Source organism: Pseudomonas sp. Irchel s3a10 (assembly GCF_900187525.1).
In the GTDB taxonomy this organism is placed as follows: Bacteria; Pseudomonadota; Gammaproteobacteria; order Pseudomonadales; family Pseudomonadaceae; genus Aquipseudomonas; species Aquipseudomonas koreensis_G.
The window spans coordinates 468697-526367 of the sequence record NZ_FYDR01000001.1; the positions used below are offsets into that span (position 1 = coordinate 468697).

The following is a 57671-nucleotide window of genomic DNA, read 5'->3' on the forward strand; positions in this document are numbered from 1 at the left end:
TGCTGCATTTTCTGGAGCAGCAGCCGGCTTGGTCGGATCTACCGATCGTCTTGCTGACCCACCACGGCGGCCCTGAGCAAGGCCCCTCCTCACGCCTGAGTGAACTGCTGGGTAACGTCACCTTCCTTGAGCGTCCGTTTCATCCGGCGACCCTGGTCAGTCTGGTCTCCACCGCCCTGCGCGGGCGACGACGACAGTACGAAGCCCGCGATCGCCTGATCGATCTGAGTGAAAGCGAACGCCGACTGCAATCGACCCTGGAAACCCTTGAGCAACAGGTCGAGGAACGCACCGCGCAACTGCGCCACAACGAAGAAGCCTTGCGCCAGTCACAGAAAATGGAAGCGGTCGGTCAGCTCACCGGCGGCATCGCTCACGACTTCAACAATATGCTCACCGGGATTATCGGCAGTCTGGAACTGCTGCGCCGGCGACTGGCTCGCGGACGCCTTGATGACCTCGACAGCCTGATCGACCTGGGCGTCACGTCAGCCAACCGCGCCGCCGGCCTGACCCACCGTTTGCTGGCGTTTTCCCGTCGACAATCGCTGGACTCCAAAGCCGTGCAGATGAACACGCTGGTGCTGTCGATGGGTGAGCTGCTGCAGCGCAGCCTCAACGAAAGCATTCAACTCGACATGCGCCTGAACGACGACTTGTGGGTGGCCGAAGCCGACCCCAATCAACTGGAAAGCGCCCTGCTCAACTTGGTGCTCAACGCCCGTGACGCGATGCCGGAGGGCGGCAAACTGGTGGTCGAAACCAGCAACCAGGTGCTTAAGCCGGAGTTCACCGAGGCCTACCCGAATCTCGAGCCTGGCGACTACGTGATGCTCAGCGTCACCGATAACGGCAGTGGCATGCCGCAAAGTGTGGTCAACCGCGCGTTCGATCCGTTCTTCACCACCAAACCGATCGGCCAGGGCACCGGGCTGGGCCTGTCGATGATCTACGGCTTCAGCAAACAGTCCCGGGGTCATGTCTCGATCCACAGCGAAATCGATCAGGGCACCACGGTCAAACTGTACCTGCCGCGCTTTCGCGGCGAAGAGCTGGAGCATCCGGTGTCCGATATTCAGCAGGCCCCGGAAGCAATGGATGGCGAAACCGTGTTGATCGTCGAGGACGACCCCGCCGTGCGCGTGCTGGTCAGCGCGGTGCTCAGTGAGTTGGGTTACGCGTTTGTCGAAGCCGGCGATGCCGACGGCGCCGTGCCGATCCTCAACTCGACACAGCGCATCGACCTGCTGATCAGTGACGTCGGCCTGCCAGGCATGAACGGCCGGCAATTGGCGGAAATCGGCCGACAGTATCGGCCGGGGCTGAAGGTGTTGTTCATCACCGGCTATGCCGAGCATGCCGCCGTGCGCGGTGGCTTCCTCGACTCGGGCATGCAGATGATCACCAAGCCGTTCACCTTCGATCTGCTGACCGCCAAGGTCCGCGAAATGATCAAGAACTGATCCCCCAAAACGACTGTAGGAGCTGCCGCAGGCTGCGATCTTTTGATCTTGTTTTATAAGATCAAAAGATCGCAGCCTGCGGCAGCTCCTACATGGGAAATATCAGCCGCGATGGATCAGGCCAGCAATTCCTGAATCTTTTCCTGCAGCACGTCCAGATCGAACGGCTTTTCCAGGATCGGCGCCTTGCGCGTGATCGGGCTGCCGGTCTCGCGGATTTCCTGCGGATAGCCACTGATGAAGATCACCTTCAGATCCGGGCGCAGTTTTACTGCAGGCTCCGCGATCTGCACGCCGGAGATCCCGCCCGGCAGGCGGAAGTCAGTGATCAGCATGTCCAGATGCGGCTTGCTCGCGAGGATCTCGAACGCCTGCTCGCCGTTTTCGGCCTGCAACACGCGGTACCCCTGCCCCGACAGGTAATCTGTCAGCACCATCAAGATAACCGGTTCGTCCTCGACGACGAGTACTACATCTTGTGCATCTACGCTCATGGGAAGCCTTTGTTCGGTCAATAGCTGCTGATACGACCGTGCGGTCACTCAGAGGTTGCGTCGGATATGCCGTTTTCCTGGATTGGCAGACAAACGCGAAACAGGGCGCCTTCGTTGATTTGACTCTCGACGACGATGGAACCGCCATGGGCGGCGACGATCTGCTCGGAAATGAACAGACCCAGCCCGAGACCAGCCACTACCGTCTTGGCGGAAACCCGTTCGAACTGTTGGAAAATACGCTTCTGGTTCTCTTCGCTGATGCCGATGCCACGATCCTGAACCTCGACCCGCGCCTCGTCGCCCTCACGGTACACGCGCACCTGAATCGGGCTGCGCCCACCGTAGCGCAAGGCATTGGTCAGCAGGTTGGAGACCACCTGCTCGATGCGAAACTCATCCCAATGACCTTCCACCGGCCCGGATGCGGTGAACGACACTTCGGTCTCGGCTGCCTCTATCTGCTGGGCGAAGTTCTGCAGCAGGTTGCTCACCAGTTGCGTCAGGTCGAAACGATTCGGCCGGATCGACAACTTGCCGGTACGGATCCGCGAGACGTCGAGCATGTCTTCGATCAGGCGGATCAGGCTCTTGATCTGGCGCTCGTCGCGATCGACCATCGCGTGCATCTTGTCGAGGGTGAACGCCGCAGCGTTGTCCCGCGCCAGGTGCATCTTGCGCAACTGGGTTTCGAGTATCAGGCCGTTGAGCGGCGTGCGCACTTCGTGGGCGACGATCGACATGAAGTCGTCGCGCATGCGCACCGCCTGCTCCAGCTCCGACTGCGTGCTTTGCAGTTGCTGCAGCAGCGCTTCCTGCTCGCGACGGGCCTGCTCCAGGGCTTCGACCTGTTGCTTCATGGCCTTGCTCTGACGGTACAGGTCGACGAACACGTTGACCTTGCTCTTCACCGCGTGGATATCCAGCGGCTTGTGCAGGAAGTCCACCGCCCCGCTCTCGTAACCCTTGAACGCGTAGTTCAGTTCACGGCCGGCGGCGCTGACGAAAATGATCGGGATGTTTTTGGTTTTCTCGGTGCCGCGCATCAACTCGGCGAGCTCGAAGCCGTTCATCCCCGGCATCTGCACGTCGAGGATGGCCATGGCGAACTCGTGTTGCAGCAGCAGCGAAAGTGCTTCGTCCGCCGACAGCGCCTTGTACACCGTGCGATCCTCGCGCTTGATCAGCGCTTCGAGGGCCAGCAGGTTCTCCGGCAGATCGTCGACGATCAGCAATTTGGCCTGGATATTACTCAGCATGCGATTCGTTCCAGCTCGACAAGCAGACGGCCGATGCCGTGAATGGGTAGGACATGGTCAGGCTGCTGAATCTTCAGCGCAGCCAGAGGCATGGTGGCGACCTGTGCGTCCTGCGGGTCTTGCACGATGGTCAGTCCGCCGCGCTGCTTGACTTGCGCCAGGCCGCGAGCACCATCGTGATTGGCGCCGGTCAGCAACACGGCAGCCAGGGTTTCGCCGTAAACATCAGCGGCGGATTCAAACAAGTAATCAATGGCCGGACGGGAATGGTGCACGCGGTCTTCAAGACTCAGCGACAGACTGCGATCCTGTTCCACCGACAGGTGATACCCGGGCGTGGCGAAATAAACCGTGCCGGGCATGATGTCCTGCTTGTCGGTCGCCTCTGCCACCGGCAGCATCAGGCGCCGGGAGAACACTTCGGCCAACTGACTGCGGCGCTCCTCCGGCAGGTGCAAGACGACGATGATCGGCAGCACGTAACCCTGGCGCAGCGGCGCCAGCAAGGTTAGCAACGCTTCGACCCCGCCGGCCGAAGCGCCCACCACGACAGCCTCGACACGAGGCAAATCCACGGCATCGTTCATAATTTGCGGTAGATCCGTTCTTGTTTGACCAGAGGTTCGAACTGGTTCGCGTAACCGGAAAAATCCAGCGTTTCCTTGCTGCCCAGCACCAGAAAGCCGCGGTGGCACAGCGATTCGTGAAACAGACCGAAGGCACGGTCCTGAAGTTTCTTGTTGAAGTAAATCAGTACGTTGCGGCAGGAAATCAACTGCGTTTCGGAGAACACGCTGTCCGTCGCCAGGCTATGGTCGGCGAAGGTCACGTTCTCACACAGGCTCTTGTCGAAAATCGCGTAGCCATAGGCTGCGGTGTAGTAATCGGCAAAGGAACGCTGACCGCCGGCCTGCTGGTAATTGGCGGTATAGGCGCGCACGTTCTCCATCGAGAAAATGCCCTGCTTGGCCTTGTCCAGCGAGCGCGGGTTGATGTCGGTGGCGTAGATGATCGTACGGTCGAGCAGGCCTTCTTCGCGCAGCAGAATCGCCATCGAGTAAACCTCCTCGCCGGTGCTGCACCCGGCGATCCAGATCTTCAGCGACGGATAGGTGCGCAGCAGCGGCACCACCTCCTTGCGGATCGCCAGGAAGTGCGACGGATCGCGGAACATCTCGCTGACCGGAATCGTCAGCAACTGCAGCAACTGCATGAACGCCGTGGGATCGTGCAGGACTTTCTCCTGCAACGCCGAGATCGTCGCGCATTCGAACTGACTCAAGGCGTGCTGCACCCGGCGCTTGATCGAAGCGCCCGAGTAATCGCGAAAATCGTAGCTGTACTTGAGGTAGATCGCCTCGATCAGCAAGCGTAATTCAATTTCGCTGTTGCGCTCCGCGGAGTGACTGCTATCCACTAAATGCGTTCCATCTTCGGTAACCACACGCGAATCAACGAGAACAGGCGATCCAGATCGATCGGCTTGGCCAGATAATCGTTGGCGCCCGCCTGCAGGCAGCGCTCCTGATCGTCTTTCATGGCCTTGGCCGTCACCGCGATGATCGGCAGTTTGCGCCAGCGCGGATCCTTGCGGATTTCAATGGTGGCTTCAAAACCATCCATCTCCGGCATCATCACGTCCATCAGCACCAGGTCGATGTCCTCGATTTCATTCAACTTATCAATCGCTTCGCGACCATTACGGCCGATCACCACGACTGCACCCTTGTGTTCCAGCGCACTGGTCAGGGCGAAGATGTTGCGCACATCGTCGTCCACCAGCAGCACCTTGCGGCCTTCGAAGACCTTGTCGCGACTGCGGGCGGTCTTGAGCATCTTCTGCCGTTCATGGGACAACTGCGATTCGACTTTGTGCAGAAAGAGTGTCACCTCATCCAACAGGCGTTCCGGCGAGCGCGCGCCCTTGATGATGATCGAGCGCGAATACTTGCGCAGCTCGGCCTCTTCATCGCGGGTCAGGTTGCGTCCGGTGTAGACGATCACCGGCGGGAACGAGCAGATGTCCTCGGTCGACATGCGCTTGAGCAGATCGTTGCCGAGCATGTCCGGCAATTTCAGGTCGATCACCATGCAGTCGTAGATCGTCGTGCGCAGCTTCTCCAGCGCGTCTTGCGCCAGACCGACGGCGGTGATTTCGATGTCCTCGTCACCGATCAGGCGGGCAATGCTTTCGCGTTGCAGATCGTCATCTTCGACCAGCAGCACACGCTTGACCTTCTGGGTCAGCTTGGCTTCGAGACGGGCGAACACGTCCTTGAGCTCTTCGCGGGTGGTCGGCTTGACCGCATAACCGATCGCGCCCATGTGCATCGCCGCTTCGACACGGTCTTCGACCGAGATCACGTGCACCGGGATGTGCCGGGTTTCGGCGTGTTCTTTCAGGCGTTGCAGCACGGTCAGACCGGAATGGTCCGGCAGGCGCATATCGAGCAGGATCGCGTCGGGCACGAACTCGCGGGCCAGGTCATAGCCTTCGTCGGCACCGTGGGCCACCAGGCACTGGTAACCCAGTTCGTGGGCCAGGTCGTAAAGGATGTGGGCGAAATTCGGCTCGTCTTCCACCACCAGAATGCAGCGCGTGGCGAACGGCGCCTTGCCACGGTCATCGGCAAAACGCGGGATGTGCACCGGCGCCAGTGGCGACACCGCAATCGATGGCGGCTGCACCACCGGTGACGGGGCCGATACCGGCGGCGTGAAGGTCAGCGGGATCGCAGGGCTGTCACCCGGCTCGCTGTATTGCTGCGGCAGCACCAGGGTGAACACACTGCCCTGCCCCGGCGCGCTGCTGACGCTGATCGAGCCGCCAAGCAAGGCTGCCAGATCGCGCGAGATCGACAAGCCAAGACCGGTGCCACCGTACTTGCGGTTGGTAGTCCCGTCTGCCTGACGGAACGCTTCGAAGATGCTTTCCTGCTGGTCCGCCGCGATACCGATCCCCGAATCGCGCACGATGAACGCAATGCGCTCGTTTGGCTGGCCGGCGATGGTCAGGCTGACCGCGCCGTGTTCGGTGAACTTCACGGCGTTGGACAGCAGGTTCTTGATCACCTGCTCCAGGCGCTGGCGGTCGGTGTACAGCATGATCGGCGCATCCGGCTGCAACTCGACGCTGAACGTCAGTTGCTTGTCCGCCGCCAGCGGTTCGAACACGCTGCGCAGGCCATCGGCCAGACGCGCGACGCTGGTGTTTTCCGGGATCACTTCCAGCTTGCCGGCCTCGACCTTGGAAATGTCGAGAATGTCGTTGATCAGATTCAGCAGATCGTTGCCCGCCGAATAGATCGACTCGGCGAACTTGACCTGCTCGGCCGTCAGATTGTCCTGCGGGTTCTCCGCCAGCAACTTGGCGAGGATCAGCGAACTGTTCAGCGGCGTGCGCAGTTCGTGGGACATGTTGGCGAGGAATTCGGATTTGTACTTGCTCGAGCGCTGCAGCTCTTCGGCGCGCTCCTCGAGCTGCACCTGAGCCTGATTGAGTTCGGTGTTCTTCTGGTCCATGGCATCGCGTTGCTCGGCCAGGGTCTGCGCCTGTTCGGCCAACTGCTCGTTGGTCTGCTCCAGCTCGACTTGCTGGGTTTCCAGATGCGCCTGGGATTCCTTGAGAATCCGCGACTGTTCTTCCAGCTCTTCGTTGGCGGTTTTCAGCTCTTCCTGCTGCACCTGCAACTCTTCGTTGAGCTGCTGGGTTTCGGCCAGCACTTCCTGCAGGCGTTGGCGATAACGCGCCGCTTCGATCGAGGTGCCGATGTTGCCGGCAATCAGTTCCAGCAAATCGATATCGCGATCGCTGAGCGGACGCAGGAAGCCCAGTTCGATCACGCCGTTGACCCGGTCGTCATCGCTGGTCGGTACCACCAGCACACTGTGCGGCAGGCCCGCGCCCAGGCCCGAGCTGACCTTGAAGTAGTCGGCCGGTACCGAATCCAGACGAATCAGTTGTCCCTGCTGGGCAACCTGGCCGACGATGCCTTCGCCGCTGTAGATCTGCTGATCTTTTTCTTCCTGTTCGCGGGAGAACCCGTAGGACGCCACGCGCTTGAGGCCGCCGTGCTCTTCGCGTACGTACAGCGCCGCCACCGCAGTGCCCAGGTATTGCGCGCAGAACTGCAGAATATTGCGTCCCAGCAGGTTCAGTGTCAGTTGCCCCAGCACCTGCTCCGCCAGCTCGGTCTGGCCGCTGCGCATCCACGCCTGACGCTCCAGACGCTCGGCGCTGGCTTGCTGCGCCGCAAGGTTGGCGCTGTAGCTGTCAGACAGACTGACCAGATCACGGCGCCCGACATAGGCCAGCAAACCGCTGATCCCGGCTATAAACAGCAGGTACAGGACGATGCTCCAGATCGTGGTACGGCGCACCTCTTCGTTGCGCGTGGTGCGCAACTGCTGCTCCATGTCGATCACGTCTTCGAATTGCTTGCGAATTTCGTCGGTCAGGCGCTTGCCGCGCCCGGCCTTGACCGCGCCCCGGTAGTCACCGCTGGAGCGCTGCAGGTCGATCATCGATTGCGCGTAGTTGCTCCACTCGGTCTGCAATGCCTGCAAACGACGCAGCCGATCGGTCTGCACCGGGTTGTCGGCGGTCAATTCGAGCAAGGTATTGAGCGCCACGTTGATCCGCGGCTTGGCAGTCTCGTACGGGTCGAGGAAGTGCTCGTCGCCGCTGAGCAGGAAACCACGCATGCCGGTTTCCAGATCAACGGTGAGTTTCACCGCTTCGTTGGCGTTATTGATCACCCGGTCGGTGTGTTCCACCCACTGGATCACCGAGAGCAAATAGGTGATCAGCGAAATGAAAAACACTGCACTGATCGCGCCGACGCCCAGGGGCAGACTGATGTTGCGCGTCAGGAGTTTACGGAACCGTGTTTCGTCAACTGTAGACCGAGTGGACATGGGGCAGCCTTGTCGAACTGTCGAAACCCGGGAGTTTGCCCCAAAACGGTACTATGGATCCATTTTTCTCACTGCCATGGTGGCAATTTCCTACATTTGCTGCACTTCCCGATGAGGCAACGGGTATCCTTGCCGCCCCGATTTGCAGCTAATCTTTTTCGTATCCGCTCGGGAACTTGTGGCCATGCGCCACTTACTCATGCAAGAGCCCGGCATTTTCGACCGGTCGCCGTTCCGATTTCATTTCTTGAGAGCTATCCCTATGTCCACCCCAGAGTCCACCATCCTTGTAGTAGAAGACGACGACATCGTACGCATGCTCATCGTCGATGTGCTGGAGGAGCTGGAGTTCAAGGTGTTGGAGGCGGCAGACGGCGAATCTGCGCTGAACACTCTCGGGGATCAGAGCGAGCATATCGACTTGATGATGACCGACCACGGTCTGCCGGACATGACAGGTAGTGAACTGGCCGAAAAGGCACGTCAACAGCGCCCCACCCTGCCCGTGCTGTTCGCCAGCGGATATGCCGAAAACATCGACGTACCTGCGGATATGCACGTGATCGGCAAACCATTCTCGATCGATCAACTGCGTGACAAGGTCAAGGACATTCTGAAACAGTGATTGGCCTTGATTCGGCAGCGGCTGCAGATGTGCTCTAATTGCGCGCCATTTTCAGCCGCCTGCCTGCAAGGAACACCCGTCAATGACTGCATCACCCGCCACCAAAGTTCTGGTCATCGGTTACGTCTGGCCCGAACCGCGCTCTTCGGCAGCCAGCGGGCATGTGATGCAGATCCTCGATACGTTCCTGCAGCAAGGCTGGGACATCACCTTCAGCAGCCCGGCCGGCCCGGGCGAGCACAAGGCTGACCTGACGGCGCTGGGCATCCGCGAAGTGCCGATCGAACTCAACAACAGCAGCTTCGATAGTTTCATCCGTGAACTGGCTCCGGATATCGTCCTGTTCGACCAGTTCATGATGGAAGAGCAGTTCGGCTGGCGCGTCGAAAAGCAATGCCCGAACGCCTTGCGCGTACTGGAGACATCCGACCTGCAGAGCCTGCGCCACGCCCGTCACCAACGGCTCAAAGAGCGCCTGAAAGACGACCCGGACAATCAGGACTTCAGCGCACTGTTCGCCCCGGCGCTGCGTGAAGAGTTCGAGTTGATGGCCGACACCGACCTGGCCAAACGGGAAATCGCCGCGTTGTATCGCTGCGATCTGAATCTGATGATTTCCGAAGTGGAAATCCAGTTGCTGGTCGAACAGTTTCAAGTCCCGGGCGAGCTGCTGCACTGGTGCCCGCTGATGCTCGAACCACCGCGCGCCTCGTTCGTCCCCTTTGAGGAGCGGGCGCATTTTCTGAGTATTGGCAACTTCCGTCACGCGCCCAACTGGGACGCCGTGCTGTGGATGAAGACCGCCGTCTGGCCGCTGATCCGCCAGCAATTGCCCGGCGCCCAGCTGCATGTCTACGGTGCCTATACGCCGCCCAAGGCCACAGCCCTGCACAACGCGGCGCAGGGGTTTCATGTGATGAACTGGGCAGAAGATGCGCTGCAAGTGATGTCGCAAGCCAGGGTTTGCCTGGCGCCTTTGCGTTTCGGCGCGGGGATCAAGGGCAAGATCGTCGATGCGATGCTCTGCGGCACGCCCAATGTCACGACGCCCATCGGCGCTGAAGGCATGGGCGGTGCGCTGTCATGGCCGGGTGAAGTGGCCCTGTCGGCCCAGGCCCTGGCCGATGCCGCGGTCGCACTGCATGAAGACCAACAGCGCTGGACTGACGCACAGCAGGCCGGCGTCGCGTTGTTGAACGCGCGCTATCGGCAGGCTGATCACGGCCCGGCGCTGATCGCTCGCCTGCAACATTGCCGCGACAACTTGTCCGCATTACGTCGCGCCAACTTTACTGGCAGCATGTTGCGTCACCACTTGCATAAAAGCACCCAATACATGGCGCAGTGGATCGAAGCAAAGAACCAGAAAAGTTGATAACTAAAGTGCAAAAGCACATTGCCAATACTTTGAAAAGAGTGCTGGCTTGTACTTTTTCCGCTTGCACCAAAGAATAACTTCCGAACTGACCAAAAACTTGACTGGTCGGAAATTAAACTTTATCTGCAACGGAATGCACCATGAGTAATTACCCTTTCAAAAACTGGATGGCGGCTACACCGGATATGGACCAACTGACCCTTGGCGAAGTGGTCTGGCCCGGCGCGCATAACTCCGGGCTGGATTACGACTTTTCGTACCCGGCGTATCTGCAGCCCACTAAAAACTGGTTTGTCTGCCAGGATGGCCCGTTCATTCAGCAACTAAGCGAGGGCGTGCGCGCCTTCGACTTGCGTCTGCATGCCGATGAACACTGGCTGGGCATCAGGAAGTTTCATACGTTTCATGGCGTGAAACTGTTCCAGGGACGTTCCTTGAGCGATCTTGTAAAAAGCCTCAACTTTTTCCTCAATGAAAATCCGAACGAATTCATCGTATTGGACTTACATGAACTCCAGGGCATCAACGATCAGCCATTCGATTACAAGGGTTTCCATGAAGTGATCACCACAGAACTGGCTTCGCGGCTTATTCCCCGAAACAATAGTCATCTGACCCTTGAACAACTTAAAAGGGCCAGTTCGCTGCAACGCGTGGTGTTGGCAAGCGACTCGCACCCGGATTTCAATTCACCCCTGTACTGGCCGAAAATCCGCCATGAATGGAGCGGTTCAAATATCACCTCTCCCGAGCAACTCGAACAACACATCACACGAACGCTGGCCAATCCGCCGGCACCCGGCAGCCTCTGGTCGTTGTCGGCCACCAGCTACGGCGAACTGGCCGGCGTCAAGCGGATCACCGACGAACTCGATCAATGGTTTGGCCCGGACTCGGGATGGGCACCGAAGTGCAGCATTATCAATGCCGACTTCATTGGTGGCACTCCACTGATCGGCCATTGCCAGCAGGTCAACCAGTCTAAAGGTCTCAGAAAGACCCGGGGCTGAGGCGCTGGAACTGTCCGTGGCGCGCGTGCATGATGGGCGCCTGAACACCACAACAAGACGCATCGGACATGACTCGGGCAACCAGAATCACTGATCCCTCCTACGAACTGATGGACGACCATAACGGGTTGTCCATCATCTACCGTCAGCATGGTTTTCCGTGCCCGTTAGTGCGTTGGCATTTTCACAAGGAATACGAACTGCACCTGATCGTTGCCAGTTCCGGCAAGGTCTTCATCGGCGACTACATCGGCAACTTTTATCCGCAAACACTGTTCCTCACCGGGCCCAATCTGCCGCACAACTGGATCAGCCAGGTGGCCGACGACGAAGTGGTGGAAAAGCGCGACATGCTGGTGAACTTCACCGATGAGTTGTTCGACAGCGGGCACCAGGTGTTCGCCGAACTCAAGACTCTGGCGCCGCTGCTGGAGCGCGCGCAATACGGCATCGAATTTCGCGACAAGGATACGATCCGTCAGGCCATGACGTTGATGCAGCGAATTGCCGATACGCGCGGCGTTACCCGTCTCGGGCATTTTTTCATTCTGATGGAGCTACTGGCGGCGACTGACGATTATCAATTGCTGTCCGGCGCCACTAACACGCAACTGGCCGACGAGCACAACATCGACCGCACCAACCGCGCGGTCGACTTCATCTTCGACCATTACGCCCGCGAATTGACCCTGGAAGAAGTCGCCGAGCATCTGGGGATGAAGCCGACGTATTTCAGCCGCGTGTTCAAACAGGCCACCGGGCGCAACTTCATCGAGTTCGTCAATCGGCTGCGCATCAGTAAATCCTGCGAACTGTTGGCCGATGGTGACAAACCGGTGACAGAGGTGTGTTTCGAGTCGGGCTTCAACAACATTTCCAACTTCAATCGGCGCTTCCAGCAACTCAAGGGCATGACGCCGTCACACTATCGACGCCTCGCGGTGCAACGCCTGACTGAACAAAACCTCGGCTGACACCACCGCCCCCTGTAGGAGTGAGCCTGCTCGCGAAAGCGGCGTATCAGTCAACTGATCGGCAAACTGACACAGCGCTTTCGCAAGCAAGCCTGCTCTCACAAAAAGCATCCGACGCGATGAAACCTGTACTGATTCGATAGCCCCTTCCCACTGAAAAGCCCTTCCCTGCGTCTACCGCAACAAACCCCAGTGCAAAAAAGTATTGATTTGAGTGCGACGGATGATTTGTCAGTCCGTCGATTGAGGGCTGTAATCAGCGCACATTCTTCCTGCATTCGGAAGACACAAAAACAATAACTGTCCTTCTGCCTCCCAACGGACGCAGAAAAGGAGTGCACGATGCAACCCACTGCAAAAGCTCTGCTAGCCCTCACCTGCATGACCCTCAGCAGCGTCAGCCTTGGCGCCCAGACCCTGACCATCGCCACCGTCAACAACAGCGACATGATCCGCATGCAAAAGCTCTCGAAAACTTTCGAGTCCGAGCATCCGGAGATCAAGCTCAACTGGGTGGTACTGGAAGAAAACGTCCTGCGCCAACGCCTGACCACCGACATCGCCACCCAGGGCGGGCAGTTCGATGTGTTGACCATCGGCATGTACGAAGCGGCACTCTGGGGCGCCAAAGGCTGGCTGGAACCGATGAAGGACCTGCCGGGCAGCTACGCCCTCGACGACGTGTTCCCGTCGGTGCGCGAAGGCCTGTCGGTCAAGGGTTCGCTGTATGCCCTGCCGTTCTACGCCGAAAGTTCGATCACCTATTACCGCACAGACCTGTTCAAGGACGCTGGCCTGACCATGCCCGAGCGTCCGACCTGGGAACAGATCGCCGGTTTCGCCGAAAAACTCACCAACAAGGACAAAGAGCAGTACGGCATCTGCCTTCGCGGCAAGGCCGGCTGGGGCGAGAACATGGCGCTGATCACCACGGTCGCCAACGCCTATGGCGCGCGCTGGTTCGATGAGCAGTGGAAACCTGAGTTCAGCGGGCCGGAATGGAAAAACGCGCTGAATTTCTACGTCAACACCATGAAGAAGTCCGGCCCGCCGGGCGCCTCCAGCAACGGTTTCAACGAGAACCTCGCGCTGTTCAACAGCGGCAAATGCGCGATCTGGGTGGACGCTTCCGTCGCCGGCTCGTTCGTCACCGACAAGACCCAGAGCAAGGTCGCCGATCACGTCGGCTTCACCTTCGCCCCGCATCAGGTCACCGATAAAGGTTCGGCGTGGCTGTATTCGTGGGCACTGGCGATTCCGACCAGTTCCAAGGCCAAGGACGCCGCCAAAGCGTTCAGCGCCTGGGCCACGTCCAAGGAATATGGGGAACTGGTGGCCAAGACCGACGGCATCGCCAACGTGCCGCCGGGCACCCGCGCCTCGACCTACAGCGATGCGTACATGAGCGCGGCGCCGTTCGCCAAGGTCACGCTCGAATCGTTGAAAGCGGCGGATCCGAGCAAACCGACGCTGAAACCGGTGCCTTACATCGGCATTCAGCTGGTGACCATTCCTGAATTCCAGGGCGTGGGCACCCAGGTCGGCAAGCTGTTCTCGGCGGCGCTGATCGGCCAGACCACGGTGGATCAAGCCCTGGCCGCCGCGCAGCAAACCACCGAACGCGAGATGAAGCGCGCCGGTTATCCCAAGTAACCGCTGAACGACTTGCTCCTGCCTCCTGTGGGAGCGAGCTTGCTCGCGAAAGCGGTGGGTCAGTGTCATGTGTATTGACTGACACGACGCCTTCGCGAGCAAGCCCGCTCCCACACGGGATCTCCATAGGTCTGTATGACTCGGTTGTGATCACCATGAATACTTCAACTGCCAAAGCCCACATCGACCTGTCGCAACCCCAGCGCAAAGTCCGCGTACGCAATCCCGGCTGGTTTCTGGTCAGCCCTTCGGTGGCCCTGTTGCTGCTGTGGATGATCGTGCCGTTGGGCATGACCATTTACTTCTCGATGATTCGCTACAACCTGCTCGATCCGGGGGTCAACGAATTCGTCGGGCTGGAGAACTTCAGTTATTTCCTCACCGACTCCGGGTTCCTGCCCGGCGCCACCAACACCCTGTTGCTGGTGGGCAGCGTGCTGCTGATCAGCGTGGTGTTCGGCGTGCTGATCAGTGCGTTGCTGGAGGCCAGCGAGTTTCTCGGCCGCGGCATCGTGCGGGTGATGCTGATCTCGCCATTCTTCATCATGCCCACCGTCGGCGCGCTGATCTGGAAGAACCTGATTTTCCATCCGGTCTCCGGAATCCTCGCCTACATCTGGAAGCTCTTTGGCGCGCAACCGGTGGACTGGCTGGCGCACTACCCGCTGCTGTCGATCATCATCATTGTCTCGTGGCAGTGGCTGCCCTTCGCGATCCTGATCCTGATGACCGCCATGCAGTCCCTTGACCAGGAGCAAAAAGAAGCCGCGCGACTCGATGGTGCCGGCCCCGTCGCGATCTTCTGGCACCTGACCCTGCCGCACCTGGCGCGGCCGATTGCCGTGGTGGTGATGATCGAAACGATCTTCCTGCTGTCGGTGTTCGCCGAGATTTTCACCACCACCAACGGCGGCCCCGGCTACGCCTCGACCAACCTCGCCTACCTGATCTACAACCAGGCGCTGGTGCAGTTCGACGTCGGCATGGCCTCGGCGGGCGGCTTGATTGCCGTGGTCATCGCCAACATCGCGGCGATCATTCTGGTGCGGATGATCGGCAAAAACCTGACTGACAAAGCCTGAGGCCTGCCATGACTCTTCAACAATCCCGCCGGCTGCAAAGCCTGCTGCTCGGCACCCTGGCCTGGGCCATCGCGATCGTGATTTTCTTCCCGATCTTCTGGATGGTGATGACCAGTTTCAAAACCGAAATCGACGCCTTTGCCACGCCGCCGCAGTTCATCTTCACGCCAACGCTGGAGAACTACCTGCACATCAACGAGCGCAGCGACTACTTCAGTTTTGCCTGGAATTCGGTGGTGATCTCATTCAGCGCCACCGCCCTGTGCCTGCTGATCGCGGTGCCTGCCGCCTATTCGATGGCGTTCTACGAAACCCAACGCACCAAGGGCACGCTGCTGTGGATGCTCTCGACCAAGATGCTGCCGCCGGTGGGCGTGCTGATGCCGATCTACCTGCTGGCCAAGAGTTTCGGACTGCTCGACACGCGCATCGCGCTGATCGTGATCTACACCCTGATCAACCTGCCGATTGTGGTCTGGATGATTTACACCTACTTCAAGGACATCCCCAAAGACATCCTCGAAGCCGCCCGCCTCGACGGTGCCACCCTGTGGCAGGAAATGGTTCGCGTGCTGCTGCCGATCGCCAAGGGCGGCCTCGCTTCGACCGTGCTGCTGTCGCTGATTCTGTGCTGGAACGAGGCCTTCTGGTCGCTGAACCTGACCTCGTCGAAAGCTGCGCCTCTGACCGCGCTGATCGCCTCGTACTCAAGTCCCGAAGGCTTGTTCTGGGCCAAGTTGTCAGCGGTCTCGACCCTGGCCTGCGCGCCGATCCTGATCTTCGGCTGGATCAGCCAGAAACAACTGGTACGCGGCCTGTCGTTCGGTGCCGTGAAATGAAGTTCTCCAACCGTACCCAATCCCCTGTGGGAGCGAGCTTGCTCGCGAAAGCGGTGGGTCATCCAACCATGATGTTGACTGATACGGCCCCTTCGCGAGCAAGCTCGCTCCCACAAAAGAGCTCGTCAAGCTCTATCGAATAACAATACTGCGGAGGCCCATCACCATGGCCAATCTGAAAATCAAGAATCTGCAAAAAGGTTTCGAAGGTTTCTCCATCATCAAGGGCATCGACCTTGAGGTGAATGACAAGGAATTCGTGGTCTTCGTCGGCCCGTCCGGCTGCGGCAAATCCACCCTGCTGCGGCTGATCGCCGGGCTGGAAGAAGTCAGCGGCGGCACCATCGAACTCGATGGCCGCGACATCACCGAAGTCAGCCCGGCCAAGCGCGATCTGGCGATGGTGTTCCAGACCTACGCGCTGTACCCGCACATGACCGTGAAGAAAAACATGTCGTTTGCCCTTGACCTGGCGGGCGTGCCGAAAGCCGAAGTCGAGAAAAAGGTCGGCGAAGCGGCGCGCATTCTCGAACTCGGGCCGATGCTCGAGCGCAAGCCGAAACAGCTGTCCGGCGGCCAACGGCAACGGGTCGCGATCGGCCGGGCGATCGTGCGCAATCCGAAAATCTTCCTGTTCGACGAACCGCTGTCCAACCTCGACGCCGCGCTGCGCGTGCAGATGCGTCTGGAGCTGCTGCGCCTGCACAAGGATCTGCAAGCCACGATGATCTACGTGACCCACGATCAGGTCGAAGCCATGACCATGGCCGACAAAGTCGTGGTGCTCAACGGCGGCAAGATCGAACAGGTCGGCTCGCCGCTGGACCTCTATCACCACCCGGCCAACCTGTTCGTCGCCGGGTTCCTCGGCACGCCGAAAATGGGCTTCCTCAAGGGCAAGATCGCCCGCGTCGACGGCCAGAGCTGCGAAGTCTCGCTGGACGCCGGTACGCGCATCACCCTGCCGTTCAACGCCGCCAACCTGAGCGTCGGCAGCGCGGTGACCCTGGGCATTCGTCCGGAACATCTGGAACTGGCGCAACCGGGCGACTGCACCCTGCAAGTCACCGCCGACGTCAGCGAACGGCTGGGCAGCGACACCTTCTGCCACGTCACCACCAGCGCCGGCGAAGCCTTGACCATGCGCGTGCGCGGTGACCTGGCGAGCCGCTACGGCGAGCAGCTGAACCTGCACCTGGACGCCAACCATTGCCACCTGTTCGACGCCGATGGCGTGGCGCTGACCCGCCCGCTGCGCGCGGCGGCCTGAACCTCGAGACCTGCCCGATGAAACTGAATGAACAAAACCTGCACCGCCTCGCGCCCGAGGTGCAACTGCCGGCCTACAGCCTAAGCGACACCCGTCAAGGCATCGCACACATTGGTGTCGGCGGTTTCCATCGTGCGCATCAGGCGTATTACACCGACGCGCTGATGAACACCGGTCAGGCGCTGGACTGGGCAATCTGCGGCGTCGGCCTGCGCGCGGAAGACCGTCGCGCCCGTGACGATCTCAAGGAGCAGGACTACCTGTTCACCCTGTTCGAACTCGGCGACAACGATGACACCGAAGTGCGGGTGATCGGTGCGATCCGCGACATGCTCCTGGCCGAAGACGGCGCACAAGCGCTGATCGACAAACTCGCCGATCCGCAGATCCGTATCGTCTCGCTGACCATCACTGAAGGCGGCTACTGCATCGACGACAGCAACGGTGAATTCATGGCGCACCTGCCGCAGATTCAACGCGATCTGGCACATCCGCAGGCGCCGAAAACCGTGTTCGGCTTCCTCTGTGCGGCGCTGGAAAAGCGCCGTGGCGCCGGCACACCGGTGTTCACCCTCATGTCCTGCGATAACCTGCCGCATAACGGCGCGGTGACCCGCAAAGCACTGCTGGCCTTCGCCGCCCTGCGCGACCCGGGACTGCGCGACTGGATCGAACAGAACGTCAGTTTCCCCAACGCCATGGTCGATCGCATCACACCGATGACCAGCACCGCCCACCGCCTGCAACTGGCCGACAAACACGGTGTGGACGACAACTGGCCAGTGGTCTGCGAGCCTTTTGTGCAATGGGTGCTGGAAGACAAATTCGTCAACGGTCGCCCGGCCTGGGAACAGGTCGGCGTGCAGTTCACCGATGACGTTTCGCCCTATGAAGAAATGAAGATCAAACTGCTCAACGGCAGCCACCTGGCGCTGACGTATCTGGGCTTTTTGAAGGGCTATCGTTTCGTCCACGAGACCATGAACGACCCGCTGTTCGTGCGCTACATGCGCGCCTACATGGACCTCGACGTCACCCCGCAACTGGCGCCGGTGCCGGGCATCGACCTGACCGACTACAAGAACACGCTGGTGGCGCGTTTTTCCAATCAGGCGATTGCCGATCAGCTGGAGCGGGTGTGCTCGGATGGCTCGTCGAAGTTTCCCAAGTTCACCATTCCGACGATCAATCGCTTGATTGCCGATGGCCAGGAAACCAGGCGTGCCGCGTTGGTGGTGGCGGCTTGGGCGTTGTATCTGAAGGGCGTGGATGAGAATGGCGATACCTATGGGATTCCTGATCCACGGGCGGAATTCTGTCAGGGGCTGGTGGCGGATGATGCGTTGATCACTCAGCGGTTGTTGGCGGTTGAGGAGATCTTCGGCACGGCGATTCCGCGTTCGGCGGCGTTTGTGGCGGCGTTCGAGTGGTGCTGCAACAGCTTGCGCGAGGTGGGCGTGACGCGCACTTTGGAGCGGGTTCTGGCTGAGTGATGCGGTGACTCTACTGACGCCTTCGCGAGCAAGCTCGCTCCCACAGGGGAACGCGTTTCAAAATGTGGGAGCGGGCTTGCTCGCGAATGGCAGCCTCACCCTGGCAAACCTGACACCCTGAGGACCTCACTGTGACCACCCGACAACTCTTCCTCGGCATCGACTGCGGCACCCAAGGCACCAAGGCGATCATCCTTGATGCCGCCAGCGGTCAGGTGCTCGGCGAGGGCGCTGCCACGCACACGATGATCAGCGGCGCCAATGGCCGCCGCGAGCAGGACACCCAACAGTGGCTCGACGCCTTCGCCCTCGCCACCCGCCGCGCCTTGCTCGCGGCCGATGTCGACGGTCAGGCGATTCTCGGCATTGGCGTTTCCGGCCAGCAACACGGTCTGGTGCTGCTCGACGATCAGGGCCAGGTGCTGCGCCCGGCCAAGCTGTGGTGCGACACCGAAACCACTGACGAAAATGACCGTCTGCTCAAACACCTCGGCGGTGAAAAAGGCTCGCTTGAGCGCCTCGGTGTGGTCATCGCCCCGGGCTACACCGTATCGAAACTGCTGTGGACCAAAGAGCAGCACCCGGAGGTATTCTCGCGCATCGCACGCGTCCTGCTGCCCCACGATTACCTGAATTTCTGGCTCACCGGTCGCGCCTGCAGCGAATACGGCGACGCTTCCGGCACCGGTTATTTCAACGTGCGCAGCCGTCAGTGGGACTTGCAACTGCTGCGCGACATCGACGCCACGGGTCGCCTGCAAGCCGCATTACCGGAGCTGATCGACGCACATCAGGCGGTCGGCACCCTGCTGCCGGCGATTGCCCAACAGCTCGGCCTCAACCCGAATGCGCTGGTCGCCAGCGGCGGTGGCGACAACATGATGGGCGCCATCGGCACCGGCAACATTCAGCCGGGGGCGATCACCATGAGCCTCGGTTCCTCCGGCACGGTGTACGCCTACGCCGAGGCGCCGCAGGTCAGCGCGGATGCGTCGGTTGCCACGTTCTGCTCGTCCAGTGGCGGCTGGCTGCCGCTGATCTGCACCATGAACCTGACCAACGCCACCGGCGCGATCCGCGAACTGTTCGACCTTGATCTCGAACAATTCAACGACCTCGTGGCCCAGGCGCCGATCGGCGCCGAAGGCGTGAGCATGCTGCCATTTCTCAACGGCGAGCGCGTCCCCGCCCTGCCCCATGCCACCGGCAGCCTGCACGGCCTGACCCTGAGCAACCTGACCCAGGCCAACTTGTGTCGCGCCGTGGTCGAAGGCACCACCTTCGGTTTGCGTTATGGACTGGATCTGTTGCGCCACAATGGTTTACAAAGCCGCAGCATTTGCCTGATCGGCGGCGGTTCGAAAAGCGCGGTGTGGCGGCAGATCGTCGCCGACATCATGAACACCCCGGTGATCTGCACCGAACACAGCGAAGCCGCAGCCCTCGGCGCGGCGATTCAGGCAGCGTGGTGCAAGTCATGGTCGAACGGCCACGAGGACACTTTGGCCGATCTGTGCCAGCGCTGTGTGAAGCTCGATCTGCACAGTGAAACCCTGCCGGTTGCCGCCAATGTCGCGGCGTTCCAGCAGGCCTATGAACGCTATCAACAGCATGTCGCAACCCTATAAAGAGCAAACAATTATGTATTTGGTGTGTGGCGAAGCCCTGTTCGATTTCTTCAGCGAAGACGATGCCAGCGGTCTGGCCTCGAAGGTGAATTTCAAGGCGATTGCCGGCGGCTCGCCGTTCAACGTCGCGGTCGGTTTGCGCCGTTTGGGTGTTGATTCGGCGCTGTTCGCCGGGCTGTCCACCGACTATCTGGGCCGGCGTTTGCAGCAAGTGCTGCAGGAAGAAGGCGTGCGTGCGGACTACCTGATCGACTTTGCCGCGCCAACCACGCTGGCGATGGTCGCGGTCGGTGCCAACGGTTCGCCGCATTACAGTTTTCGCGGCGAGGGCTGCGCTGATCGCCAGTTGAGCGTTGCGCATTTGCCGCAGCTCGGCGCTGAAGTCCGTGGCCTGCACATCGGCTCGTTCTCGCTGGTGGTGCAACCGATTGCTGACACCCTGCTGACCCTGGTGCAGCGTGAAAGCGGCAAGCGCCTGATCACCCTCGACCCCAACGTGCGCCTCAACCCGGAACCGAACATCGACCTGTGGCGCGAGCGCGTGGCGACCTTGGTTCAACTGGCCGACATGATCAAGGTCAGCGACGAAGACCTCAGCCTGCTGTATCCCGAGCAGGATCCACAACGCGTGATCGAAGGCTGGCTGCAGCATCGCTGCCAGTTGGTGTTCCTGACCCGTGGCGGCGAAGGCGCAACGGTGTTCAGCCGCGTTCATGGTTCGTGGTCAGTACCGGCGTGCTCGGTGAAGATCGCCGATACCGTCGGCGCCGGCGATACCTTCCAGGCGGCGCTGATCACCTGGCTGACCGAGCAGGAACTGGATTCGGTCGAAGGGGTTCAACAACTCAGCCGCGAGCAGATCGACGTGATGCTCAGGTTTGCCGTACAGGCGGCCGCCCTTACGTGCAGCAAGACCGGTCCGGATTTGCCCTATCGTCACCAGTTGAGCTGAGCGCGTAGACTGTCGGCCTTTTTGCGCGCATGGGGATGACGGTTTGATATTGGGGCGGACGGCGGGACTTTTGATACTGGCGGGACTACTCAGCGGCTGCGGCACCTCGCCGCCGCGTTCGCCGGAAGACATCTGCGAGATCTTCCGCGAGAAGAGCGACTGGCACGACGCGGCGCAAGTCACGCAAAAGCGCTGGGGCGTACCGATCCAGGTGCCCTTCGCGATCATGTATCAGGAGTCCGGCTACCGCTACGACGCCAAGACGCCGCGTAAATACCTGTTGTGGGTGATTCCGTGGGGCCGGGTGTCGACGGCCTCCGGCTATGCCCAGGCCAAGGATGAAGTCTGGGCCGATTACCAGAAAAGTACCGGGCGCAACTGGGCCGACCGCGAAGACTTCGACGATGCCATCGACTTCGTCGGCTGGTACATGGACAAGACCACTTCGATCAACGGCGTGTACAAGTACGACGCCTATAACCAGTACCTGAACTACCACGAAGGCTGGGGCGGTTTCCGCAACAAGACCTACGCCAGCAAGGCCTGGTTGATGCCCACTGCGCGCAAGGTGCAGGCGCGCTCCGACGTGTATGCGCGGCAGTATGCCGGGTGCAAGGAAGATTTGAATCGCGGCTTCTGGAGCCGGTTCTGGCATTGGTTGTAGGGATGACTATCAGGCCCAATCGCGAGCAGGCTCACTCCTACAAGGGATCGATGGCGAACACGCTATCCGCGGCGACCAAAATTCCTTTGTAGGAGTGAGCCTGCTCGCGATAGCGGTCATCCAGGCGCCATAGTTCTAAGGGTTACAACACCGAAAAGTTGTAACTCACAATCAACCGGGTCTCATCCACATCCCGCGCAAACTTTTCATAGTTGGTGCGGTAAGTCGCATTGCGCAGACGCAGGCTGACATCCTTGAACGTGCCCGTCTGGATCACGTACTTCAACTCGCTGTCGCGCTCCCACTCTTTGCCCTCCTGATCACTGCCCGGGACCTTGATGTGATCACCGTTGACATAGCGGGTCAGGAAGCTCAGGCCGTTGATGCCGATGGCCTTGAAGTCATAGTCATAACGCAGTTGCCAGGAACGTTCCTGCGCCGCGGCGAAGTCGTTGACCTGCACGTAGTTGACCAGATACGGATTGCTGCCATCGAGGTACGGCATCGAGTTGTCGCCGTTCATGCGCTGCCAGCCGGCGCTGAAGGTGTGGCCGCTGATGCCGTACGAGAGCATGCCGCTCAAGGCGCGGTTGTCGATGGAGCCGGCCTTGGCATCACCGCTGTCGGCGCTTTTCAGCAAACGCAGATCGGCCTTCAGCATACCGTCACCCAGCGGCTGGTTGCCGAGCAAGCCAATGAAGTGCTGGCGGTAAATGTCCTCCAGCTCGGCGTAGTGATACTGCGCGGTCAGGCGATCGTTGATCTTGTAATCGATGCCGTACATGTCGAAATGATCGGCGGTGGTGTTGCAGGCGTAGCGCTTGTTCTTGCAGTGCACGCGGATGTCTTGCGAATCAGTGGAATCGCGCGCGGTGTACTTGTCCAGACGCGCAGCCATGAAGGTCAGATCCTTCACTTCTTTAGAGGTCAGCATCGCACCGTTGAACATGGTCGGCAGCAAGCGGCCGTCGTTGTACTTGAGCAGCGGCAGATCCGGCAGCAGTGCGCCGTACTTCAACACCGTGTCCGAGACCTTGACCTTGGCGGTCAGGCCCATTTTTGCGTACTGACCCTTCGAGCCGCGCGGGTTGTCGCCGCTGGACGGCAGCAAGCCGCTGTTGCTGCGATCAGGGCTGGAGTCGAGCTGAAAGCCGAGCATGCCCAGCGCATCGATACCGAAGCCGACCGTGCCCTCGGTGTAACCCGATTGCAGATTGAGAATAAAGCCTTGCGCCGACTCTTCACGTTTGGAAGCGCCCTGGTCGCTGGAGGTGTGCCCATCACGGAAATCGCGGTTGAAGTACACCGTGCGCGATTCGATTTTCGCCGTGGTGTCTTCAAGAAAACCGCTGGCCTGAACCTGCGCGGCAAAACCGGCGCACAGCACGACGGCTCCGAAGCCAAACGACTGGCGCGGGGTGATGAGGGGAAATGGGGGACGCATGAAAAACTCCAACAGTACAGCGTTTGCGCCGGGGCGCAGTCAGCCAGAAAAATAGCTCCCGTCCCGGGTCAAAAACAGCCGGGAAGAAGTGGACACGCAGGGGTGAGTTGCAATGATGGCAGATGGCTTTGACGGCCTGAAGGCGACTTTAGTCTGAAACTGACTGGCGATTCTTCGGCCTGCGATGGGCTCAAACCAGGTGCTGGCCAGTGGCTCACGACTGCGAAGCCCCCGGTTTCATTGGGTGAAAACACCGGCATAGGGGTTTTCCCTATACCCTGCGGGTCTCTTCCCTACGGCATTTGCGCCTTGAACGAGGCGGTTTAATCCTCCATCATCCGTCACCTGCTTATTCAATGGACGGAATTCAAGGCATGCTGGACGCCAACGCTACCCACATTACCCTTACCCTCGAAGGCGCCTCCGCCGACCTGCAAGTGCTGAGCTTCACTGGTCGCGAAGCCCTCAACGAGCCTTTCCGTTTCGACCTCGAACTGGTCAGCGCCCGCCCCGACCTGAAACTCGAAGAGCTGCTGCACAAGCCCGGCGTCCTGACCTTCGGCACCACCGGCGATGGCAAGATTCACGGCCTGGTGTATCGCATCGAACAAGGCGATTCCGGCAAGACCCTGACCCGTTACAGCATCAGCCTGGTGCCGCAACTGGCCTATCTGCGGCACAACTATGACCAGCAGATTTTCCAGAACCTCACGGTGCCGAAGATCATCGCCCAGGTGCTGGAGGATCGCGGCATTCTGGCCGACGCCTACAGCTTCCAGCTCAACGCTGAGTACCCGCAGCGCGATTACTGCGTGCAGTACGACGAGTCCGACCTGCATTTCATCCAGCGCCTGTGCGAAGAGGAAGGCATTCACTTCCATTTCCAGCACAGCAGCAGCGGGCACAAACTGGTGTTCGGCGACGATCAGACGGTGTTCCGCAAACTCAAGGCCGTGAGCTACCAGCAAGACTCCGGCATGAGCGCCGATAAACCGGTGATCAAGCGCTTCAACCTGCGCCTGGAAACCCGCACCACCCGCGTCAGCCGCCGCGATTACGACTTCGAAAAACCGAAGATCCTGCCCGAAGGCGCGGTCAAATCCGAGTTCGCCCCGGACCTTGAGGACTACGATTACCCCGGTCGTTTCACCACCCGCGAGCGCGGCAAATTCCTCTCGACCCGCGCCCTCGAACGCCATCGCAGCGACTACAAACTCGCCGAAGGCAAAGGTGACGAACCAACCCTGACCAGCGGCCACTTCCTGACCCTGGCCGAACACCCGCGCGCTGAATGGAACGACTTGTGGCTGCTGCTGGAAGTCTTCCACGAAGGCAAACAACCGCAAGTGCTCGGTGAAAACGTCACCAGCGACGTCACCGACAACAAAAGCGATTTCCACCAGGGCTACCGCAACAGCTTCCTCGCCACCCCGTGGGACGCGCACTACCGCCCTGCCCTCGAACACCCGAAACCCAAAGTCCTCGGCAGCCAGACCGCAGTCGTCACCGGCCCGGCCGGTGAAGAAATCCACTGCGACCAGTACGGCCGCATCAAAGTCCAGTTCCACTGGGACCGCGACGGCCAGTCCGACGACAAAACCACCTGCTGGCTACGCGTCGCCAGCGGCTGGGCCGGCGCCGCCTACGGCGGCATCGCCATCCCGCGCATCGGCATGGAAGTCCTCGTCACCTTCCTCGAAGGCGACCCCGACCAGCCACTCGTCACCGGCTGCCTGTACCACAAGGAAAACGTCGTCCCCTACGACCTGCCGGCGAACAAAACCCGCAGCACCTTCAAAACCCTCAGCTCCCCGGGCGGCAAGGGCTACAACGAGTTTCGGATTGAAGACAAAAAGGGTGTGGAGCAGATCTACATCCATGCCCAGCGCGATTGGGACGAGAACATCGAGCACGACCAGAAAATCCGCGTGGGCAATGAGCGGCATGACACGGTTGAAGCCAACACCCTGAGCGAATTCAAGGTTGAAGAACACCGGATTACCCATCTGGATCGCATCAGCGAGATGCGCGCGGATGACCACCTGACGGTGGGCGTGACGCAGCATGTGAAGGTCGGTACGGCGCAGTTTGTCGAGGCCGGGACCGAGATTCACTATCACGCGGGTGAGAAAGTGGTGATCGAGGGTGGCATGGAGCTGACCGCCAAGGCGGGTGGGAGTTTTGTGAAAGTGGATGCGGGTGGGGTGACCATCAGCGGGGCTGAGGTGAAGGTGAATACCGGCGGTGCGCCGGGTGTGGGGACCGGGATCGGGATTCTGGAACCTGTCATACCGTGGGCCGCAGCGAAAGACAAAGCAGGTGCCCTGCTCGTCCCGGCCGCCCCACAGTTGGCCCTGGCCAAAGCCGCTCGTGCTGCCGGCGACATACGTTGCCCGATCTGCGAAGCCTGCCGCGAAGGCAAATGCGATCTGGGAGCCACAGCATGAGCGAAGTACTCAACAACTGGCTAGGCGAACAGTCCAGACTCAATCGCGTGCTGATTCTGGCACTGGACAGCCTCGCCGAACCCAATCCGGTCACCTCGCTGTACAGCGCCGGCATCATGCAACGCTCGGTACAACTTTACCGCCGTACCGAATACGCGCAGTTCGCCGCCATCAGTCCATGGCTGACTGAACTGCAGAACCCGGGCAATGATGCTTTCCGCAAACTGCTCGATGAGCCACAGCGGAACTGGGGCTGGATCGGTAGCATGGACAAGGCTGATCTCGACAGTCTGACTCAGCACTGGATTGCCCGTATGGTCATCGACGAAGACGGCGAGCGCTCGCTGTTCCGTTTTCAAGACAACCGGGTTCTGGCCCGCTGCCTGGGCAACATGAAAGAAACCGAATGGCCGCTGCTGCTCGGGCCAATCAGCAGCGTGCTGTATTGGGACCAGGATCAATGGAAAAGTGCAGATAACAGTAGGCCTGGGATGTATCCGATGCCGAATCCGGCGCCATGGCTGCAAGTACCCACCCCACCGGAAAGAACCCGCGAAATCTTGCGTGCCAACCTGAAGCGTTGGCTGCTGGTGAATCACGCCGAAACCGCCGCGAAACTTTCAGAAGCCCAGCCCATCCTCGAATGGCTTGAAGAGCAGATGGACCTGCTTGAAGGCTGGCGATGGAGTACTCCAGAGCAACGGGAGTTCATGTTGACCCTGCGCCTTGATCCCAAGAATGCCAAGGATATGGCTTGGCAACCCTTACCGGGGGAAACGCCGGAGGAGCATTTTGAGCGGTGCGAGCGCTTTTTCGCCCAATACAGCGATGACCTTGCACTGAATTGAATTCGAGATTGGGCGTCACCTGCTCGAAATGACCGCCACGAGACAAAGGACAATCAAATGCTTCATCGCAATATTTCCAATGGGTTTCGCAGCTTGCTGATTGGGCTGAGTGCGATTGGAGCAGCTGGCTGTTCGGTTGCTCAGGAGGACAGTTTTACTTTGGTGACTGAGCTTCCGCCGGGGTTCGAGGTGAAGGGTGAAGCTATCTATACTCCTCGCACTGGAGAAACCTGCACAGTCCCGCCAAAAAGTGGCAAGAGTCATCCAGGGTCAAAAATTTTCAAACAGGGGCCAAGTGAAAAAGCTCAGACAGCGCATTTTACGATCCCACTTTCAAGCACGGGCGATGGCTGTCCTTTGGTTTTGAAGCGTTTTGATTACGAAGTAGATGCGAAATACGGTGCTGCCAGACTTAACTTAGGGCGAGATTACACCAGCATTGCGTTTGAAGACGCCAAAGCAAATAGCCAGCCCTCCCCCTCACCTCTCTCATTAAAAAGAGAATGCGAGTGGTTGTTCCGCACAATCGGATCAAATCGATACATAACAAAAATATTGAAATGCAAAGCCATAGAAACTCCGCAACCTGAAAAAGACTCTGCCACCAGTTCTATTTCACGAACTCAATTGGCTGGAAAAACGCTTACTGTAGAATTCTCCCTTTCCAAAGAGGAGCGCCCTTACATGGGCGATACGTGGATTAAGTTCCCAGAGGGATGGAAGCGTTGCATGGGCGAAAATCTTGATGATCAATACGGATTTTGTCGCGGCAACACAAAAGATTTCAAGTCTTTTAAAATGCCTGACGGTCGCGAGTGCACTGTGTACCCAAACTGTACTGAATAAGGATATTTTTTATGGCATCACAAAAAACTTGCGATCCCATGTTAAGCGAAAAGTCGGAAGCATGCCCATTGCGTGGCGACTGGATCAGCTTTCAACTGGTTGATGAAACTGGCGACGGCAAGCCTTACGCTGGCCTTGGTTACGTCTTAAGCGATAGCGCTCATCAACAATATATCGGCGTACTGGATGCAAATGGCTCGGCCAAAGTCATGAACCACTATCAAGGACCTGTTGTACTCACTGTTGACAGCCCTTACAAAGGTACGGATAACCTCTACAGTGCTCTATCTCAACGGAGTAGCTATCCTCTTCCAATTACTGAGCTCCAGGTACGAGCAGAGAAAACGCGCTTTGTAAAAAAGGATGGTACACGCGTTGAAAATAACCCTGCAAAGAATAACGCTCAGCAATTTTTTCACGTCGAAGTTAAAGACCTTGTAAGCAAATCCGCTCACTTGCCCCCTTACTCAACCAGAAAGTACCCACCAAATTTCAGCCTACTTAAAATCATGGGCGACTTGGGATTTGGCCCAGAGGAGTCAGAGCTTCGCGGAGTTGCATTATTACCTAACAAGCATACCGTGCTTGAGGTCAGACCATTACGTGCTTTTCGGCCAATACTTTCGAAAGACAACAAGTTCAGCGCATTGAATCTTTATCAATTGTCTTTATTTGCTGCCTTAAGCTACTGCAATTTCGGTCAATCACCAGCTGAAAACCCCAAAGATACGGTTAGTTTTCCTCTTGACCCTAGTGTCGGGAACATGTTTGCTGAGGGGATGGCTAGCTACAAGGAGCCATGGAAAGTTAACGCAGAACAGGCAAAACCTTACTACCCTTTATACGAAGATGTTCCTTATTCGAAACGATTCGAGATTCTGCCTTTCGACCCGGCACTTTATGATCAGAACAAACCTGACTTAAATGAAAAACAAGAACACCCTGCAAAACTGCACTTCTTTGACGACAGCAGTGAGGGAACCAACACTCAAGCCTTCATAACTCATCATGACGAAATCATATTGATTGCCGTCCGGGGCACATTGGAACTCGTCGATTTCATACGTGATACCGATGCTGAGCAGATTCCCTTTGCAGCGGGTGTCGGCAAGTCTCACCAAGGCTTTTACGAGGCTTACGACGCATTGAGTAAACTTGTCGAGATTTATCTCGGCCAATTTCACACTGGGCAAAAGATAATTATCTGCGGACACAGCTTGGGGGGAGCAATCGCCACACTCCTTGCTGAGTCCTTGAGACGGCACCCAAATGGTTATGACATTTTGCTTTATACCTATGGCTCGCCAAGAGCCGGCGATGCCGACTTCGTGGAAGGCGCAGCAGCTTTGGCGCATCACCGCATGGTCAACGACAACGACCCAATCCCGAGTGTTCCCGCGCCTTGGATGAACACTAGGAAAAGCGTCTGGATACCTGGACTGGTACTCAGCTTCATTACAGCTCCTCTAGGTGCTCTTATTTTCGCTCTGGGGTTGACGCGAATCGGAGGAGCACCTTATGAACACCAAGGGGAGTTGCGCCATTTCATGCCGGTGCATTTCAAGGGGCGCGAACAATCTGCTGTGCTCTGGAACCCAGGATGCGAATCCATTGAAGAAGCCGCCTGTACACGAGCGTTGAAAAAGTTCGGCGACTTACCTGATCGTGCCATGTTTATCCAACAACTGTTCCAGATGTCTGACCACTACATGGTCCCATCCTATATTCCAAATGCGTGGGCGACACTTCGCCGATGGCAGCAAACTCAAGATGCCGATCGTACAGTAGTGACCAAGACTGAATACGATCAGATCTACTATCAGTTGCAGGAAATGCAGGAACGCTTGAAGGCCAAGGAGGCTGAGCTAAATCATTCTTTTCAGCCTGATCGCCGAACTGTTCTACAGCAAATCAATTCGCTCCGAGCTGAGATGGGGCGCATCGATACGTCAAGACAACGACTGCACACCCTCAGCTTCCAAAAAATCACGCCTGAAGATATCTATGGCTCAGCGACTCAAGGGCCAGAACATGACATCAATATCGAACGCTGGCTGGCGAAGAAAGAGAACAATGTAGAGGTTCAGCTGGCCATGATTCCTCAGGCGGGCAACGCTCAGTTGAGAACCGCGTGATTTCTGTTGCTGCGCAACCTGCGACAAATCATTGCCATCCTGCGCCAGCGGTACAGCCCGTGCTTAATGCGTGAAACGTCCTGAACATCGCTGTGCCTGAAGCACACGCAATGCAGGGTTTCAAGCAGATCGCTGCGCGCGCGGATGTGCTGGATGGCGGGGATGCCGGGGGTTGGCTTCGGTATTGATGACCATCGGCGCGCTGTCGGTGACACCGCTGTTGATTTGCTCGATTCAGCCAGGTCATCCCCCCTCTTCCAGACAGCCGGCGTTCAGCGAGGTTAACCATCGCTTAACGCCGCAGTCCAAGACTGTACTGAACCGCACACCTCAGCCCCTGGCTGACGCCGAGTGCGGCAGGTTCGGCTGTATGGCGCCGAACGCTTATTCCGTCGCACGGGAGTCCGATCCATGAACATTCGCACGCTACTGCTCACCTCCGCCCTCGCCTGCACCGCGTTCGCCGGGCTGGCTCAGGCCAATGACACCAACGCTGCTACCCAGCCCGTTCCCTATCAGTACGGCATGCCGTTGCATGTGAATAAAGTGATCTCGCTGACCGAGCCACAGACTCAGCAGTGCAAGGTCATCACCGCTGACATGAAGTACATCGACAATGCCGGCAAGCCGGCGGAAATCACCTATCGAAAAATGTCTGACGCCTGCAACTTCCAGAACTGACAGAAGGCTCTGATTTGCGGCTTTGCGGTAGGCGGTGAAGGGTTCGCGGGTTATGCTCGGGGTCACTTCTCACTGCCGCAGGGACTCGCCATGCAGTTGTCGTTTCGCACGTTGTCGATCATCACTGCTTCGTTGTGTTTTTTACTGGCGCTGGTCTGGGGCTTTTTCCCGCAGGTGTTGCTGGCGATCTGGAGCATTGAGTATTCGAGCGCGGCCGGTTTTGTTGCGCGGCGCAGTGCGGTGCTGTTTGCGGCGTTGGGGGCGATGTTTTATCTGGTGCGCAACGCGCCGCCGTCGCTGGGTCGCAATGCCCTGAGCAACGGGTTTATCGTCGGTTGTTTTGGTTTGGCGGTGCTGGGTTTCGGCGAATGGCTGAACGGCCATGCCGGCCCCGGGATTCTGCTCGCGGTGCTGGTCGAGTTCGCGCTGGGCCTTGGCTTTGTGCAGGCCCGGCGCGTGACGGTCGAACTGGGTGAAACGGTGAGTTAAAGCGCTCTGGAGCGAGGGCTGTAATGCTGTGGCGCGGTTTGTAGTGCCAGATCCGAACGCAGGCCGGCAATCAGTTCGTTGATCTCGCGACAGCCGTTGAGATGGCTGGCGTCGATACCGCTGACGTGCAGATCAACCTGGTCAGTCTGGTGATCGCCGAAGACCTTGACGGTCATCGACAAGTCGGGCGACAGCGTGCACTGGCAGCGTTTAGGCAGAAAACTGCTTTCAATGATATTGCGTAGTTCCAAGGCAGACAGAAACATGGTGAACCTCTCCTTATTGATGAAACTGCCAATCAACTCTTCACGTTGACCGCTTTTGCTGCCCCTGAACGGGTGTGTCCCCGCTGATTCCCTGGTGCGGCAAACGGTTGTACTGCGAAATGCCCATTGGAGTGTAGGCGCCCGACGCCGGTGCGCTGCACTAAAGCGACGCATAAAACGTGCCTTTCATCGGGGCATTTCGCCCCTTGTGAAATCAAGTACTTGGCGCAGTGGCCAGCAGTTGGCCAGTTGCAAAATGCAAGATCGCCCCTCTTGGGTACTGCAATTTGCAAGTTGACGCCGGTTTGCATTCATCGCTGATGACAGTGAGAATGCCCGTCATCCACCCTACACCCGCCAGGAGGCTTTCATGGGTTCTTTACGCGCTCGCGCGACAATCGGTCTGCTCGTTGCCGGCCTGTCCACCCTCGCCCATGCGGCCAAACTCGAAGACGTCGCGCCGTATCCCAAGGCGGAAAACGGCTTTACTCGCCAGGTCATCCACCTGCCCAAGCAGGATCAGGAAGAGAATTTCCAGGTCGAAGTTCTCGCTGGCAAAACCCTGGAAGTCGACTGCAATCGCCAGCGCCTGGGCGGCGCTCTGGACGAGAAAAACCTCGAAGGCTGGGGCTATCCGTTCTATCGACTGGAAAAAGTCATTGGCCCGATGAGCACCCTGATGGCCTGCCCACCCGGCACAGCGAAGAAACGCGCCTTTGTCCCGGTCGTCGGTGACGGCTTCATGCTGCGCTACAACAGCAAGCTGCCACTGGTGATCTACGCTCCGAAAGATGTCGAGGTGCGCTATCGCATCTGGTCGGCTTCGGACAAGGTCGGCACGGCCATCGTGGAATGACCTGAACAGGGAGTGCAGAACGTGATTACCTGCCATGTGCGATACGTGATCGATCCGTACCAACTGACCGAATTCGAGGCATACGCCAAGGCCTGGCTGGGCATCGTCGAGCGCTTGGGCGGCACTCATCACGGCTATTTCCTGCCCTCCGAGGGCGCGAGCAATATCGCTTATTGCCTGTTCAGCTTTCCTTCGCTGGCCGATTACGAAAGCTACCGGCACATCGCGCTGACCGACCCGGAAAGCACGGCGCTGGTGGAATCACTGGTGCAGAAGAAATTCATCGTCAGCTACGAGCGCAGTTTCCTGCGCCCACTGCTGCCCTGAGTGTTATCACGCCGGGACGCCGCACACCGCGGCGCGCTCGGCGACGTGGCGCAGGCTGTCGAAGTTGATGTTGGCGCCGGAGTCGATCGCGACGAAGGTCTGCTCACAAACACCGCTGCGCGCCACGTATTGCTTGATGCCGGCCACCGCCAATGCTCCGGAAGGCTCGGTGATCGAACGGGTATCGTCGTAGATATTCTTGATCGCCGAGCACAGCTCGTCATTGCTGACGGTGACCACCTCGTCCACGCAGAACCTGCACACTTCAAATCCATAAGCGCCGATCTGCGCTACTGCCACGCCATCGGCGAACGTTCCGACACTGGGCAACACAACGCGCGCATCCGCTTGCAGCGCCGCCTGCAGGCAGGCCGAGTGCTCCGATTCGACACCGATGATTCGCACCTCCGGCCGCAGGTATTTGACATACGCCGCAATGCCGGCGATCAGGCCGCCACCGCCGACCGGAACGAAGATCGCATCCAGCGGCCCCTGATGCTGACGGAGGATTTCCATGGCCACCGTGCCTTGGCCGGCGATCACGTCCGGATCATCGAATGGAGAGACAAAAGTTCGCCCGGTCTGCTCGGCCAGTTGCAGCGCATGGGCCAGGGCAAACGGAAAACTCTCGCCGTGCAGCAGCGCCTCGGCATCCCGACTTCGTACCCCAAGCACCTTGAGTTCCGGCGTGGTCGAGGGCATGACGATAGTCGCCGCGATTCCCAGCTCCCGCGCTGCCAGCGCCACGCCCTGCGCATGGTTGCCCGCCGAAGCGGTGATCACCCCGCGCGCCTTTTGCGCATCGCTCAATTGCACCAGCTTGTTGTAGGCGCCACGGATCTTGAAGGAGAACGTCGGTTGCAGGTCTTCGCGCTTGAGCAGGATCCGGTTGTCCAGCGCCTCGGACAGCGCCGGCGCCGTTTGCAACGGAGTGCGCACGGCAATGTCGTAGACCGGCGCGGCGAGGATCCTTTTCACGTACTGCTCAAGCAGGGCTTGCTGGTCGGGGCTGTATTTCATCATCATCTCCGGGCGCTCTGTGTAGGAGCTGCCGGAGGCTGCGATCTCTTGATCTTGCTTTTGATTTGAGTAAAACAAAGTCAAAAGATCGCGGCCTTCGGCAGCTCCTACAGGGAGCCTTCGTTGTTAAAACCCCGGAGACAGAAAATGAAAACCCGCCTCTAGGGCGGGTTGGGTGCTGCAGTCGTGAGCTAGCCCGCCAAGTGAGGAATGGCGGTAATAATGCTTGGCTGGCAGCGCAATACGGTGGAAGTCATGGGCCTGAAATTAGCCCGCCGACGACCGGCGAGTCAATGGCTTATTTGACGCTGGCGCTATAGGCTGGCAACTCTGCTCATCACCCCAAGGAAGGAATGCATGATGTCTGTCGCCCTGCCCCTCACTGCGTTGATTGCGTTTACCGGCTACACCGTGTCGGTGATGCTCCAAGCCGAACAGTCGTTGATCGACTTCGGCATCGGCCTGATGTCGCGTCCGGATACGGCGCAGGTGGTGATTGATCTGTATCTGCTGGCGACGCTGGCCGGGGTGTGGATGGTCAAGGATGCCCGGTCGCGAGGGATGTCGGTCTGGTCGGTGGTGCCGTATCTGTTGCTGACGGCGGTGTTTGTGTCGATTGGGCCGTTGTTGTATCTGGTGGTGCGTGGGGTTCGGGAGCGCAGGAAAGTAACTGTGGCAGATCCGGCGAGCTGATCCGGGTTTTCCGGTGTTGCTGAATACGCCATCGCGAGCAGGCTCACTCCTACAGAGAATCAAATTGTAGGAGTGAGCCTGCTCGCGATGGCGTCGGCAAAGTCACCATTGATTATTTGGCCAACCGCCGCAACCCAAACAACATCCCCCCTGCCCCCAGCAACATCACCAGCAGAAACACCGGATACGAAATCCACCACGGCGTGCCCGCCGTCATCATGCTGAACTCGGACATCCCGCCAATGCTGGCGATCAGGTTCAACGGCAGAAACACTACGTTGATCAACGTCAGTTTACGCAGCAGGTTGTTCATGCTGTTGTTCATCAGATTGCCGCGGGCATCGATCAGCCCCGAGAACACCGTGGAGTAGATCTCCGCCTGCTTGTAGCACTGGTTGTTCTCGATGATCAGGTCGTCGATCAGCCCGATCGCCTCGCTGCCAAAATGCTGTTTTTCCGCATGATTGCGCAGCCGCGTCAGCACCGCGCCGTTGCTGTGCAGGGCGTTGATGTAATAGATCAGGCTTTCGCTGAGGTTGAACATCTGCACCAGGTGCTGGTTCTGCATCGAGGCGTTGAATTTCTGTTGCAGCTCGCGGGCCACCAGTTTGATCACCTTGAGGTGGCCAAGGTAATGGTGGATGTTGTTGAACAGCAGATCGAGCAACACATCCAGCGGTGCATTGAGCGGTTGGCGTGTGCCGATGCCGTGCAGCGGCGTGTCGTCGGTGGCGATCACCAGCAATTGGCCGGGCGCAAACAGCAGGCCACAGGACGACACTTCAAACGCCAGGCTGCCACCGCCGGAATAGTTTTCCGGGCGTTTCCAGATCAGGAACAAATGATCAGGGTGAAACTCGATTCGCGAGACTTCGTCCGGGTCCAGCGCCGAGGCCAACGCGTGTTCGTCGACCTTGTAGTGGCTGTGGAGCAAATCGCGCTCGGCCGCATCGGGATTGCTGAACAGCATCACCTCGGCGTCCAGCCGCTCGACCCGCTGCAACGCGCCATGACTCAATGCGAAACTGCTGATCATCGGCGCGTCACCAGGCCTGGCCGCGACGTTTGAGCTCCAGCCGTCGCACGAACTCCTCCAGTACCAGTGAATACAGATCGTCCTGCAAGTAGGCGTCTTCAATGCCGGCGTCGAGGTTCGGGTTGTCGTTGACCTCGATCACTACCACTTTGTCACCGGCCTGTTTCAGGTCCACGCCGTAGAGGCCATCGCCGATCAGGTTGGCGGTCTTGACCGCCAGTTCCACCACCGCTCGCGGCGCCTCGTGAACGGCCAGCGTGCGACACTCGCCGTTGATGTCCTGGCCCTTGGCTTTGTGGTTGTAAATTTGCCAGTGGCCCTTGGACATGAAGTATTGGCAGGCAAAGATCGGTTTGCGGTTGAGCACACCGATGCGCCAGTCGTACTCGGTGTAGAAAAACTCCTGAGCCAGCAGCAACACCGAGTGTTCGAACAGTTCGGCGGTGGCCTCCAGCAGCGCCTGCTGACTTTCAACCTTGATCACTCCGCGAGAAAAACAGCCGTCGGGGATCTTCAACACCAGCGGAAAACCGAGGCGTTCGCCGACCCGCTCGAAATCTTCCGGTCGTTCCTTGTAGAGAATTTCCGTGGCGGGCATGCCCAGTTGATGGCTGTTGAGCAGGTCGGTCAAGTAGACCTTGTTGGTGCAGCGCAGGATCGACGTCGGATCATCCATGACCACCAACCCTTCGCTTTCAGCCTTCTTGGCGAAGCGATAGGTATGGTTGTCGACGCTGGTGGTCTCGCGAATCAACAAGCCGTCGTACTCGGCGATCCGCGCATAATCCTTGCGTTCGATCAGCTCGACATCGATGCCCATGCGCTTGCCGACCCGGACGAAATTCTCCAGTGCCTTGGCGTTGGATGGCGGCAAGGCTTCCTGCGGATCGTGCAGGATCGCCAGGTCGTAACGCGCCACTTGTGGCGAGCGTGGTGCCCGCCAGACTTTACGGCTGAAGCCGTCCAGCGCATTGGCGAACTGGTCTTCCTGATCGTCACGCAACTTGTGCAGCGCGCCGGACTTTATGCCTTCGATGTGCCAACCGTTAGTTCGCCGAAACTCAACTAACAGAATCGGACATGGAAACACTTCAAACAACTGTCGAGCCAGATCCTGCAGCGGCTCGATATGAGTCTTGCCGAAGTAAAGAGTCAAGGTGAAACCTTCGGTATCGCTGTACAGATGATGACTGAGGGCTTTTTCCAGGGTTTTATCGAGGTCGTCCAGTGCCAGACCATACAGTGATTTTTTCGTCAGTTCGCTGATGGTGCGCACCGATGGAATCACCTTGTGGCCGCGGGCTTCAGCCAGCAGCGAGCAGTAGTAACCGTGCCAGAGGTATTTGTAGCTGCGACACAGGTTGATCACCTGCACGCGCTTGCCCGGCTCGCTGTCACGGGTTTGCTCGAGGTACTCCTGAGCTGTGACGATGTCCTCGCTGGGAAAGTACGAGGCCCAGTCTTCCTTGCGTTCGACGATTATCAACACTTGACTGGAAGTTCTGATGGCTGGATTTAAAAAAGTTGCCGCCGGCAAACTTTGCTCGGATACTTCGCGCCAATGACCCTGTACCGCTGACATAGAGATTGATCCGTTGGAGAACAAGACCATTTCTATTAAGCACGAAGTTTTTCGAAAGTCCCGTTTCGTTACGCAACTTTTACGGTGGTCATATGAATGCTGTTTTTCGTTTGGCGGTAGTTGAAGATCTGCCAGCGCTGCTGGCCCTGGAAATGCAATGTTTCACCACCGACCGGCTCACCAGCCGCAGCTTTCAGTGGATGATCACCCGCGCCCATGCGCAGTTGCTGGTCGCCGAGCTTGACAGTCGATTGCTCGGCTACGCACTGGTGCTGTTTCATCGCGGCACATCGCTGGCGCGTCTGTACTCGATCGCCATCGCCGGCGAAGCTCGCGGCAGCGGTTTGGGCAAACAGTTGCTGCAACGTATCGAGGCCTGCGCCGTCGAGCATGACTGCGCGTATCTGCGCCTGGAAGTGCGTATCGACAACCCCACCGCCATCGCGCTTTACGAGCGCAACGGCTACCGACGCTTTGCGTTGATTCACGATTACTACGAAGACCATGCCGATGCGCTGCGCCTGGAAAAGCGCATTGTTCAGCACCGTGACTCGCGCAACATCAAGGTGCCCTATTACCCGCAAACCACTGAGTTCACCTGTGGCCCGGCCTGTCTGCTGATGGCCATGGGCGCGCTGCAACCTGAGCGTTTACTGGAGCGGCGCGAAGAATTGCAGATCTGGCGTGAAGCGACCACGGTGTTCATGACCTCCGGCCATGGTGGCTGCAGCCCTCAAGGCTTGGCACTGGCCGCTTGGCGCCGGGGTTTCCGGGTGCGTTTGCAACTGAGTATGGCCGGGCCATTGTTCCTCGACGGCGTGCGTGATGAGCATAAAAAAGACGTCATGCGCCTGGTGCACGAGGAGTTCAGCGCACAAATGCAAGAGACCGATATCGACCGCAAGATTGGCACCCATCTGGATTTGCCGCGCCTGCTACAGGATGGCGGACAGCCTCTGGTGTTGATCAGCAGCTATCGCCTGACCCGTTCCAAGTCACCGCACTGGGTGGTGGTCACCGATTGCGATGAAGATTTTGTGTACCTGCACGATCCGGATGTCGATCACAGCCAGCATCGTCAACCCATGGACTGCCAGCATGTGCCGGTCAGCCATGGCGAGTTTGAAAAGATGAGCCGGTTTGGGCGTGGGAAATTACGCGCGGCGGTGGTTTTGTATGCCCGCGCTACGCCAACTATCGTCAGGCTCTAGAGACTTTTTTTGTGGCGAGGGAGCTTGCTCCCGCATGAGTGCGTAGCGCTCACAAGATGTTGGGGCTGCTGCGCAGCCCAGCGGGAGCAAGCTCCCTCGCCACAGGACATCTGTGAAAATTTGAAGTGAAGTTACTTCAGGCCGACCTTGTAGAGCGCACCATCCTGTTCATCCGTCAGCACGTACAGATAGCCATCCGGCCCCTGCCGTACATCGCGAATCCGCCGTTTCAGTTCACCCAACAGCCGCTCCTCGTGCACCACCTTGTCCCCGTCAAACTGCAAGCGGATCAGCTCCTGACTGACCAGCGCACCAATAAACAGGTTCTGCTGCCAAGGCTTGAAGCGATCAGCGTCATAGAACGCCATCCCGCTGACACCGGGTGATTTCTCCCAGACATGGTGCGGATCAACGGCGCCCTCGACGCTCTTGCCCTTGGCTTCCGGGATCGGTTGCAGCGAATAATTGATGCCGTGGGTAGCCAGCGGCCAACCGTAGTTCTTGCCGCGCTCGATGATGTTCACCTCATCGCCGCCACGGGGGCCATGCTCGTTTTCCCAGATAGTGCCATTCCACGGATTAAGCGCTGCGCCCTGCGGGTTGCGCTGGCCGTACGACCAGATTTCCGGACGCACGCCGGACTGGCCTACAAACGGGTTGTCATCCGGCACCTTGCCGTCGGGGAAGATCCGCACGACCTTGCCTTGCAGCTTGTCGAGATCCTGCGCGGTCGGCCGGTCGTTGTTTTCGCCCAGAGTGATAAACAGGTAACCGTCGCGGTCGAACACCAGTCGTGAGCCGAAATGGTTACCGGTCGAGAGCTTCGGTTCCTGACGGAAGATCACCTTGAAATCGCTGATCGTCTTCAAGTCGTCTGACAGTCGGCCGCGCCCGACCGCGGTACCGGCCTTGTCCCCGGCGCCACCGCCCTCGGCGTAGGACAGATAGACCAGTCGATCCTGTTTGAAGTCCGGCGACAGCACCACGTCGAGCAAACCGCCCTGGCCCTTGGCCCAGACCTTGGGCACGCCGCTGATGGGTTCGGAACGCTTGCCGTCGGCGCCAATCAACCGCAGGTAACCGGGACGTTCGGTGACCAGCATGCCTTGGCGATCCGGCAGAAACGCCAGCGCCCAAGGGTGCTCGAGGCCTTGGGTGATCGTGGTGACTTCAAGGGTGCCTTGCTCGCTTTGCAACTCTTTAGGGGCAGCGGCGAAGGCAGGCGCGCTGATCAATGCGCCGGCACACAGCGTGGCTAGAAGGGTTTTACGCAACATGCACGATTCCTTTTGTTCATTTTGAAGGCTGACAGGCGCTCAGGCCTGATGTTCAACGGTTGCTGTCGCCAGCGCGTGGCGGTGGGTTGGAGATGAATCTGGGTGGCGTACTCGGTACCGAGCGTTGCTGCTGGCCATTGCCGATGCCGCCATTGCCGACGGTGGGCGTACTGGGTACCGGCACTGTATTCGGCCCGCGAATCGCCGGCGCGCTGGGCTGCGTGCCCTGCATGCTATTGGGATTGGCCCGGCGGATCGGGCTGTTATAGGGATTGTTGCTGGTGCCGGTGGGACTTTGCGCGAGCAACAGCGGCGCGGACAGTGCCTCGACGTCGGCATGCGCCAGGCCTGCCCCAAGGAGCAGAACGATCATGCCGGGCAATATTCGGTTCATGGGGTGGCCTCTCGATGCGCAGGTGATAGAGCCTTCGAGTCCACGCTACGCCCTGGGTTCGGATTTGTTAACCCATCGCCCTTAAACAAGATGTAACACGGCTTGACCGTCAGCACGGCGTCCCCAGGCAAACGCTGGAAACTTTCGCCACAAGCTGCAGGTCACCTGAACATCACTCGCGGAGGACTCACCATGGCTCGGGCAATCTGGAAAGGCGCGATCAGTTTCGGACTGGTTCATATCCCTGTCGCGCTGGTGTCGGCAACGTCTTCGCACGGTGTGGACTTTGACTGGCTGGACAGCCGCAGCATGGACCCGGTGGGTTATAAACGGGTGAACAAGGTCACCGGTAAGGAAGTCACCAAGGAACACATCGTCAAAGGCGTGGCCTACGAAAAGGGCCGCTACGTGGTGCTCAGCGAGGAAGAGATCCGCTCGGCACACCCGGTGTCGACGCAGACCATCGACATTTTCTCCTTCGTCGATGCCGAGCAGATTCCGCTACAGAACATCGACACGCCTTATTACCTGGCCCCGGACAAACGTGGTGGCAAGGTCTACGCCCTGCTGCGTGAAACATTGAGCAAAACCAACAAGGTCGCCCTCGCCCGCGTCGTCCTGCACACTCGGCAATACCTGGCGGCACTGATGCCGCTGGAATCGGCGCTGGTGCTGGTCAAACTGCGCTGGCCCCAGGAAGTACGCGGCCTCGACGAACTGGAACTGGGCAGCGAGGTGACCAAGCCGCAACTGGCCAAGGGCGAGTTGGACATGGCTAAACGTCTGGTCCAGGACATGAGCGGTGACTGGAGTCCGGAGGACTACAAGGACGAGTTTGAAGACAAGATCATGGCACTGGTCGAGAAAAAGGCCCATGAAGGCAAGATTGAGGATGTTGAAACCGTGGGTGGCGAGGAGGAGCGCAAATCTGCCGATGTGATCGACTTGACCGAACTGCTTAAACGCAGCCTGGGCGGTAAGGCGCCGGCCAAAGCGAAGGCAAAGGACAAGCCTGCCAGTAAGGCAGCCCCGGCGAGAAAGACCAAAAAGGCTTCGGGAGATTAAGCAGATCCGGTTCCTGTCAGGAAGCTGACAGGTCGGCTTTGAGAGACTCATCGCCAGCGGCTCCCACAGTTGGAATGCATTCTTTCCTGAATTCACATTCCCTGAGTGAGCCAGCCTGCTGGCGATGGCGTAAAGAGGCGCGGTACAGCCATCAGATCAAAATGAAGATCGCCAGCAAGCCGCCGAAGATCGCCCACTTTTCCATGTAGTAACGCGTACGGTTGCGCTTTTTCAGCTCTTTGCCGCGCAGTCGCACTTTGTAGATTTTGGTAAACAGGCGGTTGATCCCGCCGGTACGGTCGCCCGCATCGTTAGGTGCACCCGCCGCCGACATCACGGTGCGACTGAACCAGCTGTTGAACGCCGCTGCCCAGCGATATTTCATCGGGCGCTCGATGTCGCAGAACAGGATGATGCGGTTTTTGTCGGTGGTGTTTTCGGCATAGTGGATGTAAGTCTCATCGAACATCACCGCCTCACCGTCGCGCCAATGGTAGCTCTCGCCGTCGACATTGATGTAGCAGCCGGCATCGTTCGGCGTGTCGAGACCCAAGTGGTAGCGGTACGAACCCGCATACGGGTCACGGTGACGAACCAGTTTCGAACCTGGTGGCAGCTCGGCGAACATCGCGGCCTTGATCGAACCGATGCTCTGCACCAGCTCTGTGGTGCGCGGACACAGTTTCATCGCCGACGGATGGCTGTCGCCGTACCACTTGAGGTAGAAACGTTTCCAGCCAGTTTTGAAGAACGAGTTGAAACCGACGTCATCGTACTGATTGGAACGCTTGATCTCACCGGCACGCAGCAGGTCCTGACCTTCCTGGCGAATTTCTTCCCAATGCGCCTGCAACGGGCTCAGGTCCGGAAACTCCGACGGATCGAGATACGCTTTGTTCGGCTTCTTCGAAAACAGGTACAGGAAGCAGTTGATCGGCGCCAGGAACGTCGAGTGATCGCTCAACTGCCGGCCCAGTTTGTGGCGCACACGACCACGAAGGTGAACGTATGCAATGGAAATGACATAAATAGCGGCAATGATGAGTTTCACGGAAATCGTCACACGTCAAAAGTGAACAAACTGCGCGCCTGCCGGCCAGAGGCCCAGGGTCTATGCAGTGGCATGAATACAGATACTATCCCGGTGGCACTTCCTTGAGCCCATGCCGTTAGCGGCTATTGGGTAATCGGATGGCATTTTAGCCATACTTTGTAACCAATGGTGAACCTGATCTGTTAAAAACTGTCCGCAGAATCTGCCAAACGGCAGGCGCGACAATACGCTCGTGCAGGTGCAGGAGTGCTGACGCAGAACAAAAACAAAGGTTGGAATACGCTTCGACCGAGGTCGCTATGCCGTGCCCACGGACGATATTGTGGTCGAGTCCGATAGGTTGACCATGGACGCCATGCTGCCTAAGGGCCCCGCCGTCATGATCCGTTTCCTGACCTTCGGCGCGGCCTTTGCTGGAGACGCGGCCTTAAAACCGGCACGCGATTAATCGAAAGCGCCATTCAGCACTTCGTAAATAAGGCCGCTCGCAATGGCTACCAGAATCAAGTCTGTGCCCGCCTGCTGCCATTCGTAGCCATCGTAATGAGGCAGGCGCCCCGCCAGTCGCCCGTCCAGTTTTTTGGCGATACCTGGCGGCAACGGCTTGCCGCGCGCCAGATTCTTCTGAATGCCGGGAGGCAGTGCCGGACCGGGGCTCCAGTAGTCTCTGTAGCCGTTGAGCACGCCCAGCACACCGCTTCGATCGATCACCGGTGCATAGTCCCGGTTGCCCGAGTTGGATCCTTTGTTTTTGCCACCCTGATTGCCGTGACCCTGACTGTTCTGGGAGCCGCCCTTGCCGTTCCCTTTGCCATTACCATTACCATTTCCCGGATCGGCCAGTGCGGTTACTGAACTCACCGCCAAAGCCAGGCAAGTAACAGACGCAACAAGTAATCGTGTTTTAAACATGACCGTCCTCTCATGAGAAATTCCTGTTTGAAATGTAGACGATGTTGCTGGTTTTGGTTGCTCCCTGGGTTGCTCCAAGCGCGGGACAAGCCAGCAGTCCGGGCCGACCTCAGCCTTGCGCGGCAAAGAACACCGTTACGCAACAGCCTTCAGGTTCATTAGCGTCTGCCATACAACTGCCGCATGACTTATGCGACAATGCGCGCAATGTCTGGCATGAATCCCGCCTTTATTGCCCAACAGCCTGGACACCGCGTCCAGATGCTGCTCTCGCCCCACGCCTGCCGGCTTACCGCCAGCACTGATCGGGTCGGGAAGAAAAAGCTCCAAAATGCCCCAGAAATGGCCCATGCGCCAAATGTGTGGCTCGCAACCCATTGATAGGTAAAGCAATTGATCTCCACAGCTAACATCACGATGCAGTTCGGCGCCAAGCCGCTCTTCGAAAACGTTTCGGTCAAATTTGGCGCGGGCAACCGCTACGGCCTGATCGGCGCCAACGGTTGCGGCAAGTCGACCTTCATGAAAATCCTCGGCGGCGACCTCGATCCGTCCGGCGGTCAGGTCATGCTCGAGCCGAACGTGCGCTTGGGTAAGCTGCGCCAGGATCAGTTCGCCTACGAAGAATTTACCGTGATCGATACCGTGATCATGGGTCACGAAGAGCTGTGGAAGGTCAAGGCCGAGCGCGATCGCATCTACTCGCTGGCGGAAATGAGCGAAGAAGACGGCATGGCCGTGGCCGAGCTGGAAACCGAGTTCGCCGAGATGGACGGCTACACCGCCGAATCCCGTGCCGGTGAACTGCTGCTGGGTCTGGGTATTCCGCTGGAGCAGCATTTCGGCCCGATGAGCGAAGTCTCACCAGGCTGGAAATTGCGCGTATTGCTGGCGCAGGCACTGTTCTCCGATCCGGAAGTGCTGTTGCTCGACGAACCGACCAACCACCTGGACATCAACACCATTCGCTGGCTGGAAAACATCCTGACCCAGCGTAACAGCCTGATGATCATCATCTCTCACGACCGTCACTTCCTGAACAGCGTGTGCACGCACATGGCTGACCTGGATTACGGCGAGCTGCGCCTGTTCCCGGGCAACTACGACGAGTACATGACCGTGGCGACCCAGTCCCGCGAGCAACTGCTGTCGGACAACGCCAAGAAGAAAGCGCAGATTTCCGAGCTGCAATCGTTCGTCAGCCGCTTCTCGGCCAACGCCTCGAAAGCCAAACAGGCCACTTCCCGCGCCAAGGCGATCGACAAGATCCAGCTGGCCGAGGTCAAGCCGTCCAGCCGCGTGAGCCCGTTCATCCGCTTCGAGCAGAACAAAAAGCTGCACCGTCAGGCGGTCATGGTCGAAAAAATGGCCAAAGGCTTCGACGGCAAGCCACTGTTCAAGGACTTCAGCTTCCAGGTTGAAGCCGGCGAGCGCGTAGCGATCATCGGCCCGAACGGTATCGGCAAAACTACCCTGCTGCGCACCCTGGTCAACGAACTGACCCCGGATGCCGGTAGCGTCAAGTGGACCGACGCCGCGGAACTGGGCTACTACGCTCAGGACCATGCGCACGACTTCGAAGACGACGTGACGCTGTTCGACTGGATGGGTCAGTGGACGCAGGGCGAGCAGATGATTCGCGGTACTTTGGGCCGCATGCTGTTCTCCAACGACGAGATCCTCAAGTCGGTCAAAGTGATTTCCGGTGGTGAGCAAGGCCGCATGCTGTTTGGCAAGCTGATCCTGCAAAAGCCGAACGTGCTGATCATGGACGAACCGACCAACCACCTGGACATGGAATCGATCGAGGCGCTGAACCTGGCGCTGGAAAACTACCCGGGCACGCTGATCTTCGTCAGCCACGACCGTGAGTTCGTATCGTCCCTGGCCACGCGCATCATCGAGCTGAGCGCCAATGGCGTGACTGACTTCAGCGGCACTTACGATGACTACCTACGTAGTCAGGGTGTGGTGTTCTAAGAGCAGCTTCGAGTATTGAGCTGCTAGCTGCAAGATAAAAGCCCCGTCCTTGTGACGGGGCTTTTTGCATCCAAGAGCCAGTATTTATGGGTACCGACACTATCGCGAGCAGGCTCACTCCTACAGTGGACGCATTTCAACTGTAGGAGTGAGCCTGCTCGCGATGAGGCCATCAGCAACAATCGGGATAACCAGAAAAAATAGTTAGCCTGCTTCCTTTTATTCCAGCACCCAGCCATGATGCCGACTCTCCCACCGCCGCCCGCGAACGAGTCCAAATGTCTGCGCAGCAACAGCCTCCGCAAAGCTCCCTGGCGATCACCCTGCAGATCGTTTCCATCGTCTTCTACACCTTTGTCGCCTTCCTGTGCATCGGCCTGCCGATTGCGGTGTTGCCCAGCTATGTTCACGAGCAATTGGGGTTCAGTGCGATCGTTGCCGGGCTGGTCATTGGTTCGCAATATCTGGCCACCCTGCTCAGTCGGCCGATGGCCGGGCGCATGTCGGATACGCTGGGCACTAAACGGGCGATTGTTTATGGTTTGTCGGGGATTGTGCTCAGCGGGCTGCTGACGCTGATCTCCACGCTGTTGCAGGACTTCCCGATGCCGAGCCTGATCATTCTGGTCATCGGTCGGCTGCTGCTCGGCGTTGCACAGGGCTTGATCGGCGTCGGCACCATCAGCTGGTGCATGGGCCAGGTCGGCGTCGAGCACACGGCGAGGTCGATCGGCTGGAACGGCATTGCCTCCTATGGCGCAATAGCGATTGGCGCGCCACTGGGCGTGGTGATGGTCGCCGATTATGGTTTTGCCAGCCTCGGTATTGCACTGTCGGTTCTGGCGACGGGTGCTCTGGTGTTGATCCGCAATAAACCCTCGGTGCCGGTGGTGCGCGGCGAACGGCTGTCTTTTTGGGCGGTGTTCGGGCGGATTGCACCGTATGGGGCCAGTTTGACTCTGGCGTCGATCGGTTACGGCACACTGACCACCTTCATCACCCTTTATTACCTCAACCGTGGCTGGAGCGGCGCGGCGTATTGCCTGACGGTGTTCGGCGTGTGTTTCATCCTGTCGCGGTTGCTGTTCATTTCGGCGATCAGCCGCTTTGGCGGCTTCAATTCGGCGATTGCCTGCATGAGCATCGAGACCGTTGGCCTGGTCTTGCTGTGGCTGGCGCCGTCCACCCCGTTCGCCCTGATTGGCGCAGGGCTGGCGGGGTTTGGCTTGTCTCTGGTGTATCCAGCGCTGGGGGTCGAGGCGATCAAGCAGGTGCCCAGTTCCAGCCGTGGCTCGGGATTGGGGGCTTATGCGGTGTTCTTTGATCTGGCGCTGGCGATTGCCGGGCCGTTGATGGGCGCGGTGGCGTTGAATCTAGGGTATGCGTGGATTTTCTTCAGTGCAGCGCTGTTGTCGGTGATCGGGCTGGGGTTGACCTTGGTGCTCAAGCGCAGCTCGATGTCCTGAAGTTTCGTATAAATCACTGTGGGAGCAGGCTTGCTCGCGAAGGCGGTCGATCAGTCGCTATCTACATTGACTGACCCACCGCATTCGCGAGCAAGCCCGCTCCCACAGGGGAATTGAGTCGCTCACTGATCTGCGGTCTGCATCCCCGCCCGGTTCGGCTTGCCCAGCGTTCGAGAAAAAAACTGCCCGGCTTCGGAAATCAGGTTGCGATGGATATCTTCGCGGTTCACGCCGTCAGCGTCGGTGCACAGCGCCGGCATGGCGAGAATCTGCTCTTCGTTGCACGGCGCCATGAATACGAAGTGCCCTGCCCCGGCCAGCAATTTGAAGTCCGGTGCGGTCGGCAGCTTGCGCGCCAGCGCGGCGGCGTTTTTGTCGAAGGCCACCAGTTTGTCACCGTCGCCGCTGTACAGCAGCACCGGCACATGCACGTCCGCCAGAGTGCTGCGACCGAATTTCAGGCTCAGCGGCGCCATCAGCAGCAAGGCATGCACGCGCGGATCGGCCACTGGCTGCAGGTCATCGCGGTCGACGATCAACTCGCCCTGGGTGTTGCAGGCATCATGGTCGTCAGGACGCTCCTGGCAGTACCGGCGCAGGCGATCCAGATCCGGCTGCGCGCCAGAGAGGATCAACGCGGTTTCGCCACCGGCCGAATAGCCAATCACCCCGACCTGATCAGCGTTAACGAACGGCGAAAGCATCGGGTCACCGAGGGTAGCGGTGATCGCTTCGGAAATCTGGATCGGCCGCCCATACAGATTGCTCAGGGTGCCGAGGCGGCTGTGGTCTTTGGAGTTGTCGCCGGGATGAATCACCGCGACCACTACAAAGCCCTTGCGCGCCAACGAGGTGGCAAGGTCATGTAGCGCCAGCGGCGTGCCGGTGTTGCCGTGGGACAGCATCAGCATCGGAAAGCGACCGATCGCTACCTTGGTGTCGGCGCCCGCCTCGACGGTGTAACCCTCAAGCAGACTGCTGTGTTCGCGATCGCTGGAGGGATAGAAGGCGATGGCGCGCATCGGTTGCAGATCCAGCGGATCGAGGAATGTCATCTCGTGGTAACCGACACTCCAGACAGGGTGTCGCCCCGGCGCGGCATGCACTGAATTAACGCTGCCGAACAGGCACATCAGTAACGCTGCACAAAGACGCATCATGGGATGGCCCACCCTGTGTTACTCAATCGAATGATCCTTTGTGCTGCGACACGCCCGAAACCCGGTGGTTCGGTAATCCGGCGCAGCGCTGCACTCAGACTTTGATCGTTTGACTGCATAACCCGGGCCAGATTATGCAACAGTCAGAAACAAAAAACTCCGCATCAGGCCCTTGCAGAACCAGAATACAGAGTTTTTTGAGGGGCTACCTGAACCGCAGCTGGTCTTTACACAATGCTTACGCGGCGGCGAACAGTTGCTCGCTGATCTTCGCCTGAGCAGCGCTCATCGCGTTGTTGCGCACTTCATCACCGTAGGCCAGACCTTCGGCACGGACGATTTCGATGTCGGTGATGCCGAGGAAGCCCAGTACCAGCTTCAGATATTCTTCGTGAGCGATGCCGCTCGCCTGACCGGCATGGATGCCGCCGGAGGTGGAGACGATCACCACTTTCTTGCCACCGCACAGGCCTTCAGGGCCGGCTTCGGTGTAACGGAAAGTCTGGCCGGCGACGGCGACGCGGTCGATCCAGGCCTTGAGCTGGGTCGGTACGGTGAAGTTGTACATTGGCGCGGCGATGACGATGGCGTCGGCAGCGATGAATTCGGCCAGGGTCGAGGCGCTCAGTTCGGCTTCATGCTGTTGTGCGGCGTCGCGCAGTTCAGCGGTGGTACCGGCAGCCACCAGGGTGGTCGACGAGAAGTGGCTGATGGCGTCGGCGGCCAGGTCGCGGTAGGTGACCACAGCTGTTGGCTCGGCGGCTTGCCAGGCTTTGACGACTTGGCTGCTCAGCTGACGGGAAGCGGAGTTGTCGCCCAGAATGCTCGAATCGATGTGCAGCAGTTTCATGTGGAATCTCCTGTAAAGAATCGCCGGCGGCGACGGAATGGAGACAATCCTACGGAAGAAACCAATGGCTGATTAGCTGCCGACAATGCGATAGTTCGTCCCACTGATAGAACGGTGGACTTTTCATGCAGGATCTCAACGATCTCTACTATTTCGCCAAAGTGGTCGAGGCCGGTGGGTTTGCCGCAGCCGGGCGATTACTGGGCATTCCCAAATCCCGCCTTTCCCGTCGCATTGCCGAACTCGAAGAGCGCCTCGGCGCTCGTCTGCTGCAACGCACCACGCGCCAGTTGAACCTGACCGCGGTTGGCGAGCGCTACTTGCGTCACTGTCAGGCGATGTTGCTGGAAGCGGAGATGGCCGACGAAGCGGTCGCCAGCATGTCCAGCGAGCCACGCGGCCGCTTGCGGGTGTCCTGTCCCACGGGTCTGGCGCGAGAAATGTTGCCATGGGTGATCAGCGAATTCCTCGGCAAATTCCCTCAGGTGCAACTGGAGGTGGTGTTGCTCAACCGCCGGGTGGATCTGGTCGCTGAAGGCTTCGACGTTGCGCTGCGTGTGCGCGAACTCGGCGATGAAGATCCATTGCTGGTCACCCGGCGTCTGCGCCAGGCACAAATGGTCGTGGTGGCCAGTCCGGCCTTTGTCGAGGGTAAGACCATCAGTCAGCCGCAAGATCTGAAGTCGCTGCCGGTGCTCGGCGCACTGGAAGCCGATCGCATGGTCCACGTGCGTCTGCTTGATCAACAGGGCAACAGCGTCGAACTGAACATGGAGGCGCGCCTGGGCATCGATGACTTCATCGTGCGCAAGGCCTGTGTGCTCGCCGGCCAGGGGTTTACCCTGTTGCCGATGATGTATTGCGAAGCCGACCTTGAGAGCGGCGCCCTGGTGCAACTGTTGCCCGAGTGGTCGTTGCCCGGCGGCTGGTTGCAGGCGGTGTATCCGCATCGACGCGGGGTGATGCCGGCGGTGCGGGCATGGATCGATCATCTGGTCGAATCGTTCAATGCGTGCGGGGAGCGACTGTTATGAAACAGGGAAAGATGAACGAAGCGGACGTCGCCGCCTTTTGCCTGGCCTTGCCGGGTGCGCGGGAGGATTACAAATGGGGCGGCGTGCGGGTGTTCTCGATTGCCGGCAACAAGATGTTCGCCCTGCAAGGGCTGCGCGGGGATTCATTGGCGTTCAAGGTCGACAAGGACCTGTTTCTCGGCCATTGCGACCGCCCGGGGATTCACCCCGCGCCGTATCTGGCGCGGGCGCAGTGGATCATCATGCACCCGCCCTACCCGCTGGGCGCCGAGGAATTGCAGGGATTGCTGCAGCGTTCGCATCAGTTGGTGGTGGGCAAGTTGCCGAAGAAGACCCAGATCGGATTACTGCTCTAAACCCGATCCTGTAGGAGTGAGCCTGCTCGCGATAGCGGTGTATCAGTCGACATCTCCTTGACTGATGCGACGCCATCGCGAGCAGGCTCACTCCTACAGGAGGATTTGTGGAGATTCAGAAAAGTGACAGCAGGTTCGAACCGAGAAACAGCTGGTCGATCCAGAACACCTGATGCAGCGCCACAATCACCCAGAACAGAATCTGAAACGACACCTTGCGCGTCTTGTGCCGGAATACCTGTTGGGCGATCAGCGCGCCCGGCCAGCCGCCGGCGAGTTCCAGGGCATGGAGAATGTTCTCCGGCGTGCGCCACGCATCGGCGCGGGCCTTGCGTTTATCCGCCCAGTACATGAAAAACGCCAGCACGCTGACCACGCCATAAGCAGTCAACGGCACCAGCGAGATCCCGCGCAGCCACATCGACAGCGAACCAAACAGTGGCAAGGCGCAGACGATCAGCAGCACTGCCAGTTTCAACTTCAGATGCTGAATACCGCCACGGGACGCGTGTCCATCCGGGCGGCGCGCGCGGGAATCATTCATGGTTTGACCGCCGACCAGTCCACCCAGCCGAACTGCCAGGTCGCCAGAATCACCAGACCAAAAACGATCCGGTACCAGGCGAACGCCGCGTAGCTGTGGCTGGCGATGAACTTGAGCAGACCGCGCACGGCGATCATGGCGAAGATGAACGCGGTGACGAAGCCGATGGCGAATACCGGGAAATCCGCCGGCACGAACAGATCTCGATATTTGTAACCCGAGTACACCGCTGCACCGACCATGGTCGGCATCGCCAGGAAGAACGAGAACTCGGTCGCGGTCTTGCGCGACAGGCCGAACAGCAGACCACCGATGATCGTCGAGCCCGACCGCGAAGTGCCAGGAATCATCGCCAGACACTGGGCGAACCCGACTTTCAGCGCGTCCTTCCAGGTGATCTCGTCCACGGTTTCGGCGTGCACCTCATGCTGGCGACGCTCGGCCCACAACATGATCACACCGCCCACCACCAGCGCGGTCGCGACGGTGATCGGGTTGAACAGGTATTGGTGAATCAGGTCGGCAAAGACCACCCCTAATACCACCGCCGGCAGAAACGCGATCAGCAGGTTGGCCGTAAAACGCCGTGCACTCGGCTGGGTGGGCAGGCCAATCACCACATCGAGAATCTTGCGGCGAAACTCCCAGACCACTGCGAGGATCGCGCCAAGCTGAATAATGATGTTGAACGCCATGGCTCGTTCGCCACCGAACTCGAGCAAGTCGGCAACAATGATCTGGTGTCCGGTACTGGAAATGGGCAAAAACTCCGTCAGCCCCTCTACAACTCCAAGAATCAGTGCCTGCAAGGCGGTCCAAAGATCCATCAATCCCCCAAAGAGCGATGCACGCGGGCATGCCCCGATAATATTTTTCTAACGTTCACTGCATTCAGCGTAGCTGTACCGATTCCGCGCGCACAGGATCCACACGAAACGGTCAAAATTCCGTGAAATATCAACTTGGATTCAGGTTTTCACGCACGGGGCCGAAATCCTAACAGACAAGCCTTGATAGTGCAGCGGCGTTATACGACTTGGGTCGCGTATGCCCGACCACTCAAACGTGGTTGGATGCTGGCGTTGATTTATTACAAGAAAAAGAAATCGGAGTGACAGCGTTATGAACAGCTTGCGCAGTGTGTCGATCAGCCGACGCTTGTGGCTCATCTTGATTGTGGCCGTGGTCATGTTGTTGACCTTGGGCATGTTGATGCTCAAGCAGATTCACGATGACCTGTATCACGCCAAGGCACAGAAAACCCAGCATGTGGTGCAGACCGCCAGCGGTCTGCTGACCTATTACCACGACCTGGAAACCGCCGGCACCCTGACCCGCGACGCCGCGCAGAAACAGGCGCTGACCGCCATTCGTGGCCTGCGTTACGACCAGAGCGATTACTTCTGGATCAACGACCTCACCCCCGTGATGGTCATGCACCCGACCAACCCCAAACTCGAAGGCCAGAACCTCTCGGCGATCCGTGACCCGGACGGTTTCGCGGTGTTCAACGAGATGGTTGCGATCGCCAAAAGCAAAGGCGCCGGCATGGTCGATTACCGTTGGCCCAAGCCCGGCGCCAGCGAGCCGGTCGCGAAAACTTCCTACGTAAAACTGTTTGAGCCGTGGGGCTGGGTGCTCGGTTCCGGGGTTTACGTCGATGATGTACAGAGCGAGTTCCGCGCTCAGTTGATCAAGGCCTCGGTGATCGGCCTGGTTATCGCGCTGATCATGGCCCTGCTGGTGATATTGATTGCCCGCAGCATCGTCCGTCCCTTGCAGGAAACCGTGAACGCCATGGCCAATATCGCCAGCGGTGAAAGCGATTTGACTCGCAGCCTCGATACCCATGGCCAGGACGAAGTCACGCAACTGGCGCATCACTTCAACGCCTTTACCGCCAAGCTGCGCCGGGTCATCGGTGACTTGCAGGTTTCGGCCAGCGCCCTGGGCCAGTCGTCCAGCGAACTGGGCAACGATGCGACTCAGGCTCAGCAGCGCAGTCAGCAGCAATCGCAGCAGATGGAACTGGTGGCGACCGCGATCAACGAAGTGACCTACGGCGTGCAGGATGTGGCGAAGAATGCCGAGCACGCTGCTGCGGAAATGCGCGATGCCGAAGCCCAGGCGCAACAGGGCCAGATCAACATCGACGGCAGCCTGCAACAGATCGACAAGTTGTCCGCAACTATTGATCAGGCGGTCGAAGTGATTCGCACCTTGGCGGCGGAAAGCACGCAGATCGGCAGTGTGCTGGAGGTGATCCGCTCGATTGCCGAGCAGACCAACCTGCTGGCGCTCAACGCGGCCATCGAAGCGGCCCGCGCCGGTGAACAGGGCCGGGGGTTTGCGGTGGTGGCCGATGAGGTGCGGTTGCTGGCGCAGCGCACGCAAAAGTCGACAGCGGAAATCCAGGGCATGATCGAACGCCTGCAAAATCATTCCGAAGCCGCAGTGAAGGTCATCGGCGACAGCAGCAAGGCCTCGCAACTGACCATCGAACAGGCGGGATTGGCCGGCGCGAGCCTGAATGCCATTGGCCAGGCCCTGCGTAATCTCAACGGCCTGAACGCTTCGATTGCCAGCGCCACACTGCAACAGGCGCATGTGGTCGAGGACATCAACCAGAACGTCACCCAGGCGGCCGGCCTGTCTCACAGCACGGCGCTGGCAGCGGAGCAGTCGAGTGTGGCGAGCATAAAGCTTGGGCAGTTGAGCGAGCAGTTGAACCAATTGTTGCGCCAGTTCCGCGTCTGACACCGTTCCCCTGTAGGAGTGAGCCTGCTCGCGATAGCGTCGTATCAGTCAACCACAGAGTGGCTGAACCACCGCCATCGCGAGCAGGCTCACTCCTACAGGTTTTTGGGTACAATCCGCTCCCTCCTCAACTCCTCAAGGAACCCCCATGTCCGGGCTTGAACTGTTTGCCGCCGCCCTCGGTGTGATCGCCGTGTGGCTGACGGTCAAACAGAATCCGTGGTGCTGGCCGATCGGCCTGGTCATGGTGTTGCTGTACAGCTGGATCTTCTATGACGTGAAGCTGTATTCGGACATGTTGCTGCAAGTGATTTACGCCGCGCTGCAAGTCTACGGCTGGTGGCAATGGACCCGCGCCGGGACGATGCACGACGGACGTGAAGTCACGCGCCTGGATCAGCGTTCGATTCTGCTCGGCCTGAGTGTGGGCGCACTCGGCAGCCTGCTGCTCGGCGCGGCCATGGCCCACTGGACTGACGCCGCACAACCGTGGCTCGATGCCGCACTGACCGCGTTCAGCCTCGTCGCGCAATTGTGGATGGCGCAAAAACGCCTGCAATGCTGGGCGCTGTGGTTCGTGCTGGATGTGATTTTCGTCGGTCTGTTCCTGTACAAGGGTCTGTACCTCACCGCCGCGCTGTATGCCCTGTTCACCCTGATTGCGCTGCAAGGCTGGCGCGAATGGCGCGCCGATCCGGCGTTGCAGCGATGAAGGTAGTTGTTCTCACCGGCCCGGAGTCCACCGGTAAGAGCTGGCTGGCCGCTGGCCTTCAGGCGCGCTTTGGCGGCCTGCGAGTGGACGAATACGTGCGCTGGTTCATCGAGCAGAATCCACGCGATACCTGCCTCAACGACATCCCCGACATCGCTCGCGGGCAGTTGCAATGGGAAGATCAGGCGCGGGCACAGCAACCGCCATTGCTGATCCTCGACACCCATTTGCTGAGCAACATCCTCTGGAGCCAGACCCTGTTTGGCGCCTGCCCGGCATGGCTGGAACCCGAGCTGCTGGCGCGGCATTACGACCTGCACCTGCTGCTGTCGCCGGAGCAGATCGACTGGACCGACGACGGCCAACGCTGCCAGCCACAACTGAGCGAACGCATGGCGTTCTTTCAGGCCACCCGCGACTGGCTGGAACAGCACGGGCAACCGTTGCAGATCATTCAGGGCGATTGGGATCAACGCCGCGTTCAGGCTTTTGACGCCGTCGCGCGGTTATTGGCTGATTGATCCATCGAATAGCTCCGTTCAGGGCGAAAGTGTCCATTCCTGAAACACCTCCCTCAGCGCAAAGCGGCGAGTTCAATGGCCTTCATCGTTTTGTCAGAACATCTGTTACGTCAGTGAAACAGTCTTCGGCAAACCCCTGTTCCAGAGCTTTGCGCCGCCCTTGACCGTGTGGCTGCCTGCGCGACTGTTTCAATGCTGAAACAGCTTTTGTATCAGCGCTGCACGGCGCATCGCCAACCCATTGAAAATCAACAACAACTCAAAAGCGGCACAGCTTTCGCTCTCTCCTTCCCAACGCTGACAAGAGCCAGCCCACTGAAGAAGGAATTGCCGCCGTGGGGAATATCAATAAAGGCCTGACCTGCCTTCTGCTGATTGGATCAGCCGCCAGCACATTCATCAGTTTCAACGTTCAGGCCGAAGGCAATGGCGTGATCGTTCTCAACCGCGACGTCCAGCCCATTCCGATCGGGCGCAGCGGTGGCAAAGACCCCTACCCAACCACAGTCAATGCCAACCCTTCGGCTCGCATCAATCAAGCGATGACCAGCACCGAACTCGATGACGGTGAATTTGCCAGTGTAGCCAGTGGCTCTTCGATTCGCGGCAATATCACCACACCCACCGCCAACATGCCTGGCATGAACACCCTGACCAATCCCAACGGCCTGCCCGGCATGGGCGGCGGTCACGGCGGTGGCGCGGGCGGTTCGATTTCCAACACCGTCAACCGTGCGATGAGTTCAGGTCTTGCTCCGCTGACCCGCATGGCCGGAGGTCAATGAGATGAATCGTTCCCTTCTGCTGCTTGCCCTCTTCGGCTGCGCCAGCGCCATGGCCGATCCAGGCTCCGTGAATAACGCCGACATCCAGAACAGTGGCATGCAGTACCGCGGCAACTTCAACGTCAACCAGGCCGCCGGCGACCAGATGCAACAGACCAACACCAAGGCGATCGCCATTGGCACCAATGCCAGCGCCACGACCATTGTCAGGCAAAAGCTGGATACCCCCGCCAACCCGTCGATGAACGCCAGCGCCACCATCGGCGGCACCTCTTTCAGTAATGGCAACGGGATCCTGGGCGTGAACCAGGGCGCCGGGGCCAATAACCAGATGGCCAACGTGACGCGCATCAGCATCAGTGCTGCCCCGCAAAGCGTTGACGACAGCGCCCTGTCGCAACAGAACGTGGCGCTTTTACCGAGCTCAGGAGCAACTGGCACCTCACCCGGCAGTCGCCAGGTCACGACAAGTGATCAGGCCTTCACCGGCAGCCGAGGGGTGATTCAGGTGAACCAGAGTGCCGGGGTGGGGAACCGTATGGCTAACACCCTGAGCATCCGGGTCGCTGACTGACCCAAACAACAAAAGCAGTGCAATTAGAAAGTACCAACACTTAACCAACTAATAAGCACGACGGAGAAACACCATGAAACCTACAATGGCTCTCAAACCTCTGGTTTTCGCACTTGCAGCAGTAATGGCAATGGCCGCTCAGGCTGGCGGTAATGATCGTGGTAACGGGCACGGCAATGGTCATGACAACCATGGACCAAAAGGCCCAACCCTGGAACAGCTTCTGCAGATCGGCGCAGGTGCCGGGGCGGCAGTGCTCGACGAACAAAACAGCGACGGCAACGTGGTGAAAAACCAGGGCACTCTCAACAACGCCAACGCCAGCGACTCGCTCAATGGTTCTAACGGCAACATGGGCGCCAACGTTGCTGCCGGCGACGGCAACCAGCAAGACAACGCCGCCGCCTTGGCTACCGCCGATGAAAGCTTCATTTTCGGCACTGCAGTTGCTGCCTCCAGTGCAACTCAAGTCAACAACAACAACTATGTGAAAAACTCGTCGACCTTCAATAACGCTACGCTCAACAACGCGGGCAACAATGGTTCCGGCAACATCGGCATCAACGTGTCCTCCGGCAACTTCAACCAGCAGAAAAACAACCTGGCGATCGCCGTATCCGGTGGCCGCGTAGCCACTGCCGCCGCGTCCGCCAATCAGTCCTCTACTGGCCTGGTTGTAGAAAACAAAGGCGTGCAGGCCTACAAAACCGACACCCTTACCGGCACCTACGCGGCCGCTGGCGTGTTTAAAGCCAAAGGCACTGCAACCATCGAAGACGACAACCATGGCGGTTGGGGTAACCGTGGCGGCGGCCACGGCGGCAACGATGACCAGAAAGCCAAGTTCGAAGCCGTGGGTACCTTTGGCCTCGCTGGCGTCACCACTCAGCAAGTGCTGACCAAAGATGGCTGGAAAACGCCTGTCGTCAACAATGCCAACATGACCAACTCGATGAACAACTTCTCCGGCAACGGCGGAGCCAACGTCTCGGCGGGTGTGGGCAACCAACAAAGCAACTCGCTGTCCATCGCTGCAGGTTGCAAAGCCTGCATGTAATCGCGATCGAAACGAAAGCCCCGGAAACGGGGCTTTTCCTCAGTCCGCAAAGGCGTATCGATCATGCGTAAGACTGCCCTTCTCGCTCTGCTTTGCCTGTCCGGCCTGACCCAGGCTGCCCAGATGCCTATCGCTGCCCTTCCCGGCGGCGTGCTCGTCTACAAGGACGTGCAAAGCATTCGTGAACGCAAGTTTGCCGACATCGTCGAACAGAAAACCGATTTCAGTTGCGGCGCCGCCGCACTGGCCACGGTATTGCGCCAGGCCTATTGGCTCGACGTCGATGAGGAGCACATCATCAAAGGCATGCTGGTCAACGCTGACCAGGACCTTGTTCGTACTCAAGGGTTTTCCATGCTGGACATGAAGCGCTACGTAGAAAGCATCGGCATGCGCGCCAGGGGTTACAAGATTCCGCCGGAGAAGCTCGAAGCAGTCACGATCCCGGTGGTGGTACTGTTGGAAATTCGCGGCTACAAGCATTTCGTGGTGCTGCAGCGTTCGGACAAGAACTGGGTTTACATCGGAGATCCGGTTCTAGGTCACAAACGCTACACCCATGATGACTTTGTCAAAGGCTGGAACGGCATTGTCTTCGCCATCGTCGGCCCCGGATACGACAAAACCAATGCATTACGCAGTCCTCCGACCCCGCTGACCGCCAAGAACAAGCTCGATTCTTTCAACCCTGTCAAAGATGCTGAATTGATGGACTTCGGGTTCATACAGAGCGACTTCTTTTAATCGCCGATTATAAAGAAATGGGGCTGGATGTCCCGGGAGCAGCAGATGAAAACCTCATACTGGCTGGCCGCCGCCTGCCTGGCAGCGAGCGCGTCAGGCTATGCCAATGCAGGATTCAAACCCATCGAAATCAAGGACCAGGAGCTCGCCGAGCTGCGTGGTCGGTACGTCATGCCGGGGCGGATCATCAGCTTCGGCATTGTCATGAGCAGTACCTGGCGCAACGCCAGCGGTGATCTGATCGGCGCTGCGACGTCGATGCAAATCCAGGCCGCCACCATCAAACCGGAATTTTATGTCTCGACCATCAAGGAACAGGGCAACGGCAGCACCCCGACTCCGGGCACTGGCAATGTCATTGGTGGTGCGGCACTCAACAGCAGCCAGGGCGTGACCCAAAGCGTACGCGCCGCCGGCGACGGCAACACCGCCAGCAACAACGTGGCGATCAACGTCAAAGAAGCCAACACCCCTCCTCCACTGGCCCCCGCACAAGGCCAGGCGCTGATGTCCGGGCAGACCATCGGTGCCAGCAATGCCGCCGGCAGCGTAGCCGTTTCGGCCAGCAGCGGTGGTGTGCAAATGGCGATTCAGGCTTCGGGCAATCAGGGCACCGCCCTGCAACAAGTCGCCCAGGGTGGCCTGCTGCAGAACACTCGCCTGCTGGGCAGCGCCAACGTGGTCAACAACATGACCCAACTCAATGTTGTGCTTAACAATAACGGAATCAGCCCCGGCGCACTGGACTGCAACCTGACTCAACTCAGGGCACTACGCAATATCGGATATTGAACTACGCTGAGTCTCGATCATTGGGCTTAAAGGGACGGCTTATTCATGTATCGAT

Annotated in this window: 54 protein-coding genes and 2 pseudogenes (2 of these 56 only partly in view); 37 read left to right on the top strand and 19 right to left on the bottom strand. The window is 58.9% G+C overall.

What is annotated here, in order from left to right:
• A protein-coding gene (locus CKW11_RS02085; RefSeq protein WP_095136012.1) for an ATP-binding protein crosses the window boundary here: on the top strand, positions 1-1463 show its 3' portion. The gene continues 208 nt to the left of window position 1, outside the view; only the last 1463 of its 1671 coding nucleotides appear in the window; its start codon lies beyond the left edge, outside the window; the stop codon is at positions 1461-1463.
• 116 nt (positions 1464-1579) lie between these two features.
• On the opposite strand, the gene CKW11_RS02090 is transcribed toward CKW11_RS02085, so the two are convergent.
• From CKW11_RS02090 to CKW11_RS02110, 5 genes are read right to left on the bottom strand one after another with little or no spacing between them, the layout of a single operon-like run.
• Positions 1580-1957, bottom strand: coding sequence for a response regulator (locus CKW11_RS02090; protein ID WP_003225116.1), 378 nt, complete (start codon positions 1955-1957; stop codon positions 1580-1582).
• Between the two features lie 44 nt (positions 1958-2001).
• On the bottom strand, positions 2002-3216 hold the full coding sequence (locus CKW11_RS02095; RefSeq protein WP_095136014.1) for a hybrid sensor histidine kinase/response regulator: 1215 nt from the start codon (positions 3214-3216) through the stop codon (positions 2002-2004).
• On the bottom strand, positions 3210-3803 hold the full coding sequence (locus tag CKW11_RS02100; protein WP_027612746.1) for a chemotaxis protein CheB: 594 nt from the start codon (positions 3801-3803) through the stop codon (positions 3210-3212). Before CKW11_RS02100 ends, CKW11_RS02095 begins: the two co-directional genes overlap by 7 nt.
• Entirely contained in the window at positions 3800-4633 is an 834-nt protein-coding gene (locus tag CKW11_RS02105) for a protein-glutamate O-methyltransferase CheR (protein WP_064587633.1), read from the bottom strand. Before CKW11_RS02105 ends, CKW11_RS02100 begins: the two co-directional genes overlap by 4 nt.
• The gene (locus CKW11_RS02110) at positions 4633-8133 is read right to left on the bottom strand and encodes a response regulator (RefSeq protein ID WP_095136016.1); all 3501 of its coding nucleotides are present in this window, start codon (positions 8131-8133) and stop codon (positions 4633-4635) included. Before CKW11_RS02110 ends, CKW11_RS02105 begins: the two co-directional genes overlap by 1 nt.
• Positions 8134-8395: 262 nt before the next feature.
• Between CKW11_RS02110 and CKW11_RS02115 the strand changes: the two genes are divergently transcribed.
• From CKW11_RS02115 to CKW11_RS02170, 12 genes are all read left to right on the top strand, one after another.
• On the top strand, positions 8396-8758 hold the full coding sequence (locus tag CKW11_RS02115) for a response regulator (RefSeq protein WP_095136018.1): 363 nt from the start codon (positions 8396-8398) through the stop codon (positions 8756-8758).
• Positions 8759-8840: 82 nt separating this feature from the next.
• Positions 8841-10133, top strand: coding sequence for a glycosyltransferase (locus CKW11_RS02120; RefSeq protein ID WP_095136020.1), 1293 nt, complete (start codon positions 8841-8843; stop codon positions 10131-10133).
• A 143-nt stretch (positions 10134-10276) separates the two neighbouring features.
• The gene (locus CKW11_RS02125; protein WP_095136022.1) at positions 10277-11146 is read left to right on the top strand and encodes a phosphatidylinositol-specific phospholipase C domain-containing protein; all 870 of its coding nucleotides are present in this window, start codon (positions 10277-10279) and stop codon (positions 11144-11146) included.
• 68 nt (positions 11147-11214) lie between these two features.
• Positions 11215-12120 carry an AraC family transcriptional regulator gene (locus CKW11_RS02130; protein WP_027612740.1) on the top strand — a complete coding sequence of 302 codons (906 nt, stop codon included), beginning with the start codon at positions 11215-11217 and terminating at the stop codon, positions 12118-12120.
• Positions 12121-12462: 342 nt separating this feature from the next.
• The gene (locus CKW11_RS02135; RefSeq protein ID WP_095136024.1) at positions 12463-13773 is read left to right on the top strand and encodes a sugar ABC transporter substrate-binding protein; all 1311 of its coding nucleotides are present in this window, start codon (positions 12463-12465) and stop codon (positions 13771-13773) included.
• Positions 13774-13928: 155 nt separating this feature from the next.
• On the top strand, positions 13929-14855 hold the full coding sequence (locus CKW11_RS02140; RefSeq protein WP_095136756.1) for a carbohydrate ABC transporter permease: 927 nt from the start codon (positions 13929-13931) through the stop codon (positions 14853-14855).
• Positions 14856-14863: 8 nt separating this feature from the next.
• Positions 14864-15694 (top strand): carbohydrate ABC transporter permease, encoded by an 831-nt coding sequence (locus CKW11_RS02145; protein WP_003225143.1) that lies wholly within the window; start codon positions 14864-14866, stop codon positions 15692-15694.
• A 166-nt stretch (positions 15695-15860) separates the two neighbouring features.
• On the top strand, positions 15861-16964 hold the full coding sequence (locus CKW11_RS02150; protein WP_095136026.1) for an ABC transporter ATP-binding protein: 1104 nt from the start codon (positions 15861-15863) through the stop codon (positions 16962-16964).
• A gap of 17 nt (positions 16965-16981) precedes the next feature.
• Positions 16982-18457: a mannitol dehydrogenase family protein gene (locus CKW11_RS02155; protein ID WP_095136028.1), complete on the top strand. Its 1476-nt coding sequence runs from the start codon at positions 16982-16984 to the stop codon at positions 18455-18457.
• A gap of 131 nt (positions 18458-18588) precedes the next feature.
• Positions 18589-20085, top strand: coding sequence for a xylulokinase (gene xylB, locus CKW11_RS02160; RefSeq protein WP_095136030.1), 1497 nt, complete (start codon positions 18589-18591; stop codon positions 20083-20085).
• Between the two features lie 13 nt (positions 20086-20098).
• Complete coding sequence (locus CKW11_RS02165) at positions 20099-21037, top strand: carbohydrate kinase (RefSeq protein WP_095136032.1); 939 nt, start codon at positions 20099-20101, stop codon at positions 21035-21037.
• Between the two features lie 43 nt (positions 21038-21080).
• The gene (locus tag CKW11_RS02170; RefSeq protein WP_095136034.1) at positions 21081-21701 is read left to right on the top strand and encodes a hypothetical protein; all 621 of its coding nucleotides are present in this window, start codon (positions 21081-21083) and stop codon (positions 21699-21701) included.
• A 142-nt stretch (positions 21702-21843) separates the two neighbouring features.
• On the opposite strand, the gene CKW11_RS02175 is transcribed toward CKW11_RS02170, so the two are convergent.
• Positions 21844-23145 (bottom strand): OprD family porin, encoded by a 1302-nt coding sequence (locus CKW11_RS02175; protein WP_095136036.1) that lies wholly within the window; start codon positions 23143-23145, stop codon positions 21844-21846.
• 374 nt (positions 23146-23519) lie between these two features.
• Between CKW11_RS02175 and CKW11_RS02180 the strand changes: the two genes are divergently transcribed.
• Genes CKW11_RS02180 through CKW11_RS02195 form a run of 4 tightly spaced genes read left to right on the top strand, consistent with a single transcriptional unit; the run spans position 23520 to position 29421 of the window.
• On the top strand, positions 23520-25592 hold the full coding sequence (locus CKW11_RS02180; RefSeq protein WP_095136037.1) for a type VI secretion system tip protein VgrG: 2073 nt from the start codon (positions 23520-23522) through the stop codon (positions 25590-25592).
• 47 nt (positions 25593-25639) lie between these two features.
• Positions 25640-26440 carry a DUF4123 domain-containing protein gene (locus tag CKW11_RS02185; RefSeq protein ID WP_256582009.1) on the top strand — a complete coding sequence of 267 codons (801 nt, stop codon included), beginning with the start codon at positions 25640-25642 and terminating at the stop codon, positions 26438-26440.
• A gap of 57 nt (positions 26441-26497) precedes the next feature.
• Complete coding sequence (locus CKW11_RS02190; RefSeq protein ID WP_095136039.1) at positions 26498-27286, top strand: hypothetical protein; 789 nt, start codon at positions 26498-26500, stop codon at positions 27284-27286.
• A gap of 11 nt (positions 27287-27297) precedes the next feature.
• Positions 27298-29421, top strand: coding sequence for a lipase family protein (locus tag CKW11_RS02195; RefSeq protein WP_095136040.1), 2124 nt, complete (start codon positions 27298-27300; stop codon positions 29419-29421).
• A 3-nt stretch (positions 29422-29424) separates the two neighbouring features.
• Here CKW11_RS02195 and CKW11_RS28735 read toward each other — a convergent pair.
• Positions 29425-29655 (bottom strand): annotated as a pseudogene (locus CKW11_RS28735) (hypothetical protein); the annotation flags it as partial.
• 177 nt (positions 29656-29832) lie between these two features.
• On the opposite strand from CKW11_RS28735, the gene CKW11_RS02205 reads away from it, so the two are divergent.
• Positions 29833-30102 (top strand): DUF2790 domain-containing protein, encoded by a 270-nt coding sequence (locus CKW11_RS02205; protein ID WP_095136041.1) that lies wholly within the window; start codon positions 29833-29835, stop codon positions 30100-30102.
• A 90-nt stretch (positions 30103-30192) separates the two neighbouring features.
• Complete coding sequence (locus CKW11_RS02210; RefSeq protein WP_095136042.1) at positions 30193-30591, top strand: hypothetical protein; 399 nt, start codon at positions 30193-30195, stop codon at positions 30589-30591.
• Here the strand turns inward: CKW11_RS02210 and CKW11_RS02215 are convergent.
• Positions 30588-30857, bottom strand: coding sequence for a DUF1652 domain-containing protein (locus CKW11_RS02215; RefSeq protein WP_095136043.1), 270 nt, complete (start codon positions 30855-30857; stop codon positions 30588-30590). The genes CKW11_RS02210 and CKW11_RS02215 overlap by 4 nt on opposite strands.
• A gap of 370 nt (positions 30858-31227) precedes the next feature.
• Here CKW11_RS02215 and eco point away from each other — a divergent pair, with 370 nt between their 5' ends.
• Together eco and CKW11_RS02225 are read left to right on the top strand one after the other, a co-directional pair.
• Positions 31228-31713, top strand: coding sequence for a serine protease inhibitor ecotin (gene eco / locus CKW11_RS02220; RefSeq protein ID WP_095136044.1), 486 nt, complete (start codon positions 31228-31230; stop codon positions 31711-31713).
• A 21-nt stretch (positions 31714-31734) separates the two neighbouring features.
• Positions 31735-32040 (top strand): NIPSNAP family protein, encoded by a 306-nt coding sequence (locus CKW11_RS02225; RefSeq protein ID WP_003225174.1) that lies wholly within the window; start codon positions 31735-31737, stop codon positions 32038-32040.
• A 30-nt stretch (positions 32041-32070) separates the two neighbouring features.
• Here the strand turns inward: CKW11_RS02225 and ilvA are convergent.
• Positions 32071-33066 (bottom strand): annotated as a pseudogene (gene ilvA / locus CKW11_RS02230) (threonine ammonia-lyase, biosynthetic); the annotation flags it as partial.
• A 351-nt stretch (positions 33067-33417) separates the two neighbouring features.
• Here ilvA and CKW11_RS02235 point away from each other — a divergent pair.
• Entirely contained in the window at positions 33418-33753 is a 336-nt protein-coding gene (locus CKW11_RS02235) for a DUF2834 domain-containing protein (protein WP_095136046.1), read from the top strand.
• Between the two features lie 112 nt (positions 33754-33865).
• Here CKW11_RS02235 and CKW11_RS02240 read toward each other — a convergent pair whose 3' ends face one another.
• Both CKW11_RS02240 and CKW11_RS02245 read right to left on the bottom strand, forming a co-directional pair.
• Complete coding sequence (locus CKW11_RS02240) at positions 33866-34789, bottom strand: magnesium transporter CorA family protein (protein ID WP_047597123.1); 924 nt, start codon at positions 34787-34789, stop codon at positions 33866-33868.
• Positions 34790-34796: 7 nt separating this feature from the next.
• On the bottom strand, positions 34797-36371 hold the full coding sequence (locus CKW11_RS02245; RefSeq protein WP_095136047.1) for a RimK family protein: 1575 nt from the start codon (positions 36369-36371) through the stop codon (positions 34797-34799).
• Between the two features lie 92 nt (positions 36372-36463).
• Between CKW11_RS02245 and CKW11_RS02250 the strand changes: the two genes are divergently transcribed.
• The gene (locus tag CKW11_RS02250; protein ID WP_095136049.1) at positions 36464-37582 is read left to right on the top strand and encodes a peptidase C39 family protein; all 1119 of its coding nucleotides are present in this window, start codon (positions 36464-36466) and stop codon (positions 37580-37582) included.
• Between the two features lie 131 nt (positions 37583-37713).
• On the opposite strand, the gene CKW11_RS02255 is transcribed toward CKW11_RS02250, so the two are convergent.
• Complete coding sequence (locus CKW11_RS02255; RefSeq protein ID WP_095136051.1) at positions 37714-38859, bottom strand: PQQ-dependent sugar dehydrogenase; 1146 nt, start codon at positions 38857-38859, stop codon at positions 37714-37716.
• 52 nt (positions 38860-38911) lie between these two features.
• On the bottom strand, positions 38912-39253 hold the full coding sequence (locus CKW11_RS02260; protein WP_095136053.1) for a hypothetical protein: 342 nt from the start codon (positions 39251-39253) through the stop codon (positions 38912-38914).
• A 192-nt stretch (positions 39254-39445) separates the two neighbouring features.
• On the opposite strand from CKW11_RS02260, the gene CKW11_RS02265 reads away from it, so the two are divergent.
• Positions 39446-40318: a Ku protein gene (locus CKW11_RS02265; protein WP_095136055.1), complete on the top strand. Its 873-nt coding sequence runs from the start codon at positions 39446-39448 to the stop codon at positions 40316-40318.
• Between the two features lie 151 nt (positions 40319-40469).
• On the opposite strand, the gene lpxO is transcribed toward CKW11_RS02265, so the two are convergent.
• Positions 40470-41369, bottom strand: coding sequence for a lipid A hydroxylase LpxO (lpxO, locus tag CKW11_RS02270; RefSeq protein ID WP_095136757.1), 900 nt, complete (start codon positions 41367-41369; stop codon positions 40470-40472).
• A gap of 447 nt (positions 41370-41816) precedes the next feature.
• Positions 41817-42284: an anti-virulence regulator CigR family protein gene (locus tag CKW11_RS02275; protein WP_095136057.1), complete on the bottom strand. Its 468-nt coding sequence runs from the start codon at positions 42282-42284 to the stop codon at positions 41817-41819.
• Positions 42285-42677: 393 nt separating this feature from the next.
• Here CKW11_RS02275 and CKW11_RS02285 point away from each other — a divergent pair, with 393 nt between their 5' ends.
• Positions 42678-44264, top strand: coding sequence for an ABC-F family ATPase (locus CKW11_RS02285; protein ID WP_095136059.1), 1587 nt, complete (start codon positions 42678-42680; stop codon positions 44262-44264).
• Between the two features lie 278 nt (positions 44265-44542).
• Positions 44543-45730 carry an MFS transporter gene (locus tag CKW11_RS02290; protein WP_095136061.1) on the top strand — a complete coding sequence of 396 codons (1188 nt, stop codon included), beginning with the start codon at positions 44543-44545 and terminating at the stop codon, positions 45728-45730.
• A 122-nt stretch (positions 45731-45852) separates the two neighbouring features.
• Here the strand turns inward: CKW11_RS02290 and CKW11_RS02295 are convergent, their stop codons facing one another.
• On the bottom strand, positions 45853-46890 hold the full coding sequence (locus tag CKW11_RS02295) for a dienelactone hydrolase (protein ID WP_095136063.1): 1038 nt from the start codon (positions 46888-46890) through the stop codon (positions 45853-45855).
• 238 nt (positions 46891-47128) lie between these two features.
• Entirely contained in the window at positions 47129-47740 is a 612-nt protein-coding gene (locus CKW11_RS02300) for an FMN-dependent NADH-azoreductase (protein WP_027612710.1), read from the bottom strand.
• A 125-nt stretch (positions 47741-47865) separates the two neighbouring features.
• Here CKW11_RS02300 and CKW11_RS02305 point away from each other — a divergent pair, with 125 nt between their 5' ends.
• A complete protein-coding gene (locus tag CKW11_RS02305) occupies positions 47866-48774 on the top strand; it encodes a LysR substrate-binding domain-containing protein (protein ID WP_095136065.1) in 909 nt (302 codons plus the stop codon).
• A complete protein-coding gene (locus tag CKW11_RS02310) occupies positions 48771-49130 on the top strand; it encodes an MmcQ/YjbR family DNA-binding protein (protein WP_095136067.1) in 360 nt (119 codons plus the stop codon). Before CKW11_RS02305 ends, CKW11_RS02310 begins: the two co-directional genes overlap by 4 nt.
• Positions 49131-49245: 115 nt before the next feature.
• Here CKW11_RS02310 and CKW11_RS02315 read toward each other — a convergent pair whose 3' ends face one another.
• Together CKW11_RS02315 and CKW11_RS02320 are read right to left on the bottom strand one after the other, a co-directional pair.
• On the bottom strand, positions 49246-49674 hold the full coding sequence (locus CKW11_RS02315; RefSeq protein WP_095136069.1) for a DUF1294 domain-containing protein: 429 nt from the start codon (positions 49672-49674) through the stop codon (positions 49246-49248).
• Complete coding sequence (locus tag CKW11_RS02320) at positions 49671-50501, bottom strand: undecaprenyl-diphosphate phosphatase (RefSeq protein WP_095136071.1); 831 nt, start codon at positions 50499-50501, stop codon at positions 49671-49673. The genes CKW11_RS02315 and CKW11_RS02320 overlap by 4 nt, the downstream gene beginning before the upstream one ends.
• A 295-nt stretch (positions 50502-50796) precedes the next feature.
• On the opposite strand from CKW11_RS02320, the gene CKW11_RS02325 reads away from it, so the two are divergent.
• From CKW11_RS02325 to CKW11_RS02365, 9 genes are all read left to right on the top strand, one after another.
• Positions 50797-52431 carry a methyl-accepting chemotaxis protein gene (locus CKW11_RS02325; RefSeq protein ID WP_095136073.1) on the top strand — a complete coding sequence of 545 codons (1635 nt, stop codon included), beginning with the start codon at positions 50797-50799 and terminating at the stop codon, positions 52429-52431.
• Positions 52432-52579: 148 nt separating this feature from the next.
• Positions 52580-53143 (top strand): nicotinamide riboside transporter PnuC, encoded by a 564-nt coding sequence (gene pnuC / locus CKW11_RS02330; RefSeq protein ID WP_095136075.1) that lies wholly within the window; start codon positions 52580-52582, stop codon positions 53141-53143.
• The gene (locus CKW11_RS02335) at positions 53140-53664 is read left to right on the top strand and encodes an AAA family ATPase (RefSeq protein ID WP_095136077.1); all 525 of its coding nucleotides are present in this window, start codon (positions 53140-53142) and stop codon (positions 53662-53664) included. The genes pnuC and CKW11_RS02335 overlap by 4 nt, the downstream gene beginning before the upstream one ends.
• A 335-nt stretch (positions 53665-53999) precedes the next feature.
• A complete protein-coding gene (locus CKW11_RS02340) occupies positions 54000-54449 on the top strand; it encodes a hypothetical protein (protein ID WP_047598518.1) in 450 nt (149 codons plus the stop codon).
• Between the two features lies 1 nt (position 54450).
• Positions 54451-55023 carry an adhesin gene (locus tag CKW11_RS02345; RefSeq protein WP_095136079.1) on the top strand — a complete coding sequence of 191 codons (573 nt, stop codon included), beginning with the start codon at positions 54451-54453 and terminating at the stop codon, positions 55021-55023.
• Between the two features lie 73 nt (positions 55024-55096).
• On the top strand, positions 55097-56080 hold the full coding sequence (locus tag CKW11_RS02350; protein ID WP_095136081.1) for a heme utilization protein: 984 nt from the start codon (positions 55097-55099) through the stop codon (positions 56078-56080).
• 63 nt (positions 56081-56143) lie between these two features.
• Entirely contained in the window at positions 56144-56824 is a 681-nt protein-coding gene (locus CKW11_RS02355) for a C39 family peptidase (protein WP_095136083.1), read from the top strand.
• Positions 56825-56869: 45 nt separating this feature from the next.
• A complete protein-coding gene (locus tag CKW11_RS02360; RefSeq protein ID WP_095136085.1) occupies positions 56870-57616 on the top strand; it encodes a hypothetical protein in 747 nt (248 codons plus the stop codon).
• A gap of 45 nt (positions 57617-57661) precedes the next feature.
• A protein-coding gene (locus CKW11_RS02365; RefSeq protein WP_095136087.1) for a transporter crosses the window boundary here: on the top strand, positions 57662-57671 show its 5' portion. Its footprint extends 1298 nt past the window's final position; the window shows 10 of its 1308 coding nt (coding positions 1-10); the start codon lies at positions 57662-57664; its stop codon lies beyond the right edge, outside the window.

Excerpts from the sequence above, each read along its gene's own strand:
- CKW11_RS02255 (WP_095136051.1), bottom strand. The coding sequence starts at position 38,859 with ATGTTGCGTAAAACCCTTCTAGCCACGCTGTGTGCCGGCGCATTGATC.
- CKW11_RS02205 (WP_095136041.1), top strand. The coding sequence starts at position 29,833 with ATGAACATTCGCACGCTACTGCTCACCTCCGCCCTCGCCTGCACCGCG.
- CKW11_RS02295 (WP_095136063.1), bottom strand. The coding sequence starts at position 46,890 with ATGATGCGTCTTTGTGCAGCGTTACTGATGTGCCTGTTCGGCAGCGTT.
- CKW11_RS02090 (WP_003225116.1), bottom strand. The coding sequence starts at position 1,957 with ATGAGCGTAGATGCACAAGATGTAGTACTCGTCGTCGAGGACGAACCG.
- CKW11_RS02360 (WP_095136085.1), top strand. The coding sequence starts at position 56,870 with ATGAAAACCTCATACTGGCTGGCCGCCGCCTGCCTGGCAGCGAGCGCG.
- CKW11_RS02245 (WP_095136047.1), bottom strand. The coding sequence starts at position 36,371 with ATGTCAGCGGTACAGGGTCATTGGCGCGAAGTATCCGAGCAAAGTTTG.
- CKW11_RS02265 (WP_095136055.1), top strand. The coding sequence starts at position 39,446 with ATGGCTCGGGCAATCTGGAAAGGCGCGATCAGTTTCGGACTGGTTCAT.
- CKW11_RS02215 (WP_095136043.1), bottom strand. The coding sequence starts at position 30,857 with ATGTTTCTGTCTGCCTTGGAACTACGCAATATCATTGAAAGCAGTTTT.
- CKW11_RS02100 (WP_027612746.1), bottom strand. The coding sequence starts at position 3,803 with ATGAACGATGCCGTGGATTTGCCTCGTGTCGAGGCTGTCGTGGTGGGC.
- CKW11_RS02190 (WP_095136039.1), top strand. The coding sequence starts at position 26,498 with ATGCTTCATCGCAATATTTCCAATGGGTTTCGCAGCTTGCTGATTGGG.
- eco (WP_095136044.1), top strand. The coding sequence starts at position 31,228 with ATGGGTTCTTTACGCGCTCGCGCGACAATCGGTCTGCTCGTTGCCGGC.
- CKW11_RS02300 (WP_027612710.1), bottom strand. The coding sequence starts at position 47,740 with ATGAAACTGCTGCACATCGATTCGAGCATTCTGGGCGACAACTCCGCT.
- CKW11_RS02110 (WP_095136016.1), bottom strand. The coding sequence starts at position 8,133 with ATGTCCACTCGGTCTACAGTTGACGAAACACGGTTCCGTAAACTCCTG.
- CKW11_RS02355 (WP_095136083.1), top strand. The coding sequence starts at position 56,144 with ATGCGTAAGACTGCCCTTCTCGCTCTGCTTTGCCTGTCCGGCCTGACC.
- CKW11_RS02210 (WP_095136042.1), top strand. The coding sequence starts at position 30,193 with ATGCAGTTGTCGTTTCGCACGTTGTCGATCATCACTGCTTCGTTGTGT.
- CKW11_RS02325 (WP_095136073.1), top strand. The coding sequence starts at position 50,797 with ATGAACAGCTTGCGCAGTGTGTCGATCAGCCGACGCTTGTGGCTCATC.
- CKW11_RS02240 (WP_047597123.1), bottom strand. The coding sequence starts at position 34,789 with ATGATCAGCAGTTTCGCATTGAGTCATGGCGCGTTGCAGCGGGTCGAG.
- CKW11_RS02155 (WP_095136028.1), top strand. The coding sequence starts at position 16,982 with ATGAAACTGAATGAACAAAACCTGCACCGCCTCGCGCCCGAGGTGCAA.
- CKW11_RS02235 (WP_095136046.1), top strand. The coding sequence starts at position 33,418 with ATGATGTCTGTCGCCCTGCCCCTCACTGCGTTGATTGCGTTTACCGGC.
- CKW11_RS02350 (WP_095136081.1), top strand. The coding sequence starts at position 55,097 with ATGAAACCTACAATGGCTCTCAAACCTCTGGTTTTCGCACTTGCAGCA.
- CKW11_RS02095 (WP_095136014.1), bottom strand. The coding sequence starts at position 3,216 with ATGCTGAGTAATATCCAGGCCAAATTGCTGATCGTCGACGATCTGCCG.
- CKW11_RS02125 (WP_095136022.1), top strand. The coding sequence starts at position 10,277 with ATGAGTAATTACCCTTTCAAAAACTGGATGGCGGCTACACCGGATATG.
- CKW11_RS02310 (WP_095136067.1), top strand. The coding sequence starts at position 48,771 with ATGAAACAGGGAAAGATGAACGAAGCGGACGTCGCCGCCTTTTGCCTG.
- CKW11_RS02180 (WP_095136037.1), top strand. The coding sequence starts at position 23,520 with ATGCTGGACGCCAACGCTACCCACATTACCCTTACCCTCGAAGGCGCC.
- CKW11_RS02140 (WP_095136756.1), top strand. The coding sequence starts at position 13,929 with ATGAATACTTCAACTGCCAAAGCCCACATCGACCTGTCGCAACCCCAG.
- CKW11_RS02275 (WP_095136057.1), bottom strand. The coding sequence starts at position 42,284 with ATGTTTAAAACACGATTACTTGTTGCGTCTGTTACTTGCCTGGCTTTG.
- CKW11_RS02320 (WP_095136071.1), bottom strand. The coding sequence starts at position 50,501 with ATGGATCTTTGGACCGCCTTGCAGGCACTGATTCTTGGAGTTGTAGAG.
- CKW11_RS02130 (WP_027612740.1), top strand. The coding sequence starts at position 11,215 with ATGACTCGGGCAACCAGAATCACTGATCCCTCCTACGAACTGATGGAC.
- CKW11_RS02150 (WP_095136026.1), top strand. The coding sequence starts at position 15,861 with ATGGCCAATCTGAAAATCAAGAATCTGCAAAAAGGTTTCGAAGGTTTC.
- CKW11_RS02260 (WP_095136053.1), bottom strand. The coding sequence starts at position 39,253 with ATGAACCGAATATTGCCCGGCATGATCGTTCTGCTCCTTGGGGCAGGC.
- CKW11_RS02315 (WP_095136069.1), bottom strand. The coding sequence starts at position 49,674 with ATGAATGATTCCCGCGCGCGCCGCCCGGATGGACACGCGTCCCGTGGC.
- CKW11_RS02175 (WP_095136036.1), bottom strand. The coding sequence starts at position 23,145 with ATGCGTCCCCCATTTCCCCTCATCACCCCGCGCCAGTCGTTTGGCTTC.
- CKW11_RS02195 (WP_095136040.1), top strand. The coding sequence starts at position 27,298 with ATGGCATCACAAAAAACTTGCGATCCCATGTTAAGCGAAAAGTCGGAA.
- CKW11_RS02345 (WP_095136079.1), top strand. The coding sequence starts at position 54,451 with ATGAATCGTTCCCTTCTGCTGCTTGCCCTCTTCGGCTGCGCCAGCGCC.
- CKW11_RS02135 (WP_095136024.1), top strand. The coding sequence starts at position 12,463 with ATGCAACCCACTGCAAAAGCTCTGCTAGCCCTCACCTGCATGACCCTC.
- CKW11_RS02120 (WP_095136020.1), top strand. The coding sequence starts at position 8,841 with ATGACTGCATCACCCGCCACCAAAGTTCTGGTCATCGGTTACGTCTGG.
- CKW11_RS02115 (WP_095136018.1), top strand. The coding sequence starts at position 8,396 with ATGTCCACCCCAGAGTCCACCATCCTTGTAGTAGAAGACGACGACATC.
- pnuC (WP_095136075.1), top strand. The coding sequence starts at position 52,580 with ATGTCCGGGCTTGAACTGTTTGCCGCCGCCCTCGGTGTGATCGCCGTG.
- CKW11_RS02335 (WP_095136077.1), top strand. The coding sequence starts at position 53,140 with ATGAAGGTAGTTGTTCTCACCGGCCCGGAGTCCACCGGTAAGAGCTGG.
- CKW11_RS02290 (WP_095136061.1), top strand. The coding sequence starts at position 44,543 with ATGTCTGCGCAGCAACAGCCTCCGCAAAGCTCCCTGGCGATCACCCTG.
- CKW11_RS02305 (WP_095136065.1), top strand. The coding sequence starts at position 47,866 with ATGCAGGATCTCAACGATCTCTACTATTTCGCCAAAGTGGTCGAGGCC.
- CKW11_RS02165 (WP_095136032.1), top strand. The coding sequence starts at position 20,099 with ATGTATTTGGTGTGTGGCGAAGCCCTGTTCGATTTCTTCAGCGAAGAC.
- CKW11_RS02250 (WP_095136049.1), top strand. The coding sequence starts at position 36,464 with ATGAATGCTGTTTTTCGTTTGGCGGTAGTTGAAGATCTGCCAGCGCTG.
- CKW11_RS02145 (WP_003225143.1), top strand. The coding sequence starts at position 14,864 with ATGACTCTTCAACAATCCCGCCGGCTGCAAAGCCTGCTGCTCGGCACC.